Genomic DNA, 54,904 nt, shown 5'->3' on the forward strand with positions numbered 1-54,904 from the left:
GGGGCGGGGCGGGCGCCGACGTGGCCCGTCGCGGACCGGCTGGGCACCGGAAGGAGCCGCACCCCGTCCCACGCCGCCCGCCGCCCCGGTCGATCTTGGAGAAACCGCGGAATCAATAGGGCATTCCGGGCCGCAATTCCGCGATTACTCCAAGATCGACGGGGAGGTGGGGGAGGTGCTGGTCGAGTGCCGGGACGTCACGCGGTACTTCGGCGGCGTGCGGGCGCTGGCCGGCGTGACGCTGGACATCGGTGCGGGTGAGCTGGTCGGGCTCGTCGGGCCGAACGGCTCCGGCAAGACGACGCTGGTCAACCTGCTCTCCGGAGCGTTGCGCCCGACGAGCGGGACCATCCGCGTGGCCGGACGCGACATCGGCGGACTGCCGCCCCACCGGATCGCGCACATCGGGGTCAGCCGGACGCACCAGATCCCGCGCCCGTTCGAGTCGATGACGCTGCGCGACAACGTGGCGATGGCGATCATGTTCGGCCGGTCGCCGCGACCGCTGGCCGCCGCCCGGCAGGAGGCGGAGCGGTGTCTTGACGTCGTCAGCCTGGGGCACCTCGCCGATGCGCGGCCCGCGCAGGTGAACCTGCACGAGCGGCAGCTGCTGGAGATGGCCCGGGCGATCGCGACCCGGCCGAAGGTGCTGCTGCTCGACGAGGCGCTCGCCGGGCTGAACCCGGCCGAGATCGATCAGGCGGTCGCCGTGGTGCGGCGCATCCACGCGTCTGGCATCACCATCGTCATCGTCGAGCATCTGCTGCGCGTGGTGAACCAACTGGCCACCCGCATGGTCGTGCTGAACCAGGGCGCCTGCCTGGCCGACGGCGACCCGCGGACGGTGATGAGCGACCCCGACGTCATCCGCGCCTACCTGGGGAGGCACGCCCATGCTTGAGATCCAGGGCTTGGATGCCTGGTACGGCCAGGCACAGGCGCTGTGGGGTGTCGACGTGTCGGTGGCCGACGGTGAGATCGTCAGCCTGGTCGGCCCCAACGGCGCGGGCAAGTCGACGCTGGTGCAGGCGATCGCCGGGCTGCACCGCTCCACGCGCGGCACGATCGCCGTCGAGGGCGTCGACGTCTCGCGCGTGCCGGCGCACCGGGTCGGCGACCACGGGGTGGCGCTGGTTCCAGAGGGACGCCGGGTGTTCGCCCGCATGTCGGTGCACGACAACCTGGTGCTGGGCGCGTACCGGCGGAGCGCGCGGGCACAGCTGACAGCCGGTCTGGAGCGCGTGCAGACCCTGTTCCCGCGGCTGGCCGAGCGGTCCACACAGCTGGCCGGGAGCCTCAGCGGCGGGGAGCAGCAGATGCTCGCGATCGGCCGTGCGCTGCTGGCCGGGCCGCGGCTGCTGCTCATGGACGAGCCGTCGCTCGGACTGGCGCCCGTGGTGGTCGACGAGGTGTTCGACGCCATCCGCGCGATCAATGCCGACGGGGTCAGCGTGCTCCTGGTGGAACAGGACGTCGAGCGGGCGCTGGAGGTGTCCAGGCGCGGCTACGTACTCGCCGAGGGCCGGATCGTCGCCACCGGCAGCGCCGCCGAGCTGACCGGCAGCGCACTCGTCCGGCGCAGCGTTCTCGGTCTGTGAGCCAGCTCGCTGCCGAATGTGGCGGGCGCCGGTAAGGTGCGACCGTGGGCAAGGTTCATGAATCGATCAGTGGCCGGCTGCGGGAGTTCATCGAGGCTCAGCACATGTTCTTCGTCGCCACGGCGCCGTCCGGCCCTGGTGGTCACGTCAACGTGTCGCCCAAGGGCATCGGCGGCTCGTTCGCCGTCCTCGACGAGCACACCGTCGCCTACCTCGACTACACCGCCAGCGGCGCGGAGACCATCGCCCACCTGCGCGAGAACGGCCGCATCACGGTCATGTTCTGCGCGTTCACCGGCCCGCCCAACGTGGTGAGGCTGCACGGCACCGGCCGCGTCGTCACGCTCTACGACGACGAGTTCGGCGGGCTGGTCGAGCTGTTCGCCGAGCACCGCGGCGCCCGCGCCGTCATCGTCGTCGCCGTCCACCGGGTGTCGGACTCATGCGGCTACGGCGTGCCGTTCATGGACTACGCCGGCGAGCGGGACCTGCTGCCCGCGCACATGGACCGCAAGGGCGCCGACGGCCGGGTCGAGTACCGCCGCCGGAAGAACCTCACCAGCCTCGACGGCCTGCCGGCCTTCGACTACGACCGGGCATGAGCATCGTGCGCGCTGATGTGCGGCCAGACTCCGGGCCTTTCGCCGTAGGTCACGACCCGGGCTGACGCCCCGTTGGCGGCCGGACGTCGCCGACGTGCACCTGGATGTGTCGCAGGTCGAGCGGCGTGTCGACATCGCCGATGATCGACCGTACGCAGTCGCGGGCGGCCCGCCGGACGGCGTCGGCGAGGGGCGCGATCCGTTCCGGGTAGGTCACGGCGACGGTGAGATGCAGGGCGACCAGCGTGTTGCCGTCGAGGTCGAGCCGGATGTGCGTCACCCGGATGCCGTCGACCCGGTCGATAGCCTCCTGCAGATAGGACGTCACGACCTGGTCGCTCACCCGGAAGTCGCCCTCTTCACCGCGGGCCCGCACCGGCCGGGCCCGGCGCGTGGCCGTGAGCACTGTAGCCAGGATGCGCTGGGCCGCCCTGGGCCACCCGTAGTCTGTGTAGGCCCGCAGTGCCGAGGCGGCCCGGTCGACCACCGCGGTGTCCGGTGGCGCCACGTCGCCGCGTCCCGGCGGCGCGCCGGCTCCGCGGCCACCGTCGGGGTCTGCACTCATCTCCATGGCTCCAGTCTCTCCGCCAGCTTGCGCCGGGCTCGGTGCAACAGCCCACGGACCACGTCGCGCGACGTGTGCATGATCGCGGCGATCTCCTCGTAAGCGAGCTCGTCGACCTCGCGCAGCAGCCAAGCGACCCGCTGTGCCTCGGGCAGCGTTGTCAGGGCGGCGTCGAGTGCGACCACGAGTTCGTTCTCGATGATGTCACGAGCCGGATCGCCGGTGGGACCGCCGAGACCTTCGGCGGCTGCTTCGCGGGGTTCGGGCCGGCGCTTGCGCCGCAGGTTGTGAGCCTTGTTCAGGGTGAGCCTGAACAACCAGGTACGCAGCGCCGCGTCGCCACGGAAGTCGGGTAGGTTCAGCCAGGCGGCCAGCAGCGCGTCCTGAACGGCTTCCTCGGCGTCGCCGTCGTCGAGCAGCACGCGGCGCGCGAAGCGGTACATGACCGGCCCATGCCGCCGGGCGATCGCTTCGAACGCCTGCCGGTCGCCCAGGCGGGCCCGGCGGACCAGCTCCGCATCGTCCGCGCTCGCCAGGGCCGGGTCCATGAGCCGATCGATCACGCAGGGTTTGTGACCGAATCCTCCCGATTCATGCGTGACATCCAGCCCGTCGGGCGTGTCCTACGTCTGTCGTCGCGCGGCGGGCGCGGACGGGGAACACGGGGAGATGACCATGACGGAGATGCCCACTCACGAGACGAAGCCGGGCGGCGGCACGACGGCCGGCGCCGCCCCGAGCGGCGGCGGAGCCCGGCTCGCGACGTCAGAGGAGGCCGGGCCGCTGGTGACCGAGCTGGGCCGGACGACGATCGCCGACGGCGTCGTTTCCAAGATCGCGGGGATCTCGGCGCGGGAGGTCGCGGGCGTCCATGACCTCGGCGGCGGCACGGCCAGGATGGTCGGCGCGATCCGCGAGCGGATCCCTGGCTCGCGCACCAACCTGCAGCAGGGCGTCTCGGTGGAGGTCGGCGAGCGGCAGGTGGCCATCGACATCGACGTCGTAGCGGACTACGGAGTCTCGATCGTGGACCTGTCCACCGGGATCAGGCGCAACGTCGTCGTTGCGGTCGAGCGCATGACCGGCTTGCAGGTGACAGAGATCAACCTCAGCGTCAACGACGTGTACGTCGAGGGCGAGGACGACGAGCAGCAGGCCGAGAGCCGGGTCGAATGAGCCAGCCCGAGATGGCCGATACCGTCGCCGCGGCGGTGCGCGACATCGACGGCGTCGCCGAACTCCATGGCGGACTGTTCGGCGAGGTGGGCACGTACCTGCCGGGCCGGCGGGTGCTGGGGGTGCGCCTGGACGTGGTCGGCAACGCGGAGATCCATGTCGTGCTGCGCTGGGGTTTCTCGATTCCGGCCACGGCCGACGCTGTCCGCCGGCGGGTCTGGGGCCTGGTGCCCGGCGTTGTGGACGTGGTGGTCGACGACGTGACGCAGCGCTGGGAGCCGTCCGGCGGGCGAAGGTCCGAGGAGGGTGTGACGTGAACGCGGTGACTGCCGGTCTGCTGGCTGGCCTCCTGTTGGGTGTGGCCGCGGCCGCTGGGGGCTTCTGGGGATTCGTCCTGGCGTTGCTGCTCGGGGCGCTCGGCGCGGCGATCGCCGGCCAGCTCTCCGGCGAGCTGGACGTCACGGCGATGATGCGCGGCCGGGACCGTGGTTGACATGGCCGCGGCCGCGCCGCCGGCTGAAAGCCGCGGCCGGCTCACCATCCACGAGAAAGTGGTGCAGCGCATCGCCGAACGGGCCGCGGCCGACGTGGCGGACCGGGAGCCGCCCGGGTCGATGTGGGACCGGCTCGGTGGTCGCCCGCTTCCACGCGCGACGGCTTCCGTCGTTGGTCGCCACGTGCGGGTCGGCGTGGCGGTCCGGGCACCGGTCGGGCACAGCATGCCAGAGCTGGCCGGCGCGGTTCGGGACGCCGTGACACGTCAGGTCGGGGATCTGACCGGCCTCAGCGTCGACCGGGTCGACGTCCGGGTGGATGAGGTGGCGCCGTTTCGCCCGCCCCCTGGCGCGGAACCGTTGCCGGCGGCGACCCGGCCGGCCGCGCCCGGCGTGGCCCGGAAGGCCGGGCTCGTGGTCGCGCTGCTGTTCCTCGCGCTGGGGATCGCGGCGATCTACGACGCACTGGTCGAGCTCGACGTGATCGGCGGCCGACGGCTGCTCGTGCCGCTGCTGGAATGGCTGGACGGCCTTCGCCCGCGGGCCTGGATGACGCCGGTCGGCGCCGCGGTCGCGCTGGCCGGCCTGATGCTGGCGCTTTCGGCCCTGTGGCGACGCCCGCGGCGATCACTGGTGGTCAACGCCGCTACCGGGGTGTTCGCGACCCGGGGCGCGGTCGAGGAGCTGGGTGTAGACAGCGCCACCAGCCACGGTGGCGTCGTCGACGCCGCGGCGAGAGCGCGCCCGGGAAAGGTGGCGGTACGCGTCACCACCGACGGCGAGGCGGGAACCGTCGACGAGGTGCGGGCAACCGTCACCGGGCGGCTGGCCCGGCTGGCGGGCCCGCCGAAGATCCGCGTCGGCGCCCGACGACGGCCGGTGCCACGATGAGGCGAGGAGCGGCGGCCACTGAGCGGCTCGTCGTGTTGCTGGTGGGCCTGGTCCTGCTGGCGCTCGGAGCCGCCGCCGTCGCCTGGGAGCGCGGATGGATCCCGGACGCCGTCGACCGCGTCGACGCCACGGCATTGCTGGATCGCACCGGCGAGTCGTGGTGGCCATGGGTGGAGGGCCTGGTCGGGCTGCTGCTCGTGCTGGTCGCGGTGGCGTGGCTGCTGGCGCACACCCGACGGTCGGTGATGACCCGGTTGCCGCTGTCCGGCTCCGGCCGGACGGGGAAGCTCGACGTCGACTCCGGCGCGCTGGTGTCGGCGGCGTCGGGAGTTCTGGACAACGCGCCCGGGGTGAGGGCGCGCGGCGGTCGCGTCCTGCGCGAACCGCGGGAGCTCGTGGTCGAGCTGCGTGCCGCGATCGATCCCGGAGCCGACCTCGACGAAACCGCCGAGGCGGCGGAGCGAGCCTCGGCCGCTCTCAGGAGCTGTCTGGGGTCTCAGTCCGGGGCCCGGTGCCGGGTGATCCTGGTCCGGAGCCGGCCCTGGGCGAAGCGCACGAGGGTACGGTGACCGGCGGCACGTGCCCACCTGCGCGGCGGGCGACGTCCACCGCTCGGGATGCGGACGGGTGTACCGGATGATGAGACAACCGGGCATCTGCCTTGACGAGCGCCGGTCGCCTGAGGGATGTTGCATTCGTGCGTTTCGGCATTCTCGTACTTCATTAGCGCGTTAGGCGACCCCGCCGACGCGCTACCCCTCGTGAGCCCGCCAGGGCCGAGGGGTTTTTTGTTGCACGGGACAGCTCGAAACGGACGAAAGCACCAGATGTGCCCACCAAAGGGCACACGAGGCAGAGAGGGCCGGCCATGCCGCAGGGAGAGTCCACCAGGGACGACGGGACGACGATGTCGGGCGCCGCGAGCCTGATTCGCTCGCTCGAGGCGGTCGGCGTCGACACCGTATTCGGGATTCCCGGCGGCGCGATCCTCCCCGCCTATGACCCGATGTTCGACTCGCAGCAGATCCGGCACATCCTGGTCCGGCACGAGCAGGGCGCGGGGCACGCGGCCGAGGGATACGCCCTGGCCACCGGCAAGGTCGGCGTCTGCATGGCGACATCCGGTCCGGGTGCCACCAACCTGGTGACGCCGATCGCCGACGCGCACATGGACTCCGTTCCCATGGTCGCGGTCACCGGCCAGGTCGCCAGCGGCGCGATCGGTACGGACGCGTTCCAAGAAGCCGACATCCGCGGCATCACGATGCCGATCACCAAGCACAACTTCCTGGTCACCGACCCGGCGGAGATCCCGCGCACCATCGCGGAGGCGTTCCACATCGCTGCCACCGGCCGGCCCGGCCCGGTGCTCGTCGACGTCGCCAAGGACACCATGCAGGCGACGACGACGTTCCGGTGGCCGGTCGAGCTGGACCTGCCGGGCTACCGCCCGGTGACCCGCCCGCACGCCAAGCAGGTGCGTGAGGCCGCCCGGCTGATGGCGTCGGCCAAGCGCCCGGTGCTCTACGTCGGCGGCGGCGTGCTGCGGGCACGAGCCTGGGACGAGCTGCGCCGCCTGGCCGAGCTCGGTGGGTTCCCGGTGGTCACGACGCTGACGGCGCGCGGCGCGTTCCCCGACAGCCACCGCCAGCATCTGGGGATGCCGGGCATGCACGGCAGCGTCGCCGCGGTGACGGCGCTGCAGAAGGCCGACCTCATCGTCGCGCTGGGCGCCCGGTTCGACGACCGGGTCACCGGCAAGCTGTCGTCGTTCGCGCCCGGCGCCACCGTCGTCCACGCCGACATCGACCCGGCCGAGATCAGCAAGAACCGGACCGCCGACGTCCCGATCGTGGGCGACTGCAAGGAGGTCCTCGGCGACCTCGTCCCCGCCGTCGAGGCCGAGTTCGCCGCCGGCACCCGTGCCGACCTCACCGGCTGGTGGCGCCAGCTCGACCAATGGCGCGAGAACTTCCCGCTCGGGTACACGCCGAGCGAGGGCGGCGAGCTGGCGCCGCAGTACGTCATTGAAAGACTCGGGCGGCTGGTCGGATCAGACGCCGTCTACGTCGCCGGCGTCGGCCAGCACCAGATGTGGGCGTCGCAGTTCATCTCCTACGAGCGGCCCGGCACCTGGCTCAACTCCGGCGGCCTCGGGACCATGGGCTTCGCGGTTCCGGCCGCGATGGGCGCCAAGGCCGGCCGGCCCGACACCACCGTCTGGGCCATCGACGGCGACGGCTGCTTCCAGATGACCAACCAGGAGCTGGCCACCTGCGCCATCGAGGGCATCCCGATCAAGGTGGCGGTCATCAACAACGAGAGCCTCGGCATGGTCCGGCAGTGGCAGACGCTGTTCTACGAGGGCCGATACTCCAACACCGACCTCGACAGCCGCCGCATCCCCGACTTCGCCAAGCTCTCCGAGGCGTACGGCTGCGTCGGGCTGCGCTGCGACACCGCCGAGGACGTCGACCGCACCATCGAGAAGGCGATGGCCGTCGACGACCGACCGGTCGTGGTCGACTTCGGCGTCCATCGCGACGCCATGGTGTGGCCGATGGTCGCGGCGGGCACCAGCAACGACGAAATCCAGATCGCACGCGGGATGGCTCCCGAGTGGGACCGTTCGGACGATTGAGGAGCTACAGAGCGATGAGCAAGCACACGCTGTCGGTGCTGGTGGAGAACAAGCCCGGTGTCCTCGCCCGGATCGCCGCGCTGTTCTCGCGGCGCGGATTCAACATCGACTCCCTGGCGGTCGGGCCCACCGAGCATCCTGCGGTCTCGCGCATGACGGTGGTCGTGCACGTCGAGGACCAGCCGCTGGAGCAGGTCACCAAGCAGCTCAACAAGCTGGTCAACGTGTTGAAGATCGTGGAGCTCGACTCGAGCCAGTCGGTCCAGCGCGAGCTCCTGCTGCTCAAGGTCCGCACCGACAACGAGACCCGCCCGCACGTGCTCCAGACCGTCGAGCTGTTCCGCGCGAAGGTGGTCGACGTCGCGGCGGACGCGGTGACCATCGAGGCGACCGGATCGTCGGACAAGCTGGACGCCCTGCTCAAGGTGCTGGAACCGTACGGTATCCGCGAGCTGGTGCAGTCCGGCGTGGTGGCGGTGGGACGCGGACCGCGTTCCATCACCGACCGCGCCCTCCGGCCCGTCGACCGCGTCGCCTGACCCTGAAGTCCAGTTCGCCAGCAATCGACAAGGAGAAGCCCTCGTGGCAGAGATGTACTACGACGACGACGCCGACCTCTCGGTGATCCAGGGGCGCGTCGTCGCCGTCATCGGCTATGGAAGCCAGGGCCACGCCCATGCGCTGAGCCTGCGCGACTCCGGCGTGGACGTCCGCGTGGGCCTGAAGGAGGGCTCCACGAGCCGCGCCAAGGCCGAGGCCGAAGGCCTGCGAGTGGTGACGCCGGCCGAGGCGGCCGCCGAGGCCGATCTCGTCATGATCCTGGCGCCGGACCACGTCCAGCGGCACATCTACGCCAATGACGTCGAGCCGAACCTGCAGGAGGGCGACGCGCTCTTCTTCGGTCACGGCTTCAACATCCGCTTCGGCTACATCAAGCCGCCGGCCAATGTCGACGTCGCCATGGTGGCGCCGAAGGGCCCGGGGCACCTGGTGCGTCGCGAGTTCGCCGACGGCCGGGGCGTGCCGGTGCTGGTCGCGGTCGAGCAGGACGCCAGCGGGTCGGCCTGGGCGCTCGCCCTGTCCTACGCCAAGGGCATCGGCGGGCTGCGTGCCGGCGGCATCAAGACCACGTTCGCCGAGGAGACCGAGACCGACCTGTTCGGTGAGCAGACGGTGCTCTGCGGCGGCGTGTCGCGGCTGGTCCAGAGCGGCTTCGAGGTCATGACCGAGGCCGGCTACCAGCCCGAGGTCGCCTACTTCGAGGTGCTGCACGAGCTCAAGCTGATCGTCGACCTCATGTACGAGGGCGGCATCGCCAAGCAGCGCTGGAGCGTGTCTGACACCGCCGAGTACGGCGACTACACAACCGGTCCGAAGGTCATCGACGCCTCGGTGAAGCAGCGGATGCGCGAGGCGCTGACCGCGATCCAGGACGGTTCGTGGGCGGCCGGCTTCATCGCCGACCAGGACGCCGGCGCGCCGGAGTTCAAGCGGCTGCGCGCCGAGGGTGAGGCGCACCCGATCGAGGCGACCGGCCGCGAGCTGCGCCAGCTCATGAGCTGGGTGAAGTCCGGCGAGGACGACTACACCGAGGGCACGGCCGCGCGCTGACCACGCGTTGGTCATCAACGGATGGCGACATCACCAGGACTTCTGGTGCTCTACCAGGGATGTAAGCGTGGTGACGCACCAGGAGTCCTCGTGATGTGCCGGATCGTTGATGCTGAGACCGCGACTGGTTCGCCCGCTCACCCGGGCGGCTCGGCACGTTCAGCGCCGTCGGCGGAGTCGCCATGATCGGCCTGGGCGGCCGGCTGGCGGTCACCGGCCGCCACGACTGACTGTCGGTGCCCGCGGGTACGGTCGGAAGCATGCTGGTCCGATCGCCCGCGCCGGCGCTCGCGCAGTTCGTCGATCATCTGTGGTACGTCGACGAGCCACTGCCGCCTGGGCGTGACCGGGCGCTGCCCACCGGCGCCGCGCAGATCGTCGTCAACCTCGCCGACGACCACCTGCACTGGTATGACGGTGCCCGGCTCGACGACGAGCACGCAACGGCCGGTGCTGGCCTGTGCGCTGCGCTGGACCGGCCGATCGGGGTCGACACGGTCGACCAGGCCGCCACCGCCGGCGTGGTCTTCCGACCCGGCGGCGTGGCCGCGTTCGTCGACCCGCCGGTGCACGTCCTCACCGACCCGGTGACCGGGCTGGACGACCTGTGGGGCGTCGACGGCGCCTGTGTGCGCGAGCGGGTCCTGACGGCCGCTCCGGCACCGGCGGCTCGGCTGGCCGTCCTCGAGCGCGTCCTGCTGGACCGGCTGGCTCGTGCCGGCCGCTTCGCACCGGACCCGGGGCTCGGGTTCGCCGTCGGCGCCCTGGCTCGCGGCGCCGCCGTGGGCTCCGTCGTCGACCGGGTGGGCCTGTCCACGTCGACCTTCCAGCGCCGCTTCCGTGGCGCCGTCGGGCTGTCGCCGAAGCGGTTCGCCCGAGTGCGGCGGCTGCAGCGGGTGCTTTCCGAGCGCGGGGCGGACCCCGTCGACGTCGACTGGGCGCTGGTCGCCGCCACGCACGGCTACGCCGACCAGGCCCACCTCATCCACGAGTTCCGCGCGCTCACCGGGGTGACTCCCGGCAGGTACCGGCCACGCTCGGCCGACGCCCTCAACCACGTTCCGCTGACCGATTTCTCCAATCACCGGCGTGCCGATCGCGCCACGATGGTGGCATGAACGAAACGACCGTGACCCCGAAGCTCGTCGTCGACGGCGCCGACCGGGCCATCGACTTCTACCGCCGTGCGCTCGGAGCCGAGCTGCTGGTGCGGCATCCCGGGCCGGGCGGCAGGGTCGTCTACGCGGAGTTCCGCGTCGGCGGCAGCACGCTGTCGATCAAGGACGCCGACGAGCACGACCCAGCCGCGCCCGCCCTCTTCACGCTCGACGTGGCCGACGCGCACGCCGCCGGCGCCGCGCTGGAGGAGGCCGGCGCCACCGTCGTCTTCCCGATCGACGACCAGCCGTACGGCCTGCGCCAGGGTCGGCTGGCCGACCCGTTCGGCATCCAGTGGATCGTCTCCCAGACGACGGAGGACCTCAGCCCCGAGGAGGTGCGGCGCCGGTTGGAGGCGGGCGCGGGCTGAGCGCCGTCAGCCGCCCTTGGTGTAGGCCGCCCGCCAGCGGTTCTCGCGTCGGTCCAGCGAGAACGTCACCCGGTCGCCGAGCGCGACGAACTCCGTCGTCGTGGCGGTCGCGTCGTGGTGGCGCTGGTCGTAGGCGGACCGGACGTAGCTCGGGTACTCGGCCGGGATGCGGCGGTCGAAGTCGGGCAGCTTCTCGATCAGCTCGGCCCAGATGTCCGGGCCCGTATAGGCGTTGAGCAGGCCGAGGATCTCGTCGGCCCGCTCGCGCGCGACCAGCTCCTCGATCACCGGGAACAGCTGCTCGGTGAGCCGGGCCGCCTGCTCGCGGTCGGTCAGCGCCTGGCCGCCCGCGGCGGGGCGCCAGCTGTCCAGCCGCTGTGAGCTGTAGAGATGCTCGCCCTCGACGACGCCGTCACGGGCCCGTCGGACCACCAGCACACCGGACCCGGCGTAGACCAAATCGGCGTTCGGGTACCCCTCACGCAACTGCCGCACCAGCCCTTCGGTCACGACAGGAACGTCCATGGTGCGAATCCTAGTCGGATCCGGCGCCGGCCGTCCGCGCGGTCCGGACCGTCCCGAACACGTCCTCGACCAGCTCGGCCAGCAGGTCGACCCCCTCCGTCGACAAGATCGACTCGAGGTGGAACTGGACCGAGGCGAACGCGTCGCCGCGCAGCGCGTGCACCTCCCCGGTGACGGGGTCCGCAGCGATCTCCAGGCCGGCTGGGACGGCGAGGGGAACCGTCGCCGCGAAGGTGTTGTAGAAGCCGACGCTGGTCGCCCGGCCGAACAGGTCCACGGTGCGCTGGGTGCCCTGGTACGGCTGCGGCAGCGGACCCACCGGGAGCCCCAGCACGTCGGCGAGCACCTGGTGGCTCAGGCACACCGCGAGCAGCGGGCGCCGGGTGGCCAACCGGGCGGTGACCAGGCCGCGCAGATGCGCCATCCGCGGGTCGCCGGCGTCGCGCGGGTCACCGGGTCCGGGACCGGACACCAGCAGGTCGTAGCCGTCCTCGTACCGTGCGACGGAGCCGTCGACGGCCGGGTCGTCCCAGCGGCGGACCTCCGCCGTCATGCCCAGCCGGCGCAGCAGGTGAGCGAGCATCGCCGTCCACCGGTCCTCGGCGTCGACGATGAGCGCGGTCCGCCCGGCCAGCGCGGGCCGCTCGTCCGGGCCCTGCGGCCGCAGCCAGAACGGCGCCAGGGTGCGGTTGCGTGCGGTGAGCGCAGCGGCGACGCCGGGGTGTGCGGCAAGGTCGTTCGCGGCGTCGGCGGGCGCCTGCCGCGACGGGCCGAGGCCGAGCGCGGCCAGCACGCCGGCGGCCTTCGCGTGGGTCTCGGCCACCTCGTGCCGGGCGACTGAGTGCCGCACCAGCGTGGCGCCGACGGGCACCCGCACGGTGCCGTCGGGGTCGAGGTGGGCCGTGCGGATCAGGATCGGCGCGTCCAGCGTGCGGCGGCCGTCGTCGTCGCGGCCGATCAGCGCCGCCACCCCCGCGTAGTAGCCGCGACCGGACGGCTCGTAACGGGTGATGACCCGGGCGGCGTTCTCCAGCGGCGACCCGGTGACGGTGGGCGCGAACATCGTCTCGCGCAGCACGTCCCGCACGTCCATCCGGGTGGTGCCCTCCAGCAGGTACTCGGTGTGCACGACGTGCCGGAGCCGCTTGAGGTACGGCCCGAGCACCCGGCCGCCGTCCTCGCAGACGTGCGCCATCAGCTTGAGCTCCTCGTCCACGACCATGAACAGTTCCTCGGTCTCCTTCGGGTCGGCGAGGAAGCGCAGCAGCCCGTCGGCGGTCACGCCGTCGGCGGGCGCCCGGTAGGTGCCGCTGATGGGGTTCATGACGGCGGTGCCGCCGGCCACGCTGACGTGCCGCTCCGGGCTGGCACCGACCATCGTGACGTCGCCGGCGTGCACGGCGAACGTCCAGTACGCGCCCAGCTCGCCGGTGAGCAGCCGCCGGAACAGCCGCAGTGCCGCGTGCGGAACCGACCCGTGCAGGCGGGTCACGTAGTCGCGGCGGATGACGAAGTTGGCGCCCTCCCCGCGGCCGATCTCGTCGCGGATGACCCGGCCGACGATGTCCGCGTAGGTGTCGTCGTCCACGTCGAACCCGCCGGGCTCGACGTCGACACCGTCGGCGGGAATCGCGGCGAGGACCTCGTCGACGCCGAGCACGACGCGCTCGCTGACCACGAGGCAGCGCAGCGGCGCACCGTCGTCGTGGTGGTCGAAGCCACGCTCGGCGACCTGGCGGTACGGGACCAGGGCGAGCACCCGCGGCCCGGCCGGTCCGCCGTCGTCGTCATCGTCGGGAAGCGGGATGTCGGCGAGCCGCTCGACGTCGACGACCTCGCCGAGCAGCACCTCGACGCCGGGCCCGTCGGCCCTGGCGATCACGGCGAACGGCGGGGGAGCGGGATCGCGGAGCAGGGAGTGGATCATGGTGGTCCTTCCGGTCGAGCCCCGACCGGAGAACGGGCCGCACACGACGACGACCGCCTCGGACGAGGCGGTCGCTGTGCGTGGATGAGTACGCGAAGGGTGGGTGCGCCGCCTAGGAGGCGCGCCACCAGCTGCCGAGCACAGTCGCGTACATGGCGCTGACGCTAACCGACGTCGCGGCCGCGCACAAGCGCTTCTCAGCCGGGACTCATGCCGTCCGCCGGGACCCCGGCCGCGGCCGACGACGGCTGCGCGGGTGGTGGCGGCGGTGGCGGGGTGAGCTCCGGCGGATCGGCGGATGCGGGCACCTGCGCCGCGGCCGGCGGCTCGGGCCGGGCGGCGTCCGGTGGGCGCGCCGCGTCCGTCGTCGGGGCCCGCTCGCCGAGTTCGCCGGTCGAGCGCTCCAGGAAGCGGAGGAGCTCGACCGGGAAGGGCAGCACGACGGTGGAGTTCTTCTCCGCCGCCACCTCGACGATGGTCTGCAGCAGCCGCAGCTGCAGTGCCGCCGGTGTCTGCGCCATCGTGGCCGCCGCGCTGGACAGCTTCTGCGACGCCTGCAGCTCACCGTCGGCCGTGATGACCCGGGAGCGGCGCTCCCGTTCGGCCTCGGCCTGCCGCGACATCGACCGCTTCATCGACTCCGGCAGCGCGACGTCCTTGATCTCGACTCGGTCGATCTCGACGCCCCAGCCCACGGCCGGGCTGTCGATCATCAGCGCGAGGCCCTGGTTGAGCGCCTCGCGGTTGGACAGCAGGTCGTCCAGCTCGCTCTTCCCGATGATGGAGCGCAGCGACGTCTGTGCCACCTGCGACACCGCGAACTCGTAGTCCTGTACCTCGACGGTGGCGTCGATCGGGTTGTGAACCCGGAAGTACACGACCGCATCGACCCGGACGGTGACGTTGTCCCGCGTGATGCCGTCCTGCGCGGGGACCGGCATCGTGATGATCTGGACGTTGACCTTGCGCATCTGGTCGACGAACGGGGCGATCCAGGTGAACCCCGGCTCACGGGGCGGGCCGTGCACCCGTCCCAGCCGGAACACCACTCCGCGCTCGAACTGCCGGACGACGCGAGCACTCGCGCCGAACCCGACGAGCCCGGCGATGGCGAGGATGACGAGTACCGCGATGAGTGCACCCATGCTGACCACCTCCGTCAGCCGTTCCCCTTCGAGAGTACGCCCGTCTCGTCCATACCCCCATGATCATCAACGGTTGGCGACGTCATGACGTCGCCAACCGTTGATGATCATGGGATATCCACTTGTGAGTGAGGACTCACTCATTTACGCTTCCGTCTCGTGGCCACGCAGACCCGACGGACCAGGGCGGCTCCGATGTCGCCCGACCAGCGGCGCGAGGCGATCGTCGCCGCCACCGTGCCGCTGGTGCGTCAGCACGGATTCGACATCACGACCCGGCAGATCGCCGAGGCGGCCGGCATCGCCGAAGGCACCATCTTCCGCGTCTTCGAGGACAAGGACTCGCTGCTGCGCCAGGCGGTCGAGGCGGCGGTGCACCCCGGCGACACCGAGCGCCGGCTGTCCGCCGTCGGCACCGACCTGCCACTCGACCAGCGGCTCCTGGTAGTCGCCGAGATCCTGCACGAGCGGCTGACCAGCGTCTTCCAGCTCATGGCGGCCATCGGGTTCAACCGGCCGCCGGGTGACGACGGCCGTGACGACCCGCCCCGCCACGCCGGGATGATGGCCGTCATCGAACGGCTGGTGGAGCCCGATCGCGACCGGCTGCGCCTGCCGCCGGCGGAGGTGGCCAGACGGCTGCGCATCCTGTGCTTCGCCGGCTTTCACCCTCTGATCAACGATCACCACCCCCTCACCCCGGCAGAGGTCGTCGACCTGCTGCTGCACGGGGTCTGGGCCGGATCCGACTCACCGGAGCTCTGACATGCTCATCCGCCTGCTGCGGACGTACCTGCAGCCGTACCGGCGGTGGCTCGCCGCCGTCGTCGCGCTGCAGTTCGTCGGCACCCTGGCCTCGCTGTACCTGCCCAGCCTCAACGCCGACATCATCGACAAAGGCATCGCCCGCGGCGACACCGACTACATCATGTCCACCGGCAGGTGGATGCTGGCCGCCACGATCGTGCAGATCTCGTGCACCGTCGGTGCCGTCTACTTCGGTGCCCGCACGGCCATGGCGTTCGGCCGGGACGTTCGGGCCGCGCTGTTCCACCGGGTCGGGGAGTTCTCCGCCCGCGAGGTGGGCCGGTTCGGCGCGCCGTCGCTGATCACGCGCAACACCAACGACGTCCAGCAGGTCCAGATGCTGGTCCTGATGTCGTGCACGCTGCTGGTGACGGCGCCGATCACGGCCACCGGTGGCGTGATCATGGCGCTGCGCGAGAACGTCGGGCTGTCGTGGCTGCTGCTGGTCTGCGTGCCGGCACTGGTGACTGGCATCGCGCTGGTGGTGCGTCGCATGGTGCCCGGCTTCCGGCTGATGCAGGAGCGCATCGACGTCGTCAACCGGGTGCTGCGCGAGCAGATCACCGGCATCCGGGTGGTCCGCGCGTTCGTGCGCGAGCGCTACGAGCAGGCGCGGTTCGCCGTGGCCAACACCGCGCTCACCGAGACCGCGCTGCACGTCGGCCGGCTGATGGCGCTGATGTTCCCGTACGTCATGCTCGTGCTCAACGTGTCCAGCGTGGCCGTGCTGTGGTTCGGCGCGCAGCGCATCGACGCCGGTCAGATGGAGATCGGCTCCATGACGGCGTTCCTGACCTACCTCATCCAGATCCTGATGTCGGTCATGATGGCTACGTTCATGCTGGTCCTAGTGCCGCGTGCGTCCGTGTGCGCGGAGCGCATCGGAGAGGTGCTCGACACCGAGTCCTCCGTCGTCCCGCCGGCCGAGCCGGTGACCGACCTGCCGGAGCGGCTCTCGCTGGAGCTGCGCGACGCCAGCTTCTCCTACCCCGGCGCGGAGGTCCCGGTGCTGCGCCAGGTGGGCTTCACCGTCGAGCCCGGCACCACGACCGCCGTCGTCGGCAGCACCGGCTCGGGAAAGTCCACGCTGGTCAACCTCGTGCCTCGGCTCATCGACGTGACGGCGGGACGGGTGCTGCTCGGCGGCGTCGACGTGCGCGACCTCGACCCTGACGTGCTGCGCGCCCACATCGGGCTGGTGCCGCAGAAGGCGTACCTGTTCTCCGGCACCGTCGCCAGCAACCTGCGTTACGGCAAGCCCGACGCCACCGACGACGAGCTGTGGCAGGCACTGGAGATCGCGCAGGCCGCGGACTTCGTCCAGGAGATGCCGGAGGGCCTGGACGCACCGATCGCACAGGGCGGAACCAACGTCTCCGGTGGGCAGCGGCAACGGCTGGCCATCGCCCGGGCACTGGTCCGCCGCCCGAGCATCTACCTGTTCGACGACTCGTTCTCCGCGCTCGACCTGGCAACCGACGCCCGGTTGAGAGCGGCGCTGCGACCAGGCACGAGAAACGCCGCGGTGGTCATCGTCGCCCAGCGGGTGTCCACCATCGTCGACGCCGACCAGATCGTGGTGCTCGACGACGGCGCCGTCGTCGGGCTCGGCCGGCACGACGAGCTGCTGGCCGCCTGCCCGACGTACGCCGAGATCGTCGAGTCCCAGCTGACCGCGGAGGAGGCCGCATGAGCGCGTCGAGGGCCACCGCGCCGGCGCCGGCCCGTCCGGTGGTGGGCGGCCGCGGACCAGGCGGCGGGCCGTTCGGCGGGATGGCCGGGCCGCCGCAGAAACCGATGGACTTCGGCCCGTCGGCCAAGCGGCTCATCGGCCGGCTGCGGCCCGAGCGCGCCGGGGTCGTGCTGGTGATCGCGCTGGCAGTGGTCAGCGTCGCGCTCAACGCGATCGGGCCGCGCATCCTGGGCCACGGCACCGACCTGGTCTTCGCCGGCGTCGTCGGCCGGCAGCTGCCCGAGGGCGCCTCGAAGGAGCAGGCGGTCGAGCAGCTGCGCGCCGATGGGCAGGACACGTTCGCCGACATGGTCTCCGCCATGGACGTGACGCCCGGGCAGGGCATCGACTTCGTCGACCTGCGGTGGGTGCTGCTCGGGGTGCTGGCGCTGTACGTCGGGGCGTCGATGTTCATGTGGATCCAGGCGTACCTGCTGAACACCATCGTCCAGCGGACCGTGTTCCGGCTGCGGGCCGAGGTGGAGGAGAAGATCCACCGGCTGCCGCTGCGCTACTTCGACACGAACTCCCGTGGCGACGTCCTGAGCCGCGTCACCAACGACATCGACAACGTCTCGCAGAGCCTGCAGCAGACCATGAGCCAGCTGCTCACGTCGCTGCTCACGGTACTCGGTGTGCTGGCGATGATGATCTGGATCTCGCCGCTGCTGGCGCTGATCGCGCTGGTCACCGTCCCGCTGTCGATGGTGGTGACGGCAGTCATCGCCAAGCGGTCGCAGAAGCTTTTCGTCGCGCAGTGGGCGCACACCGGTGCGCTGAACGGGCAGATCGAGGAGGCATACACCGGGCACACGCTGGTGCGCGTGTTCGGACGGCAGCGCGAGGTGGAGGAGGCGTTCGGCGGGAAGAACGAGGAGCTGTACAAGGCCAGCTTCGGCGCCCAGTTCGTCTCCGGGATCATCATGCCGGCGATGTTCTTCCTCGGGAACCTCAACTACGTCGCCATCGCCGTGGTCGGCGGGCTGCGGGTGGCGTCGGGCTCGATGAGCCTCGGCGAGGTGCAGGCGTTCGTGCAGTACACCCGGCAGTTCACCCAGCCGCTGACGCAGCTGGCGTCGATGGCCAACCTCCTGCAGTCCGGTGTCGCCTCGGCCGAGCGGGTGTTCCAGCTGCTCGACGAGCCCGAGCAGGTGCCCGAGGCGTCGACGCCGCCGGCGCTCGGGCCGCAGCCGCGCGGCCGGGTGGCCTTCGAGCACGTCTCGTTCAGCTACGACCAGGACTTGCCGCTCATCGAAGACCTGTCGCTGGTGGCCGAGCCGGGCCGCACCGTGGCGATCGTCGGCCCCACCGGCGCCGGCAAGACCACGCTGGTGAACCTCATCATGCGGTTCTACGAGCTCGACGCCGGCCGCATCACCATCGACGGCGTCGACATCGCCGATTTGCGCCGCGACGACCTGCGCTCCAGCATCGGCATGGTGCTGCAGGACACCTGGCTGTTCGGCGGCACGATCCGGGACAACATCGCCTACGGCGACCCAGGAGCTAGCGAGGAGCGCATCCGCGCCGCCGCCGAGGCCACCTACGTCGACCGGTTCGTGCACTCGCTGCCCGACGGCTATGACACCGTGATCGACGAGGAGGGCGACAACATCAGCGCCGGTGAGAAGCAGCTGCTCACCATCGCCCGGGCGTTCCTCGCCGACCCGTCCATTCTCATCCTCGACGAGGCGACGTCGTCGGTCGACACCCGGACGGAGGTACTGGTGCAGCAGGCGATGGCGGCCCTGCGCAGCGACCGCACCAGCTTCGTCATCGCCCACCGGCTCTCCACCATCCGCGACGCCGACCTCATCCTGGTGATGCAGAACGGCGCCATCGTCGAGCAGGGCTCGCACGTCGAGCTCCTGGAGCGCCGCGGCGCCTACTTCGAGCTGTACAACAGCCAATTCGCGCTGCCCGCCGTGGACTCCGAATGATCACGTTCAGCACGAGATCTCGTGTCACACCATGCTCGCGATCATGGTGAGGCTCGGGTGATCCTGCTGAACGTGATCATGTCGAGGTGGAAAGAGGGCGGCTGTCCGGGTGGGGGCCGGGTCAGCGGTTCGGGGAACCCTCCGGGGTGAGGACCGCGGCGACATCGTCGGCGAACTCGTAGCCCTCCGCGACGACGAGGCCGTGGTCCAGCAGCGCCCGGGCGCAGCCGGCCCAGTCGCCGCCGCCGTCGCCATTCATCGAAGCCCAGGACAGCGTCCCGGCGACGGTGTCACCGTAGCCGTGGCGGGCGGTCACGCTGGCTCCGCGCGAGAGCAGGAACCGCGTCAGCTCGGCGTCGCCGCGGAACACCGCGTGGTTGAGCGCGGAGGCGTCCCAGTCGCCGCCGCGTGTGTCGATCGGCCAGCCCGCGTCGACCATGAGCCGGACCGCCTCGCCGGCGCCCGCGCCGCCGGCCGCGGCCAGGTCGGGCAGCAGCCGCAGCTGGCTGGCCGAGAGAGCGCCGACGACGTGCGGGTGGCCGGCGAGCAGGCGGCCGACGGCCTCGGCATCGCCACTCGCGCACGCCGCGACCAGCATCTCGGGAATGTCGACCGCCTCGACGGCCCCGGCCGCGTGCAGCAGCTCCGCGACCTCCGCCAGCCCGAACCGCAGCGCCAGCCGGTAGGCGCCGACGCCGTCCGGTGTCACGGCGTGCGGGTCGGCGCCGGCGTCGAGGAGCATCCGGACGTGCGTGGCCGAGCGGCGGCGCCGGATCGCCAACAGCAGCGGCGAGCCCCAGGTGGGCGACGGTTCGTTCGGGTCCGCGCCGGCGTCGAGCAGCAGCCGCAGCGTGCCGACGTCGTCGAAGTCGAAGACCCGGTACATCGCGTTCGTGCCGGTGATCCTGGCGCCGGCGTCGAGCAGCAGGCGGGTGCAGGCCGAATCGTCGAGGGAGTGGTAGAGCGACTCGTCGTCGTCGGGGTCGGCGCCGCCGTCGAGCAGCGTCCGGGTCAGCTCGACGTCGTGGTTCAGGCCGGCCGCGCCGTACAGCGCCGACAGCCGGTGCCCGTCGGCCGTCTCGAACGACTGGTCCGGGTCGGCGCCGTGCTCCAGCAGCAGGCGGGCGCACGCCCGGATGCCGTCGGCCCGCTCTGGGAGCCGGACCAGCGACGAGTGCGTGACGGCGACCAGCGGCGGCAGGCCGAACTGGCCGCCGGGACGGTGGACCCAGCCGGGGTCCGAGGCGAGCGCCGCACGCACCGTTCCCACGTCGCCCACCGCGCAGGCGAGGGACGGATCAGCGCCGACCGCGGCGGCCAGGTCCGGCCGCTCGGCCAGCCAGCGCGCGGCGGCCGCGGGGCGCGCGACATGGGTGCCGCCGGCGGTGCCGCCCGCGTAGACCAGCCGCAGCCAGGAACGGACGACGGCGTCCGGCTCGGCGCCGGCGGTCGACAGCGACTCGACGTGGGCGCGCAGCCGGGCCCACGACGCGAACCCGTGCTCGCGGGCCACGCAGGACTGGGCGTCGCGTAGCCGCAGCCCGAGGCGGGACAGGGCGGTGTCGTCGAGGCCGGCTGCGGCCGGCAGGCCCGCCCGCAGCCGCTCCATCGCGTCGTGATCGCCGGCCCGGTAGGCACGCAGCAGCCGCTTGGCCTGCTTCTTCAGGTGGTCGAGGTGAGGGCGTTCTGGCAGCTCGGACATCGAGACCTCCGTGCGTGAGACGCCGACGGTCCGCAGGATCGGCCGCACAAAGGCTCGAACGGTGGCCTGAGGTCACGAAGTGGGTTGAACCCTGCCCGCGGACCCGGGCGCGGCTCCGGCCGCGCCCCGCGAGCCTAGCGCATCCGGCCCGACGACGACCTTCACCGGCCGGTTCGTGGGTGTTCATCCGAGCTGTGCCGTCCGCTCTCCTGTGACCCATAGGGTGACCGGACCTGACCGCCGGCGAAAGGGCTCCCACATGTCCACGACACCGAGCAGGCCGATCGACCGCCGGCGGTTCCTCACCCTGGCCGGTGCCGGAGTGGCTGGCGGACTGGCGACGACGACGGGGTTCGGCGCCGCGGCCGGTGCGGCGGGAGCACCAGCGACGGAAACGGGGACGGAGACCCCGACGGTGACCGCGACGACGCTCAAGCTGGCCGTGCTCACCGACACCCACGCCAGCCCGGAGGAGCCGGCCCGGCTGCAGCTCCTGCCGCGGGTGTTCGCCTCGATCGCGGCCGCCGGGCCCGACGTCGTCGTCAACTGCGGCGACATCACCGAATACGGCGGCGCGCCGGAGTTCGACGCCTACCTGTCGACCATCCCGGACGCGCTGTGGTCGCGGATGCGCCACGTCCCTGGCAACCACGAGATGCGGTGGGACGTCAACGCCGGTCAGCTGTACCGCGACACGTTCGGGCCGGCACCGTACGCCGTCGACGTCGGCGGGGTGCGGATCCTCGGGCTGGACCCGACCCAGCTGCTCCAGGAGCCCGGTCACTTCGGGCCGGACCGGCTGGCCTGGCTGGCCGGCGAGATCGACCAGGACGCGCCGGTGCTGCTGTTCCAGCACTTCCCGTACGGCGCGGACCACTACTACGTCAACGACCAGGACGCGTTCTTCGAGACGGTCGCCGGGTCACCGGTGCGCGGGGTCTTCGCCGGCCACATCCACAGCGAGGGTGTCCACCGCTTCAACGGGTTCACCCAGGTCACCGGTGCGGCGACCCGCAACGCGGCCGTCTACCAGTGGGTGGAGAGGCACGAGGACGCGGGCCACCCGGTGCTGCTGGTGTGGTCGGTGACGGTGGCCGTCGACGGCGTGGAGACGCGGCGCGAGTTGACCACCGTCCCGCTCTCCGGCGACGGCGAGGGCCGGCTGCTGCGGCCGGGCAAGATCGTGATCGACCTCGGCTCTGGTGGCGGCCTCGACGTGCGGGTCGAGGTGCCGCGCGACGGCGGCCCGGCCGCGGTCCGCGCCCAGGTGTACCCGCAGCACGTGTTCGGCGGGCGCAACGCCGGCGCCTGGATCGATTTGGCCCGCCCGGGACGGGGCCGCTGGTGGTCGGGGTCCGTCGACGGCGCGGCGCTGCCGCCCGGCCGGCACCGGCTGCAGGTGCGGGTGGTCGGCGGCGACGGCGCGACACACGAGTCGACGGCGGCGTTCGAGCTGCCCGCGGTCGCGGACACGCCGGGCCGGCGCTGGTCGCGCTCGCTGGCCGGCAGCGTGCAGGGTGCGCTCGCGGTGACCGGCGGGCTGGTCGTGGCCGGCTCCACCGGTGGCGAGGTGGCGGTGGTCGACCCGCGGCGCGACGGCCGGGACCACTGGCGGCGCTCGCTCGGCCCGGTGCACCGCGCGGCGGGCGTGGCGGCGGACGCCGTCGTCGTACCGTCCGCCGATCACCACGTCCACTCGCTGGCCGCGGAATCCGGCGCCGACCGCTGGATCGTCGATGCCGGTGCGCCGGTGCTGTGCACGCCGCTGGTGACGGCCATCGGCGGCACCGAGGCGGTGGTCTTCTCCGCCGGGACGACGCTGCACGCCGTGGCCGCCGCGGACGGCGCACCACTGTGGACCGCCGACCTCGGCGGCTTCTTCGCCGGCCGGGCCGCCTGCGACGGCGAGCGGGTCTACGCCGGCAGCGGCGATGGCAACGGCTACGCGTTCGACGCCGCGACCGGGGAGCGCCTGTGGTCGTTCCAGACGAACACCCGGCCCACCACGTACGGCCGGCTCATCTACGGCGCCTGGGACGACACCGTCGAGCTGCTGCCCGGCGGCCTGGTGCTGTTCGCGACGGTGTCCATGACGTTCGCCGTCGACGCCGTCACCGGTGCGGTGCGCTGGCAGCTGGCCGGCGGTTGCATGTACCCGCCGTCCGGGTTGACCCCGCACGGGCTGCTGCTGGTCGACGAGTGGGGCCGGTTCCAGTTGGTCGACCCGGCCACCGGGACGCGGCGCTGGTTCACCGAGCTGGGTGCGCGGACCCTCAACGCCGGGCCTGTGTTCGACGGCGACACCGCCTGGGTGGTCGCCACGACCGGCCTGCTCGCCGGCGTCGACGTCCCGACCGGCGCGGTCGCGCACCGGCTCCAGGTCGGTCCGGCCAACACCTTCAGCACGCCGGTCGTCGTCGACGGTGTCCTCGTCGTCGGCGACCAGGACGGCGGGCTGCACGGCATCGACCTGCCCAGCTAGCCGGCGGCTGCCTCGGCGAGCTGGGGGACGAATCGGCCGGCCGCCACGGCCGGGATGCCTGCGAACGCCGGGTTCGAGGCGAACGCGTCGGCGGCCCGGTCGTCGAACCAGGCCACGAAGACGTCGGACGCCACGTCGGCGCTGCCGCTGTAGTACACGGAGTCACCGGTAGCGTGCTCGTCGAGGTACGCCTCGGGTCAGGCGGTGCCGGTGAGGCGGCAGGCGGCCGCCCAGCGGTCCGGGTCGGTCGAGCGCCGTGCCGGGCTTACCAGTCGAGCGCAGTCGTCGATGGTCAGCTCGAGCAGTTCGTGCAGCCGGCGGTCGGGGTCGGGGACGCAGGCGTTCGCGATGCCCTCGACCGCGCACCGTACGGCGGTCGGCGCCGCGTACCGGCGGAACCCCTTGAGTGTGGTCTGCTCGCCCTCGGCGAACTCGCGCGCCCAGGCGGCGGCCACCGGCACGTGCTCCAGCGCCACGCGGCTGCCCTCGGTGAGGGCGCCGGCCGGTCGGTCGTCGAGCCCGTCGAGGATGCGCTCGGCGGACAGCAGCGCGACCGCGAGAACCCGCTGGCGCTCGGCCGACGCCACGGGCAGGGCCGTCGCGGCGACCCGCAGCGCGATGGCGACGTCCATGCGCGCGTCGTTCGCGTCGACGCCGATGACCCGCGGCACCAGCGGTGCCAGCTGGGGCCGATAGTCGTCGGAGACGGCGTCGTTGACCAGACGGGCCACCGCGGCGAGCAGCGGGTGCGTACACGACGGGTGGTCGCTCCAGCGCTCACCGGCCAGGTACGACGCGAACTCCATGAAGCAGGCGCCCTTGCGCGCGTTGCGGTGTTTCCCCTTGGAGAGCACCGGCAGCAGTCCCGGTGCGTCGGTGTGGAAGCCGGACATGGATGCACCCCGGAAGTGGTTCGGCGAGTGGTGTGCTCACCAGTCTGCTCCCATACGTGCCCGGAATCCACTGGTTTCATGCGCCTTCGTCGGGCCTGGCGTGGACGCCGCCGTCGCTCAGAAGCCACGCACCTTGGTCACGCGGACCCGCATGCCCACGGAGTACCGCTCGCCGAACGCCTCGAGACTGCCGGAGACCCGCTCCATGTCGTCGCGGTACTTGTCCAGGTACTCCGGCTGGTCCTGGGGCAGCGGGCCGTCGTCGAAGATCTCGGCGCGGCCGGTCAGCACGACGACGTCGCCGCCGCGGTCGTTGGCGTTGAGGTGCAGCGCCACCCGCGGCCGGTCGCGCAGCCAGGCCAGCCGGTCGGACTGGTTGTCGTTGTAGATGACGATGTCGTCGCCGACCCGGACGAACCAGACCGGGTTGGGCTGCGGGGTGCCGCTGGGCGCCGCCGTGATCAGCCAGATCACCCGTTCGTCGCGCAGCCGGTCGTGCACGCGCCGGCCGTACGGCGTCGAGACATCGGGAAACACGTCTGTGGTCATGGCCACCACCCTAGATGGGCGGACAATGACCCCATGACCTCGGAGTTCGATGCGGTCCTGGTGGGCCAGGAGGACGGCCCCGGCTGCGGTTTCCAGCTGCCGTTCGACCCCAAGGAGACGTTCGGGAAGGCCCGGGCGCCGGTGCTGGTCAGCGTCGACGGCCGGCCGCCGTTCCGCACGACGGTGGCCGTCTACGGCGGTGCCGGCTGGGTGGGGTTGCGCAAGGCCCGGCGCGCCGAGCTGGGTGTCGAGGCCGGCGACACCGTGCACGTGCGCATCGAGCCCGACGACGCGCCGCGCGTGGTGCGGGTGCCGGCCGAGCTGGCCGCGGCGCTCGGCGAGTCTCCCGTTGCCGCGCGGGCGTTCGAGGCGCTGTCCTACACGCACCGCAAGGAGTACGCCGAGTGGGTTGCCGAGGCCAGGCGCCAGCAGACCCGGGACTCCCGGGCCGCGACGACGGTGCGGAAGTTGCTGTCCGGCGGCGCAGCGTCAACGTGAGTTGACAAGCGCGTGCGTGTCACCTTAAGTTGACAGCATGACCGGATCGGACGCACGAGAAGCCCTGGACGCCGCGACGGCCGCCGTCGACGGCGACCCCAGGGTGGGCTTGCGGGCGGTGGCGGCCCTGCGCCGCCTGGTTGACCGGCTGGAGGCGCTCCAGGTCAGCAGCGCCCGCTCCCAGGGCTGGTCCTGGGAAGAGATCGGGGCCGCCCTCGGCGTCAGCCGGCAGGCCGTGCACAAGAAGTACGCGAGGAGGTAGCTCGATGTTCGAGCGATTCACCACGGAGGCCCGCGACACCGTCGTCCAGGCGCAGCGAGAGGCACGCGAGCTGCGGCACCGGTGGATCGGCACCGAGCACCTCCTGCTCGCGCTGCTGCGCCGACCCGACGCGCCGGGCGTGGCCACACTGACCCGGCTCGGGGTGACGGCGTCTGCCGCCCGCTCCGCGGTGACCGCCGTCGTCGCCGGCGACGACGGCGGCCCGCTCGGCGAGGACGACACCGAGGCGCTGCGCTCGCTCGGTATCGACCTCGACGAGGTGCGGCGCCGGGCCGAGGCCGCGTTCGGCGAAGGCGCGTTGGACACACCGCTCGACGTGGACCGCGGCCGGCGGTTCGGGCTGTTCCGGCGTCGGCTGTCGTCGTCGGACCGCGGGCCCGGGCACCTGCCGTTCGTGCCGCGGGCGAAGAAGGCCTTGGAGCTGTCGCTGCGCGAGGCGTTGGCGCTGAAGGACAAGCACATCGGCACCGAGCACCTGGTGCTGGGGCTCCTGCGCGGCGACGACCAACTCATGCGCGGCGTGCTCGAGCGGCTGGGGGTCGAGCCCGGCGCCGTCCGGTCCGAGGTCGTGGCCGACCTGCGGCGGGCCGCCTAGCGCTCGCCGTCGGCGTCGGGGTCGAGCGGTTCGAGCCGGAAGACCGGGTGCCGGTCGGCCTCCGCGGCGAAGCGCTCCGGCGGATCGGCGGGCTTGGCGTCGAAGTACGGCCTGGTCACCGGCTCGAGGCGGGCGTAGTCCTTGAGAACCGGGCCGCTCTGCTCCGCGTCGCACTCCACGGCGGCGTAGGCGTCGCTGTGCCGCCCCCGCGTCAGAGTCACTTGGCCGGCCGCGCGCACGTTGCGCACCCAGTCGACGACGCCGTACGGCGCCACCAGCCAGCGCCGCTCCCCGGAGCGCATGACCCGGACCGGCGTCGTGCGCGGCCGGCCCGTCCGCCGCCCCGCCACGGTCAGCAGCGAGTACGCCGACGGGGCGACCCCGGCCCGCAGCGCCACCGAGATGGCCGCGTTGCCCGCCTTCCGCAGCGCCGTCGTGCGGTACGTCTTCGCCATAGCCCTTCACCCTAGAGGCCCCCTCTCGCCGGCCTCCTCCCGCCGGCCTCCTCCCGTTGATCATGGAGTGGATCAGGTCCCGCGCGGGGCGGCTCGGAAGCTGACCCACTCCATGATCAACGGGTGTTCGGGGGAGTCGCGGCGGACAATAGGGCTGTGGCGAGGCTATGGGTGACGGCGGTCGCGGCGCTGCTGGCCGCGGCCGGATGCTCCGCGGAGGAGCCCGTGGCGGACCGGTCGCCGCCGGCGAGCAGCGCGCCGGCGCCGTCGTCGACCGCTCCGTCGACCACTCAACCGGCCGCGCCGACCCCGACGCCGTCCCCGACCCCCCCACCGCCGCATCCGGTGTCGCTGCCGGCGCTCATGCAGCAGGACTACGACGGCGGCGACCTGCGGGTGGGGGAGGTGCTGGAGACCGCCGACGCCTACACGCGCCACGCGGTCACATACCGCGGCGGCGGGCTGACCATCTCCGGCATCCTCAACCTGCCGGCGGGCGACGGGCCGTTCCCCGTGTTGATCCTGGCGCACGGGTACATCGACCCCGAGGTGTACACGACCGGGCGCGGCCTGCGGCGCGAGCAGGACTATCTGGCCCGGCAAGGTTACGCGGTGCTGCACACCGACTACCGCAACCATGCCGGTTCCGACGACGACCCGACCAACGAGGTGCGGCTGCGGCTGGGCTACACCGAGGACGTCGTCAACGCGGTGCTCGCGGTCAGGAGCGCGGGCCTGCCGTACCTCGACGGTGAGCGGGTCGGGCTGCTCGGGCGGTCCATGGGCGGCGGCGTCGCGCTGAACACGCTGGTCGTGCGGCCAGGGCTGGTCGACGCCGCGGTCATCTACGCGTCCGTCAGCTCCAACACGGTGCAGAACTTCGACCGCTGGACCCGGGGCCAGCCCGGCGCGGAGGAGCTGACCGCCGAGATCGTCGAGGCGTACGGCGCGCCGGAGACCAACGCGGCGTTCTGGCGCGGCGTCTCACCGGTCACCTACGTCGACCGGGTCACCGAGCCGGTCCTCATCCACCACGGCACCGCCGACGTCACCTGCCCGATCCAGTGGGCCTACGACACCGACGCCGCGCTGCGTGCCGCCGGCAAGGACGTGACGCTGCAGGTCTACGACGGCGAGCCGCACGCGTTCGAGGCGCGGTGGCAGGCCTCGATCGAGCTCACGACGGCCTTCTTCGACCAGCACCTCGCGCCGACATCCCCGTGATCGTCATGGGGACAGCCAGCGGTGCAGCACCCCGGCCAGCGCCACCGGGGCGTCGAGGTGGACCAGGTGTCCGGCGTCCTCGATGAGCTCCAGCCGCGCACCGGGGATCGTCGCCGCCAGCCGGTGCGCCCGGTCGACGGGGATCCAGGCGTCCTCAATGCCCCAGACGACCAGGACCGGCAGGTCCAGCGTCGGATACAACGGCTCGACGGCGTCGGTGTGCGCCTGGTCGGCCTGGGCGATCTGACGGTAGAACGCGGCCTGCCCGACGGGGTCCAGCCACGGCCCGGCCAGCATCTCCGTCGCGTCGTCGCCCAGCCGGCGGTGCGCGGCCCCGGAGATGTACGCGCGCAGCAGCCCGTCGTGCATGGGCGGTGGCACTGCCGCGAAGACCTCCGCGTGGTCGCGGACCAGCCGGTAGAAGTCCGACCCCCATGGCGCCAGCGCCACCACGTTGACCAGCGCCAGCGACGCGTACGACGCACTGTGCAACAGGTGCGCGCGCAGGGCGACGGCGCCGCCGATGTCGTGCGCGACGACATGCGGCGCCGGCCTGTCGCCGTCACCCCCGGCGAGGCCCCAGTGCGCCAGCAGGTCCGCGAGCAGCTCGCCCTGTGCCGCCAGGGACACGTCGTGATCGGCGTCCTTCGAGGAGCGACCATAGCCGGGCATGTCCCACAGGTGGACGGTGTGGCGCGCGCTCAGCGCGTCGGCGAAGGGCGCCCACAGCGCCGACGACCACGGTGTGCCGTGGCAGAAAACCACCGGCGGACCGCTGCCGCGGCGGGCGAGCCGCACCCGCCGGCCGCGCCAGGTGTACTCCTCGTCCAGTTCCATCCGGGGCAGTCTAGGATCGGAGTCGTACCGATCGGCCGGGGTGCCCGCGAGGGCTGAGATCACACCCGCCGAACCTGATCCGGGTCATGCCGGCGCAGGGAGCCCGACGGTGCCGGCGGCCGCCGCCGGTCTCGGTGCTCCCTCCCCGGCGGGAGGAGCTGACGGCGACATATGGCTACACCGACGGTCATCACGGTGGCGGGGTCCGACCCGTCCGGAGGCGCCGGCATCCAGGCCGACCTCAAGACGTTCTCCGCCCTCGGCGCCTACGGCGGAGCCGTCCTCACGGCGCTGACCGCGCAGAACACGCACGGGGTCACCGGGGTGCTCCCGGTCCCCGGCGGGTTCGTCGCGGACCAGTTGACCGCGCTGCTCGACGACCTCGACGTCCGCGCGATCAAGACCGGCATGCTCGGCGGCCCGGACGTCGTCGAGGCCGTGGCGGACGCCGTCGTCCGCTACGCCGTGCCCAACGTCGTCGTCGACCCGGTCATGGTGGCGACCTCGGGGGACCGGCTGGTCGACGACGCCACCGTCGAGGCGATCCGCGACCGGCTGCTGCCGCTGGCCACCGTCGTCACGCCCAACCTGCCCGAGGCCGCGACGCTGCTCGGCCGGCCGTCGGTCACCGCGGCCGAGGCGGCCGACGCCGCGGCCGAGCTGCACGCGAAGGGGCCGGCCACCGTCGTCAAGGGCGGGCACGGCGACGAGCCCGACGCCGTCGACGTCCTGGTCGACGACGACGGCACGCTCGAGCTGCGTGTCCCGCGGGTCAGGACGGCGAACACGCACGGCACCGGCTGCACGTTCTCGTCGGCGATCGCGGTCGGCCTCGCGCACGGCCGGACGCTGCGCGAGTCCGTCAGCGACGCGAAGGCCTACCTCACAGCGGCCCTGCGGGCCGCCGACCAGCTGCGGGTCGGTGGCGGGCACGGACCGGTGCACCACTTCCACGCCTGGTGGGCCCCGGCGACGACGGAGGTGGACGCGTGAGCTTCTCCGCCGACGCCTGGAGCGCCGCTCGCCCCTGGTACGACGCGATCCGGCGGCACCCGTTTCTCACCGGCCTCGCCGACGGGAGCCTGGACCGCGCGGTCTTCCTGCGCTACATCGTCGACGACGCGCACTACCTGTCCCGGTTCGCCAGGGCGCTGGCGACGACGGCGGCGCGCTGGCCCGAGCCCGTCCAGGCCGCCAGGCTGGCCCGGTTCGCCGCCGGCGCCGTCGACGCGGAGCGGCTGCTGCACGCGGCGCTGCTCGCCGACGAGGGCATGGACATCGACGCGGTCGACGCCGAACCGACGCCGACCTGCCTGGCCTACGTCAACACCCTGCAGTCCGACGCCGCGCAGGCCCCTGCCGGGGTGGCGCTGGCCGGGCTGCTGCCGTGCTTCCGCGTCTACACCGAGGTGGGCCGCGAGCTGGTCACCGTCCTCGACGGCGCCGACGGCGACCAGCACCCGTACGCGGCCTGGTTGCGCACCTACGGCGACCCGGTGTTCGCCGAGGACACCCGCACCGCCGAGAGCTTCGTCGACGACCAGGCGGAGCGGCACCCGGGCACGGTCGAGGCGATGCACGCGGCCTACGCCCAAGCGACCCGGTTCGAGTGGATGTTCTGGGACGCGGCATGGCGTGGCGAAACCTGGCCGAAACCTTGACGGCGGCGCGAACCAGAACAGACCACCATATAGAGCGTCGGGTGCGTTTCAGGTTTACGTGGCGTTACACTCGGTCGCAGCCCGGGCCCAGTGTCGCGCTCGTCACACTAGCCAGCCCGACACCCGGAGGATGAATCCCACCGTGACCAAGCCCGTCGTACTCATCGCCGAACAGCTCTCGCCAGCCACCGTCGACGCCCTCGGCCCGGACTTCGAGATCCGGCACGTCGACGGCGCCGACCGCGAGGCGCTGCTGCCGGCCATCGCCGACGTCGACGCGATCCTCGTCCGCAGCGCAACGAAGGTCGACGCCGAGGCCGTCGCCGCGGCCACGAAGCTCAAGGTCATCGCCCGGGCGGGCGTGGGCCTGGACAACGTCGACGTCAAGGCCGCTACCCAGGCCGGTGTCATGGTGGTCAACGCCCCGACGTCCAACATCGTCAGCGCCGCCGAGCTCGCGATCGGCCTGCTGCTGGCCACCGCCCGCAACATCGCGCCGGCCAACGGCGCGCTCAAGGGCGGGGAGTGGAAGCGCAGCAAGTACTCCGGGGTCGAGCTGTACGAGAAGACGGTGGGCATCGTCGGCCTGGGCCGCATCGGCGTCCTCGTCGCGCAGCGACTGTCGTCGTTCGGCATGAACGTCATCGCCTACGACCCCTTCGTGCCGGCCGCCCGCGCCGCCCAGATGGGCGTGCGCAGTGTGTCCCTTGACGAACTGCTCGCCGAGAGCGACTTCATCACCGTCCACCTGCCGAAGACGCCCGAGACCGTCGGCCTCATCGGCGAGCAGGCACTGCGCAAGGTCAAGCCGACCGTGCGCGTCATCAACGCCGCGCGCGGCGGCATCGTCGACGAGCACGCGCTGGCCCTCGCCCTCAAGGAGGGCCGCGTCGCCGGAGCCGGCATCGACGTGTTCGCCTCCGAGCCCACCACCGAGTCGCCGCTGTTCGACTTCGAGTCCGTCGTCGTCACGCCACACCTCGGCGCGTCCACCGACGAGGCCCAGGAGAAGGCCGGGGTGTCGGTGGCGCGTTCGGTCCGGCTGGCGCTGGCCGGTGAGCTGGTGCCCGACGCCGTCAACGTCAAGGGCGGCGCCATCGCCGAGGACGTCCGGCCCGGCATCCCGCTGGCGGAGAAGCTCGGCCGCATCTTCACCGCGCTGGCCGGCGGCGTCGCCACCCAGCTCGACGTCGAGGTCCGCGGTGAGATCACCACCAACGACGTCAAGATCCTCGAGCTGGCCGCGCTCAAGGGTGTCTTCGCCGACGTCGTCGAGGACCCGGTCTCCTACGTCAACGCCCCGCTCATCGCCGCCGACCGCGGGGTCGAGGTCCGCCTCGTCACCGACGAGGAGTCCGACGACTACCGCAACCTCGTCACCCTGCGCGGGGTGCTCGCCGACGGCCGCGCGGTCTCGGTCTCGGGCACCCTGTCCGGTCCCAAGCACGTCGAGAAGATCGTCGAGGTGCTCGGCTACGACATCGAGGCCATCCCGGCCGAGCACATGGCGTTCCTGCGCTACACCGACCGGCCGGGCGTGGTCGGCACGGTGGGACGGGTCCTCGGCGAGGCCGACGTCAACATCGCCGGCATGCAGGTCAGCCGGCACAGCAAGGGCGGACCCGCCCTGGTCGCCATGACCGTCGACCAGGCGATCCCCAGCCAGGTCCTCGACGACATCGTCTCCGCCATCGGCGCCGAGTGGGGCCGCAGCGTCGACCTCGACGACTGACCGCGCCTCGGTCGTGGTGTCCCCTGACCGGCCATCACGAGGACTTCACGTGCATCACCAGGCCTACAAGCATGGTGCGACACGAGATCTCGTGCTGAACGTGATCATTTCGAGGGCGCGTCTCGAAGGGCGAGACAAGGAGTCAGTTCGCGAGACGGTGCTGACGTCGCGGGCGTAACGTGGCACGCATCATGCAGTGGGCGGTACGCATTCTCGGTTGCCGCGACGGGGTCCGATAACGGCCGGCGCCTCGTCGCGGAGGTTTCGCGTACCCCGCTGGCCGCCCCGTTTCTCGTGCGGAGCACATGATCATGACTGACGAAAAGCAGGACCAGGACGAACAGGCCCAGAACGCGATCCAGGAAGCCATCGACCGTCGCGACAACGGCGGCGCAGCAGGTCGCTGACCACCGATGATGGCACCTATGTCCAGATTGCGGGACGCAGGTGCCATCATGTGGACAACCGCCGTACGGTAATGGCCCATGTCGCGCAGTCTCAACTTGGCAGTGATCCCCGGTGACGGTATCGGCGACGAGGTCGTCACCGAAGGGCTGAAGGTGCTCGACGCCGTGCTCGCGGGCGCCGACGTCAAGGTCGGCACCACCACCTACGATCTCGGTGCTCGTCGCTGGCACGCCACCGGCGAGACGCTGCCGGACACCGTCCTCGACGAGCTGCGGGGGCACGACGCCATCCTGCTCGGCGCGGTCGGCGACCCGGGCGTGCCCAGCGGCGTCCTGGAGCGCGGGCTCCTGCTCAAGCTCCGGTTCGAGCTCGACCACTACGTCAACCTGCGGCCGTCGCGGCTGTTCCCGGGTGTCGAGACCCCGCTGGCGAACCCCGGAACCATCGACTTCGTCGTCGTCCGCGAGGGCACCGAGGGTCCGTACGTCGGCAACGGCGGCGCGCTGCGGGTCGGCACCGCGCAGGAGATCGCCAACGAGGTGAGCGTCAACACCGCGTTCGGCGTCGAGCGGGTGGTCCGCGACGCGTTCGCCCGAGCCCAGGCCCGCCCCCGCAAGAAGCTGACCTACGTGCACAAGCACAACGTCCTGGTGCACGCGGGCCACCTGTGGCGCCGCACCGTCGAGCGCGTGGGCACGGAGTACCCCGACGTCGCGGTCGACTATCTGCACGTCGACGCGGCCACCATCTTCTTCGTCACCGGCCCGTCGCGGTTCGACGTCATCGTCACCGACAACCTGTTCGGCGACATCCTCACCGACCTCGCCGCGGCCATCACCGGCGGCATCGGCCTGGCCGCCAGCGGCAACGTCAACCCCGACCGCACCGCGCCGTCCATGTTCGAGCCGGTGCACGGCTCGGCGCCCGACATCGCCGGGCAGGGGATCGCCGACCCGACCGCCACGGTTCTCTCGGTCGCGATGCTCCTCGAGCACCTGGGGCTCACGGTCGAGGCGAGCCGCGTCGTCGACGCCGTCTCCGCAGACCTCGCCGAGCGAGGGCCGGCCAAGCGTCGCACGGCCGACATCGGCGACGCACTCGCCGCCCGGGTCGCGGGCGCCTGACCAACCGTCGAGCTGGATCCTGGCAGCGGCTGACCGTGCGGCCACCCTGGGTTGCTGCGCCGATGAACCTTGCGTGAACCCTGCTCCGAACAGGCATTTTGCTGTCGATCTTCACCTTGCGGCCTGTCACCGTGGAAGTCGTGACCGAGTCGCGGTACGGAGCGGAACCACGATTGCTGGCCATCGCCCACCGGGGTGGGGCAGGGCTGGCACCCGAGAACACCCTGGCGGCCTTCGAGCGCTCCTACGCGCTGGGGCTGAGGTACCTGGAGACCGACGTCCGCGTCACCGCCGACGGCGTCTGCCTCGCCTTCCACGACGCCCGGCTGGACCGCGTCACCGGCGGACGGGGTCCGGTGCGGCGCCGCACGTGGGCGGACGTGCGGGAACTGACGGTGCTGGGCACGCAGCCGGTCGCGCGTCTGGACGAGGTGCTGACAACGTTCCCGGACGCCCGGTTCGTCATCGACGTCAAGGACGAGGCCGCGCTCGCGCCGCTGGCGCGGGTGCTGCGCCGGACGCGCGCGGTGGACCGGGTCTGCCTGGCCGGTGCGTGGGACGGCTGGCTGGCGGCGCTGCGCACCGAGCTCGGGCCCGGTCTGGCCTGCGCGCTGGGCTGGCGGTCGTTGGTGTCGTGGCTGGCCTGCTCGCACGGACGGGTCGCGGCTCCGCGCCGGGTGGCCAACGGCGGCTTCGTGCACGTTCCGTTGCGCTGGGGTAGGCTTCCCGTATTCATCGACCGTCTGGTCGGAGGCGCCCATGACCTGGGGCTGCGCCTCATCGTATGGACGGTCGACGACCCAGCTTCGATGCACCGGCTGATCAGTGCGGGCGTCGACGGGATCATCACCGATCGGCCGGACGTGCTGCGGGAGGTGATGATCGCCGAGGGTCGTTGGCCACGCACCGTTTACGCGGACAGCGACGATCGGTAGCGTTGGTTGGACGTCCAAGTAGTTTCGCGAAGGGAAGCACCCGCCATGACAGCGACCGCACCGGCCCTGGAGTTCTCGACGACGCTCACGTCGAACCCGGTACCGGTCGAGCGCCGGTCGCAGGTCCTGGCCAACCCGGGGTTCGGCACCAACTTCACCGACCACATGGTCACCGCCACCTGGACCCCGGACGGTTGGCACGACGCGGAACTGCGCCCGTACGCGCCGCTGGCCCTCGACCCGGCCACCGCGGTGCTCCACTACGCGCAGGCCATCTTCGAGGGCCTCAAGGCCTACCGCCGCGACGACGGCTCGATCTGGGTGTTCCGGCCCCGGGCCAACGGCGAGCGGATGCTGCGCAGCGCCGCCCGGATGGCGCTGCCCGAGCTGCCGGTGGAGTCGTTCGTCGAGGCCATCGAGCTGCTGGTGCGCGCGGACGCCGACTGGGTCCCGTCCGGCGGCGAGACCAGCCTCTACCTGCGGCCGTTCATGTTCGCCTCCGAGGTGTTCCTCGGCGTGCGACCTGCCAAGCAGGTCACGTTCTGCGTCATCGCCTCACCGGCCGGCGCCTACTTCGCCTCGGGGGTCCAGCCGGTCGACATCTGGCTGTCGTCGGATTACACCCGGGCCGCTCCCGGCGGCACCGGCGCGGTCAAGTGCGCCGGCAACTACGCCGCCAGCCTCGTCGCCCAGCAGGAGGCCATCGAGCACGGCTGCGACCAGGTGTGCTTCCTCGACGCGGTCGAGCGGAAGTGGGTCGAGGAGCTCGGCGGCATGAACCTGTACTTCGTGCACGCCAACGGCTCGATCGTGACGCCGGAGCTCACCGGGAGCATCCTGGAGGGCATCACCCGCGACTCGATCATCACGCTGGCCGCCGACCGCGGCTACAAGGTCGACGAACGGCGCATCTCGATCGACGAGTGGCGCGACGGCGTTGCGTCCGGCGACATCACTGAGGTGTTCGCCTGCGGGACCGCCGCCGTCGTCACCCCCATCGGCCGGTTGGCCTGGGAGGGCGGCGAGGTGTCCATGGGCGCCGAGCCCGGCCCCGTCACGCAGGAGATCCGCGCCGCGCTGCTCGACGTCCAGTACGGCCGCGCCGACGACGCCCACGGCTGGATGCACCGCATCGCCTGACGCTCACCGCAACGGCAGCTCGAGCTCCAGCTCGTGCCGGATCGGGATGCCGTCGGCCTCCAGCGGTATGGACGGCTTCAGCGTCTGCCGCGACCTCGTGACGGCGTCGTGGTGCAGAGCGACGAGGTCGAAGCCGCGCCGCTGGTAGAAACGCAGCGCATGGACGTTGTCGTTGGTGGTGATCAGCCAGAGGCGGCGCGCGCCGGCCGCCGTCGCCGCCTCGCCGACGGCGTCGAGGAGGGCCGTCGCCGCGCCGAGCCCGGGGCGGACGGAGTTCAGGGTCGTGATCTCCCAGGCGCCGTCGCCGGCCCGGTAGGTCAGCACGCCGGCGGGCTCGCCGTCGGCGATGGCGAGGAAACCGGGCAGCTCGGCGGCGTCGAAGAGGACACCGTGCGCCGCCATCCGGGTCGTGCCCCAGGCGCTTCCCAGGAGGCGAACGACGAGGTCACGGTCACCCCAGGTGATCGGCCGCACCACCATGTTCACCGATGCCGCCTCCACGACTGGGGGAACCTGTGCCATACTGCTGTGCGATGTCCTTCTGTCTGATTATTACGTAGGCGCGCCGGCACCCAGCTCCAATGCCAGGCGCGCAGACCTCTCGCATCCGCGAGGGGTCTTTTGTTTTGTCAGCCAGCATCGTGTTTCCCCCGACCCGTGAGGACCGAGCAGTGACCGACCTCGAAAGCTTCCACGTCTACGACACGTCCCTGCGCGACGGCGCCCAGCAGGAGGGCCTGTCGCTGTCGGTGCACGACAAGTTGGCCATCGCCGGCCATCTGGACGAGCTCGGGGTCGGGTTCGTCGAGGGCGGCTGGCCGGGGGCCGTACCCAAGGACACCGAGTTCTTCCGCCGTGCCCGCACGGAGCTGAACCTGAAGACGGCCACGCTGGCCGCGTTCGGCGCCACCCGCAAGGCCGGCGCTCGCGCCGCCGACGACCCCCAGGTCCGGGCGCTGCTCGACGCCGAGACGCCGGTGGTCACGCTGGTGGCCAAGAGCCACGTGGGCCACGTCGAGCGGGCGTTGCGCACCACCCTGGACGAGAACCTGGCGATGATCGCCGACACCGTGGCGTACCTGACCGAGCACGGCCGGCGGGTCTTCGTCGACTGCGAGCACTTCTTCGACGGCTACCGCACCGACCCCGCGTACGCGCTGCGGGTGGTCCGGGCGGCGACGGAGGCCGGCGCCGACGTGGCCGTGCTGTGCGACACCAACGGTGGCATGCTGCCCGACGACGTCCGCGCCGTCGTCGCCGCGGTGGCCGCCGAGACCGGCGCCCGCCTGGGCATGCATGCCCACAACGACACCGGCTGCGCCGTCGCGAACACCGTCGCCGCGGTGGACGCCGGAGCCACCCACGTCCAGGGCACCGTCAACGGCACCGGCGAGCGCACCGGCAACGCCGACATCGTCACCATCGTGGCCAACCTCGAGCTCAAGCGGGCGCTGCGGGTGCTGCCCGACGGCGCCCTGCAGGAGGCCACCCGCATCGCGCACGCCGTCTCCGAGCTGACCAACATCGTGCCGTACTCGCGCCAGCCGTACGTCGGGGCCAGCGCGTTCGCGCACAAGGCCGGGCTGCACGCCAGCGCCATCAAGGTCGACCCCGACCTCTACCAGCACACCGACCCCGAGCTCGTCGGCAACGACATGCGGCTGCTGGTGTCGGACATGGCCGGCCGCGCCAGCATCGAGCTGAAGAGTCGCGAGCTGGGCTACGACGTCTCCGGCGACCGCGAGCTGGTCACCCGCGTCACCCAGCGGGTGAAGGACCTGGAGGCCGCCGGCTACACCTTCGAGGCGGCCGACGCGTCGTTCGAGCTCCTGCTGCGCACGGAGGCCGAAGGGCAGCGGCTGAGCTACTTCGACGTGGAGTCGTGGCGGGTCATCACCGAGTCGCGGCCCGGCGGCGACGCCCTCAGCGAGGCGACGGTGAAGCTGCGGGCCGGTGGCGAGCGCGTCGTCGTGACCGGTGAGGGGAACGGCCCGGTCAACGCTCTCGACCACGCACTGCGCACCGCGATCGGCGCGCTGTACCCGGAGATCGACAAGCTGGAGCTCATCGACTTCCGGGTGCGGATCCTCGACGCGGCACACGGCACCGACGCGGTCACGCGGGTGCTCGTGGAGATGACGGACGGGAAGACGTCCTGGGAGACCGTCGGTGTCGGCGCCAACATCATCGAGGCGTCGTGGGAGGCGCTCGTGGACGCCGTCACCTACGGACTGCTGCGTCAGGGGGCCGCTGCGATCAGCTGAGCCGCCCGTACTGACCTGAGGCACGAGATATGTCATCATTAGATGACAGAATTCATGCCACTCGGGAGGGTCAGGTGCGTACCACGCTCGCGATCGACGACGAACTGCTCGCCGAAGCCGCGCGTTTGACCGGCAAGACGGAGAAGACGGCGCTCGTCCGGGAAGGGCTGACGGCTCTGATCGAGCGCGAGAGCGCTCGGCGACTCGCGCGGCTCGGCTCCACCGAGCCCGATCTCGAAGACATTCCCCGGCGGCGTGGGTCCGCGCCGTGATCCTGGTCGACACGTCGATCTGGATCGATCATCTTCGCGATCGCGACGACGCCCTCGTCGAGCTACTCGTGTCGGGCCGGGTCTTGTGCCACCCGTGCGTCATCGGCGAGCTCGCCCTGGGCAACCTCAGGCATCGCGACGAGGTCTTGCGGTTGCTTCACGGATTGCCCAGGGCGACGGTTGCCACTGATGGTGAGGTCTTGACGCTGGTCGGCCGGGAGTCGCTCCATGGGCGGGGCATCGGCTACGTCGATGCCCACGTGGTGGCGTCGGCGAGGCTGACCGCACACGCAACCCTCTGGACCCGTGACAAGTGCCTGTCTGGTGTGGCGTCGCAGCTCGGTGTCGGCGCCGGGCCCGACCTCAGCTGACGAGACGGAACGCACTGGTCATGACGGCGGAAGCGTCGGCCCACGAGGGGAGTGCGTCGATCTCGATGATGGTGCGGCGGAGAGGTTCGGTGTCGTACAGTTCGACCCGCCAGCCGTTGCTGCCGTGGTCGAGGATCCCCCGGATCACGCTCGGTCCCTTCTTGTGACTTGGGTCGTTGGGGTGTTGCCACCGTGAATTCTGTCACTTTCAGACCGGCATGTCGCATCGAAATCGGCCGTGTCGAGCAAGATCAGCCGTTCGGCTCATGCCGGATCGTCCGGATCATCCCGCCGGGGCGGTGCGCCCGTCCCGGCGGGATGACCGGGTCCGCGAGCCTCATCCGGCCAGTGGGCTGCCGGTCTCCAGCAAGCTCTTGAGGTCGCTGAGCGTCCACGCGTGCCCGCCGCCGGCGCCCTCGGCCTCCAGGTCGCCGCGGGTCATCGCGGCCAGCTTCGGCGCGCCGGCGAGCTCGTGCGTCACCGTCAGCGAGCAGGACCCGCCGTCCGGTGCCCGCCTGATCTCGTGCGTGATGCGGGTGAATCCCTCATCGGCCATCTCCGGGTCCATGAGCATCCGGAACGTGGTGACCAGCTTGTGCGGTGGGTCGGCCTCGATGACCTCGCCGTCGATGATGACGTCGGGGCACGGATAGCCCTGCGCCTCGGCCTCGGCCTTGAACTGCGGCGTCGGGCGGACCTGATAGGCGCCGCCCGGGCGCAGGTCGTAGTCGGCGAGGCCGGTGTAGCCGTAGCGCTTGGTCCACTCCGGCTTGGTGATCGCGTCCCAGATCGCCTCCGGGGTGGCCTTGATGTAGATGCGGTAGACCTGCGTGGTGGTCTCGGTGAGAGTGGTCATGATCCGTTCTCCAGTTCGTCCTTGAGGTCGATCAGTGCTGACGTGTGGTGCTCGGTGTACTTGTCGATCCACCGGTCGTGGATCTGTTGGATCGGCACCGGGTTCAGGAAGTGGAATTTCTCCCGGCCCGACCGGCGGGTGACGACGAGGTTCGCGTCCTCCAACACCCGGAGGTGCTTCATCACCCCGTAGCGGGTCATCTCCAGCTCGGACTCCAGCTCGGTGAGCGTGCGGCCGTCACGCGCGAACAGCAGATCGAGCAGGAACCGGCGAGTCGGGTCGGCCAGTGCCTTGAACACCCTGTCGTCGGTCATGGCTGAAACAATAGGTGACCAAATGGTCACATGTCAACGCCTGACTGCCCTGGACCTTGTCGGGCGGCACTGGGTGGGGCGGGAGGTGGTTTGATGTATGCTGTGCTGTATGTCGGCCACCAGGACCCAGATCTACCTCACAGCGGAGCAGCGCACGCGCATCGACGAGGTGGTCCGTGCCGAGGGCGTGACTCTCGCCGAGGTGGTTCGCCGTGCGCTCGACGCGTACCTCGATCGGGAGCTGGTGGTGTCGGAGGCCGTCCTGGCGTCCACGTTCGGAGCTGATCCGGATGCCACGTATCCCGATCGTGACGAGTGGGACCGTGGCTGACGTCCTAGTCGACACCGACATCTTCATCGATCACCTGCGCGGCGCGGCGGCGCTGGCGCCGGGCAAGCACCGTCTGCACTACTCCGTGGTGACTCGCGCGGAGCTGTTCGCCGGCTCCTCGGCCACAGACGCCGTCTCCCGGTTGCTCTCGCCGTTCCGCGAGGTGCTCGTCACTCGAGACGTCGCGGAGCGAGCCGGACGGATTCGGCGGGAGTGCGGTGTCCGCCTACCGGATGCGCTGATCGCGGCGACGGCGTTGGAGCACGGGCTTACCGTCGCAACCCGAAATCGCGGCGATTTCGAGAAGGTCAGAGGCGTGCGGATCCGGGCCCTTCGCTGATCGCCCGGGCGCGGCTCAGAGCGCGCCGACGTCGGTGATGGTGACGACCGGGTGGCCGGCGGCGTTGGACTCGGCGAGGTCGACGGCGGCGGTGAAGCCCCAGTCGTGGTCGCCGGCGGGGTCGTCGAGGATCTGCCGGACCGCCCAGCGGTCCGGATGCTCGGTGACGATGAGCAGTGCGCCGCTGCGGGCGTCGGGGCCGATGCCGATGTCGGCGTGCTCGTCGAAGTAGGGCTCGAGTGCGTCGGCCCAGGCGTTGGCGTCCCAGCCGCTGTCGGAGTCGAGCGAACCAAGCGCCGGCCAGTCTCGCCGGGCGGCCAGCTCCACCCGGCGGAACAGCGTGTTGCGGATGCCCACCAGGAAGGCCCGGCGGTTCTCGGTGATCGGTCGCGGCGTGTTCTCCACGGGAGCGGCGCCCGCACCCACGCCGTCGACGGCGACCGGGTTGCGCAGCGCCTCCCACTCGTCGAGCAGGCTGGAGTCGACCTGCCGGACCAGCTCGCCGAGCCACTCGATGAGGTCGGCGACGTCGTCGGTGCGGGTCTCCTCGGGAACGGTCTGGCGCAGTGCGCGGTAGGCGTCGGCCAGGTAGCGGAGCACCAGGCCCTCGGAGCGCGCCAGGCTGTAGAACGCGACGTACTCGCCGAAGGACATGGCGCGTTCGTACAGGTCACGGGCGACGGACTTGGGCGACAGCTCGTGGTCGGCGACCCACGGGTGGCTCTGGCGGTAGATCTCGTACGCCGCGGCCAGCAACTCCTCCAGCGGCTTGGGGTGGGTGACGTCCTCGAGCAGCTCCATGCGCTCGTCGTACTCGATGCCGTCGGCCTTCATCGCGGCGATGGCCTCGCCGCGGGCCTTGTGCTGCTGCGCGGACAGCACCTGCCGCGGGTCGTCGAGCGTGGCCTCGACGACGGAGAGGACGTCCGGCGCGTGCGTCGGCGACTCGGGGTCGAGCAGGTCGAACGCCGCCAGCGCGAACGGTGACAGCGGTTGGTTGAGCGCGAAGTCCGGCTGCAGGTCGACGGTGAGACGCACCGTCCGCCCGGTCTCGTCGGGCGGGTCGAGCCGTTCGACGACGTCGGCGGCGAGCAGAGCCCGGTAGATGGCGATGGCGCCGCTCACGTGCGCGCGAATGCGCGACGACGGCTCGTGGCTGTCGGTGAGCAGCTTGCGCATGGCGGCGAACGCGTCGCCGGGGCGGCTGATGACGCCGAGCACCATCGCGTGGCTGACCTCGAAGCTGGAGCTCAGCGGCTCGGGATCGGCCGCGATGAGCCGCTGCATGGTGGACTCGCCCCAAGAGACGAAGCCCTCCGGCGGCTTTTTGCGCACGACCCGCCGCCGCTTCTTCGGGTCGTCGCCGGCCTTGGCCAGCGCCCGCTCGTTCTCGATCTCGTGCTCCGGCGCCTGGACGATGACCTCGCCGAGCGTGTCGTACCCGGCCCGGCCGGCGCGTCCGGCGATCTGGTGGAATTCCCGTGCCGACAGCTGTCGCATGCGGACGCCGTCGTACTTGGTCAGGCCGGAGAAGACGACGGTGCGGATGGGGACGTTGATGCCGACGCCCAGGGTGTCGGTGCCGCACACCACCTTGAGCAGCCCGGCCTGGGTGAGCCGCTCCACCAGCCGGCGGTACTTCGGCAGCATGCCGGCGTGGTGGACGCCGATGCCGTGGCGCACCAGCCGCGACAGCACCTTGCCGAACCCGGAGCTGAACCGGAAGCCGCCGATCTCGTCGGCGATCCGATCACGCTGGGCCCGGCTGGCGACGTTGACGCTGACCAGCGCCTGGGCCCGCTCGATCGCCGCGGCCTGGGTGAAGTGGACCACGTAGACCGGCGCGCGGTGCGTCGACAGCAGCTCGGCCAGCAGCTCGTGCGTCGGCTCGCGCGAGTACGAGTAGGTCAGCGGTACGGGGCGCTGGCTGGACATGACGACGGCGACCTCGCGCCCCGTCCGCCGCATCAGGTCCTTCTCGAAGAAGGCGACGTCGCCGAGGGTGGCCGACATGAGCAGGAACTGGGCGTTCGTCAGCTCCAGCAGCGGAACCTGCCAGGCCCAGCCGCGCTGCGGGTCGGCATAGAAGTGGAACTCGTCCATGACCACCTGGCCGACGTCGGCAGCGGCGCCGTCGCGCAGGGCGATGTTGGCCAGGATCTCCGCGGTGCAGCAGATGATCGGCGCACTCGGGTTGACGCTGGAGTCGCCGGTCATCATGCCGACGTTCTCGGGCCCGAAGATGTCGATGAGTGCGAAGAACTTCTCCGACACCAGCGCCTTGAGAGGCGCGGTGTAGAACGTGCGCCGTCCGTCGGCCAGCGCGGCGAAGTGGGCGGCGACGGCGACCATGCTCTTGCCGGAGCCGGTGGGGGTGCTGAGGATGACGTGCGAGCCGGAGACCAGCTCGATCAGCGCCTCCTGCTGGGCGGGGTAGAGGTCGAAGCCCCGCTCGCCCGCCCAGGTGGTGAATGTGTCGTAGAGGGCGTCCGGATCGGGGTCAGCGGCGTTCAGGTAGCTCGTCAACTGGCTGGGTTCCGGCACGGTCACCGAGCCTACGGTCGCCGGTCAGGAACAGCCAGCCGACGCCGAGCAGCAGGACGGTGATGCCGGCGGCGTTGAGGAACGTCCGGCCGTAGCCGAGCTCGCCGACGTCGATGAACGGGTACGGATACCAGTCGACGACCTCGCCCCGGACCAGCGTGTACACCAGCCACACCACCGGCAAGGTCAGGCTGAGCAGCAGGACGCGCCGGTCGAAGCGCGGCCACGGCCCGAACAGCGCCCAGCCGATGACCGCCAGCAGCGGCGACAGATAGTGGAAGCCGATGTTGGTGAGCATCGCGATGCCCTCCAGGTCGACGATCGGCCGCAGCAGCGTCACGTAGACGACGCCGGTGACGCCGATCGCGATCAGGCCGGTGATGCGCAGCACCCGGAAGAACGCGCCGTCGTGCCGCGGATCCAGGGCGAGCACGGCGGCTCCGGCGATGACCAGCAGGTTGCTCTGCACCGTGAAGTAGCTGAAGAAGTTCGCCACCCGCAGCGACGTCGACGGCGGCTCGTCGCCGTCGTGCACGAGGACGTTGGTGCCGTCGATGACCAGGACAAGTTGCACGACGACGGCGGCCAGCGGGATCAGCGCCGTCACGACGTGCCACCAACGGGCCGCCGCCGGGTCCGACCGCCACGCTCGCATGCCCGGAGCGTAGCGGGGAACAGGGCGGCCCGGCCGGAGGTTGGACCGATCATGCATGGTGAGTACAAGGTGCCTGGCGGGAAGCTCGTGGTCGTCGACGTCGAGGTTGTCGACGGAGTGCTGCGCGACGTCCGGGTCAGCGGCGACTTCTTCCTCGAGCCCGACGACGCGTTGGAGCGGATCGACGCCGCGCTCACCGGCGCATCCGCGGAGGCCACCGCGGCGCAGCTGAGCGCCCGGGTCGAGTCGGTGCTCGGCGACGGCGTCGTCATGCTCGGCTTCTCCGCCGACGCGGTCGCGGTCGCCGTCCGGCGGGCGCTGGCCGGGGCCACGTCGTGGACCGATCACGAGTGGCACCTCCTGCACGAGGGCCCGCAGGCACCGGTGCTGCAGATGGCACTGGACGAGGTGCTGGCCGAGCAGGTCGGCGCGGGGGAGCGGCCGCCCACGCTGCGGGTGTGGGAGTGGGCGTCGAACTCGGTCATCATCGGCAGCTTCCAGTCGCTGCGCAACGAGGTCGACCTCGAGGGCGCGGCGAAGCACGACGTCACGGTCGTGCGGCGCATCTCCGGCGGCGGCGCCATGTTCGTCGAGCCCGGCAACACCATCACCTACTCGCTGTACGTTCCGGAGTCGCTGGTGAGCGGGCTGTCGTTCGTCGACTCGTACGCGTTCCTCGACGAGTGGGTGGTCGCGGCGCTGCGCGAGCTGGGCATCGGAGCCACGTACCAGCCGATCAACGACATCACCTCGCCGGCGGGCAAGATCGCCGGCGCGGCGCAGAAGCGGCTGGCCGGCGGCGTCGTGCTGCACCACGTGACCATGGCCTACGACATCGACGCGTCGAAGATGCTCGAGGTGCTGCGCATCGGCCGCGAGAAGCTCTCGGACAAGGGCACGAAGAGCGCCAACAAGCGTGTCGACCCGCTGCGGTCGCAGACCGGCCTGCCCCGCGCCGACGTCATCGACCGCATGGTGGCGACGTTCCGGTCCCGGTACGGCCTGGTCGACGACACCCTGGACGACAAGACGTTGCGGCTGGCCGAGGACCTGGTGGCGTCGAAGTTCGGTACCCATGAGTGGCTCGCCCGCGTCCCGTGATCATCACCGGGTCGGGTCCCCTACGGGTGTAGCAGCTCTCCGTCGATCACCGTGAGGAGGCGGTCGCGCAGCCGCGCGGCCTCTGCGGCGAAGGCGCGCTGGCGCTCGACGTACTGGCGCTTGCCCTCGGTGGTCTCGATGCGCACCGGCTCGTAGCCCAGGCCGGACAGGTCGTACGGCGAGGCGCGCATGTCGAGCTCGCGGATGCGCGCGGCCAGCTCGAACGCGTCGGCCACCAGCTCGCTCGGCACCAGTGGCGTCAGCTTGTACGCGTGCCTGTACAGATCCATGTTGGCGTGCAGGCAGCCTGGCTGCTCCAGCGCCGGTTGCAGCTCGCGGGTCGGCGTCAGAGCGTTGCGCGGGCGGGCATCGGCGGTGAAGAAGCGAAACGCGTCGAAGTGCGAGCAGCGGAGCTGGTGCGCCTCGACGACGGCGTCCGTGCCGGCGTGGCCCAGGCGCAGCTGATAGGCCTCGTGCCGGACGTCGCCGGGGCGGGTCCGGTAGACCATCGCCCACTCATGCAGCCCGAAGCAGCCCGTGTGCGCCGGCCGGGCCGCCGTCGCCGCGAGCAGCTCGCGGACCCACTCGACGGTGCCGCGGCGGCGCCGCACCAACCGCGGCCCGACGCGGACCCCGTCGGGACCCTCGACGTAGCCGGACCAGTCCTTGTGCGGAGCCGCACCCTGGAGGGTCACGCCGACGCCCGGGTGCCAACGACGCAGGTGCGACGGCTTGTGGCTGTAATAGGTGAAGAGGAAGTCGTGGACGGGGTGCCCTCGACCGGCGCGGCGCCGCTCCAGGTGCGCGCCGACCAGAGCGTCCACGCGGGCCTGGTGCGCCGCAGCCCGCGCTTTCCACTCCTCCTCGGCCAGGATCACACCTCCCAGCGTAGAAGGAGCGTCCCCATGATCATCAACCGCCGGCGACGTCATAGAGTCGCCAACCGTTGATGATCATGGGGACGGCTGGCAGGCGGTCAGGTACGCAGGGCGGCGACGACGTCGATCTCGACCAGGATGCCGAGCAGCTGCGACCCGACGGTGGTGCGAACCGGGTACGGCTCGTCGAAGAACTCCAGGTACGCGGCGTTGTAGGCGGCGAAGTCGCGCTCGATGTGCTGCAGGTGCGCCGTGGTCTTGACGACATCGGAGAAGTCGAGGTCGTGCGCGGCCAGGATGGTGCCGAGGTTGCGCAGCACCTGCCGGGTCTGCTCGCCCACGTCGTCGGCGACGAGGCCCGTCTCAGGGTCCTGCGGGCCGAACCCGGCGGTGTACAGGAAGCCGTTCGCCACGGCCGCGTGGCTGTAGGCGCCGCCCGGCGCGGGCGCGCCGGGGACGGTGGAGAATTCTGGCATCGTCACCTCAGTTCGTCGATGGCCTGCTGGGCGCCGGGGTGCAGCGGGATCGGGTCGGTCTGGTCGGCCAGCTCCAGGTCGATGTCGGCCGCCGCGGCGTGCACGTCGGTCAGCCGGTCCACATTCTCGTAGACCAGTGTGGTCAGCGCGCACGCGGTGCCGTCGTCGAGATCGTCGCGGACCAGCAGCACGTTGGGGACGACAACGGTCGGCACGGCCGCGTCCGTCCCGTACGTCTCGGCCGGGATCTCGCCCTCGGCGTAGACCGGGTTGATCTCCTGCAGCTGCGGCAGCAGCGGCGTGATGTCGATGAACTGGATCTCGTCGCCCATGGACGTGAACAGGTCGGTCATCGCCGCGGTGGGTAGGCCGCCGGACCACACCAGCCCGTCGATCGAGCCGTCCTTCATGCCATCCACGGTCTTGGTGAGGTCCAGCCGCTGCGCCTGCACGTCGCTGGCCGGGTCCAGGCCGGCCGCCTCCAGCAGCCGGTTGGCGATCACCTCGGTGCCGGAGTTCGGCGACCCGGTCGAGATGGTCATGCCGGCCATGTCCTCAACGGAGCTGATGCCGGAGTCGGTGCGCACCACGACCTGCGTGTAGTTCGGGTAGATCCGGCCCAGCGCGCTCACCGGCTGCGGCTCCTCGAACGCCGCGTTGCCTTCGATGGCGTCGGCGGCTGTGTCGGCCAGCGAGAACGCGATGTCGTAGTCGCCGGCGACCAGCTGCTGGATGTTCTGAACCGACGCGCCGGTCTCAGCCGCGGTCGCGGAGATGTCGGTCTCGTCGCCGATCAGCTGCGCCAGGCCGCCGCCGAGCACGTAGTAGACGCCGGTCGAGTTGCCGGTGGCGATGGTCATGCGCCCCGAACCGGCCTCGCACGAGCCGGCGTTGCCGCCGTCGCCGTCGTCGGCGGGTTCGGTCGTCTGCCGCCCACCGCAGGCGGACACGGCCAAGCCGGTCGCGAGGAGGGCCACCGCCAGGCGGGTGAATGCTGCTGTTCTCATGTCGGCGTTTCCTCTCGGGTGCGGGGCGGTACGGCCTGGCTCCGGGCGAGGGCCAGGTGGACGACGACGGCGAGGGCGAGCACGCCGGCGCCCAGCGTGATCGACACCGGGTTCAGGTAGAGCAGGAGGGCGGCGGCGACGGCGCACAGCGCGCGCTCCGGTGGGCCGGCCCGGCGGACCAGCCAGCCGCCGGCCGTCGCGGCCAGCGCCGCGACTGCGACCGCCGACACCGCGACCGTCCACACGACGTCGCCGGCCGGGCGTTCCAGCAACAGCGCCGAGCCCTCGTCGGTCAGCACGAACGCCATGGGCACCAGGAACGCGGGCAGCGCGTACTTGCACGCCTGCCACATGGTCGCGATGACCCGGCCACCGGTGATGGCCGACGACGCGACCGCCGCCAGCGCCGTCGGCGGCGACACCTCCGACAGCACCGAGTAGTAGAAGATGAACATCGCGACGGCTGGCGCGGCCACGCCGAGGTCCAGCAGCGCCGGCCCGATGATCACCCAGCTGATGATGAACGACGCGGTGACCGGGACCGCCAGGCCCAGGATGAGGATCGCGATCGCGGCGAAGACGGCGCTGAGGATCAGCACGGCCGAAGCGTTGTCGGTCAGCGCGGACGCCGCGTCGACCAGCATGTCCGACAGCACCTGGCCGAGCCCGGTCTTGGTGATGGTCGAGACGATGATGCCGGCGGCCGCGCACACCGCGGCCACCGGGAGCACCGAGCGGACCCCGCCGGACAACGAGTCGTAGACGACGCGGGCGGTGTGCACGGCGACGCCGGCGACATCGCGCCCGCGGCTGCTGATCACCGCGTCGAGCACGCCGAACCCGAGCGCGACGACGGTGGCGTAGACGACGGCGCGGAACGGCGTCATCCCGACGGCCAGGAACACCACGATGATGCCCAGCGACAGGAAGTGGTACCCGGACCGGGCCAGCAGCCGCCACGGGTCCTTGCGCTCGAGGTCGACGGCGCGCACCCCGGACTTGCGGGCGTCGATCTCGATGGCCAGGAAGATCCCGAGGTAGTAGAGCAACGTCGGCACCAGCGCCCAGACCAGCACGTTCAGGTACGACGTGCCCAGGTACTCGGCGATGATGAAGGCGGCCGCGCCGAGCGTCGGCGGGGACAGGATGGCGCCGATGCCCGACGCGGCCAGCATGCCGCCGGCGTTCTCGCGGGGATACCCGGCCCGCTTCAACACCGGCCACGTCACCGCGCCGAGGCCCACCGCCGTCGCCGTCCCCGACCCCGACACCGTGCCGAGCAGGAAGCCGGACAGCGCCACCGTCCGCCCCGGCGCGGTGCGCGAGCGGCGGAAAAGCGAGAAGCTGAGGTCGATGAAGAACTGCCCGGCACCGGTGCGGTCCAGCACCGCGCCGTAGATCGTGAACAAGACGATGTACGTGGCACACACGTCCAGCGGCACGCCGTAGAAGCCGGTGGGGTCGTTGTAGAGCGCGTTGATGATCTGGTCGAAGTCGATGCCCGCATGGCTGCCCGGCAGGTCGGTCGGCAAGAACCCGCCGTAGTAGGCGTAGAGGACGAACGCGACGCAGACACCGGGCAGGATCCAGCCGGTGGTCCGCCGGGTCGCCTCGATGACCAGGACCAGCACGATCGAGCCCATGACCACGTCCACCCCGGTCAGCGACCCCTGCCGGTCGAGGAACGCGTCGAAGCCGCCCCCGGACTCGCCGAGGGCCACGGGGAGGAGCGGGTAGAGGCAGGCGACCAGGGCCAGGACCGCCAGCGCCCAGTCCAACGGGCCGGGGTTGTCAGCGCGACGGATGTCGCCCTCGGCGTTAAGACGGGGGTCGACGGCGGCGGGCCGCGCACCGTCGTCGTCGGGCCGCACAAGCCGGGTGACCGGCCGATAGCAGAGGAACACCAGCGGCAGCACGAACGCGAGGAAGAGCATCAGGTAGTACTGGTTGCCCTCGCTGAGCGGCGAGAACACCTGACGCAGCACGAACAGCGCGACGCCGAAGCACAGGATGCCGACCGTGAGCGCGACCCGGCCCGACAGCCGTCGGGCGGGCAGCTCCTCGTCGTACCGCGCCATCAGCTCGCTGACGTCGGCGACCGGATCGGCGACCGGTCGCGCGGCGGGCTCACCGGCCGTGTGCCGCGGCGTCGAGGCGTCGGTCATGGCCTATGACCCTAGGTGTGCGCGGCACTCATGGCTAGTGGCTCCGGAGGGCCGGCCGCGGTCGGGATACGCTCACGGTCGTGCGTATCGCGAGGTTCACCACGGGGGACGATCCCCGCTTCGGCGCCGTCGGGCAGGACGAGAGTGGCGAGACCGTCCTCGCCGTCCTGGAGGGCGACCCGCTCTATCGTTCGATCCAGCTCACCGGCGAGCGGTTGTCGCTGCCCGACGTGCGCCTGCTCGCGCCCGTCATCCCGCGCAGCAAGATCATCGGGGTGGGGCGCAACTACGCCGATCACGCCGCCGAGCTCGGCAACGAGCCGCCGCCGGAGCCGCTGCTGTTCCTGAAGCCCAACACGTCCGTCATCGGGCCGGACGAGCCGATCGTGCTGCCCGAGCAGTCCAGCGACGTGCACCACGAGGCCGAGCTCGCCGTCGTCATCGGCCGCATCGCGAAGACCGTGCCGCGCGACCGGGTCAGCGACGTGATCTTCGGCTACACCTGTGCCAACGACGTCACCGCGCGCGACCTGCAGAAGCGCGACAACCAGTGGGCTCGGGCCAAGGGCTTCGACACGTTCTGCCCGCTGGGTCCGTGGATCGAGACCGACCTCGACCCCGCTGACCTGGCGGTGCGCTGCCGGGTCAACGGCGACGAGCGTCAGGCCGGACGCACGTCACAGCTGATCTTCGACGTCGCGACCCTTGTCGAGTACATCAGCGCGGCGTTCACGTTGCTCCCGGGCGACGTCATCCTCACCGGGACCCCGGCCGGCGTGGGCCCGATCGCGGCCGGCGACCACGTCGCCGTCACCGTAGAGGGCATCGGTGCGCTGACCAACCCGGTGGTCGCGGCGGAGTGATCACGACCAGGACCGGGTACCCTGCGGCATGCGCGCGTTGCGGCGCGTTGCCGATGAACGACTCATGAGGTTCAAGGTGATCTGTTGTGACTGACGGCTCCGGCTCGTCGGACGCTTTCGTGCTCGGTGACGTCGCGCCTGGCGACGTCCGGGTGCGCTACTCCCCGTCGCCGACGGGCAACCCGCACGTGGGCGTCATCCGCACCGCCCTCTACAACTCCGCGTTCGCACGCCACTTCGGCGGCACGTTCGTGTTCCGCATCGAGGACACCGACGCCGCCCGCGACAGCGAGGAGTCCTACGAGGCGATGCTCGAGGCGATGCGCTGGCTCGGCCTCAGCTGGGACGAGGGTCCTGACGTGGGCGGGCCGTACGAGCCGTACCGGCAGTCGCTGCGGCACGAGATCTACACCGATGTCGCCGGCACGCTGCTCGAGACGGGCCAGGCATACCACTGCTACTGCACGCCGGAGGAGCTCGACGAGCGCCGCGAAGCCGCCCGCGCCGCCGGCAAGCCCAGCGGCTACGACGGACGCTGCCGCACGCTGACGCAGTCGCAGATCGAGGCCTACCGGGACGAGGGCCGGCAGCCGGTGCTGCGCCTGCGAATGCCCGACGAGGCGGTCACGTTCGTCGACCTCATCCGCGGTGAGATCACCGTCGACCAGTTCAACCTCTTCGACTACGTGCTCGTCCGCGCCAACGGCCAGCCGCTGTACCCGCTGGTCAACCCGGTGGACGACGCCCTCATGGGCATCACCCACGTGCTGCGCGGTGAGGACCTGCTCTCGTCGACGCCGCGCCAGCTGGTGCTGCACCGGGCGCTGCGCGAGATCGGTGTCGCGTCCGGCCCGCTGCCGCGGTTCGCGCATCTGCCGCTGGTCACCGGCGAGGGCAACCGCAAGCTGTCCAAGCGCGACCCGGAGTCGTCGCTGGCGCTGTACCGCGAGCGCGGGTTCCTGCCCGAAGGACTGCTGAACTACCTGGCGCTGCTCGGCTGGTCCATCGGCGAGGACCGCGAGGTGTTCTCCCTGGAGGAGATGGCCGAAGCGTTCGACGTCACCCGGGTCAACTCCAACGCCGCACGGTTCGACCTGAGGAAGGCCGAGGCCATCAACGGCGCCTGGTTGCGGCGGTTGTCGCCGGACGACCTGGCCGCCCGGATGGTCCCGTACCTGCAGGCCGCCGGCGTGTTGCCCGCTTCGGTGCCCGACGAGGCGATGGAGCTGCTGCGGGCCGCGACGCCGCTGGTCCAGGAGCGGATGACGGCCCTCGACGAAGCCGTCGGCATGCTTGGTTTCCTGTTCGCACGCGGCGTCGTGCCGTTCGACGAGGACGCGGTCGTCAAGGTCCTGACGGCTGGTGCCCGCCCAGCGCTCGCGGCCGCCCGCGACGGACTCGCTGCGCTGGAGAAGTGGAACACCGAGGCCATCGAGTCGACCCTACGCTCGGCCCTGGTCGACGGTCTGGGCCTGAAGCCGAAGCACGCCTTCGGCCCGGTCCGGGTGGCCGTGACCGGCCGCCGGGTCTCGCCGCCGCTGTTCGAGTCCCTGGAGCTCCTCGGCCGCGAGCGCACCCTGGCGCGCCTGGACGCCGCCCTCGGCCGCACCTCCGCCTGACCCCCGCCGGATTCCCCCTCGCCGCCCTCTCCGGGGGCTCCCGAATGATCACGTTCAGCACGAGATCCCGTGTCGCACCATGCTTGCAGTCCTCGTGATGCGCGAGAACACCTCGTGATGTGACCGAGGTGGCGTGATGGAGTTGGCGGAGCGGCTGCGCTGACCGTGCCTCTACCGCGTGGTGCTCCCGCGGTGAGGGCTGCGTCGCTGCGGCTATGCGCGGGATGACTCCGGCCGGTCGCCGGGATCGGTCGCTGGCCATCACCAGGGGATCTCGCGCGTCACCATGCTTGTGAGCCTGGTGTGACACGAGATCTCGTGCTGAACGTGATCATTCGGAGTCACGGTGGGGAAACGGGCCATTGACAGGTTCGTCACATTGCCCCTAGTCTCAGCAATCGATTTCTCAGCCGTCCGAACACCCCGCGGAGGACGCGATGGGCATCGACCTGACCACCACCCCCGATTCCGCCGCGGAGTGTTGCGGCGGCGCGGCCTGTGATCCCGGCGAGATGAGCCGGCGCTCGTTCATCGCGCTCTCGGCGGTGGGCGCGGCCAGCACCGGCGCCGCCCTGGGACTCTGGCCGAACAGCGCCAACGCCACGATGAACACCCGCGCCGTCCCGGCCACCACCGCGCTCGACCGGCGCTGGCTGGACAGCATCGCCGCCCGCGGCACGGCGACGGAGTACACCGGTCAGGCACTGAGTCGCATCGGGATGCCGGTGGGCGGTGCGTGCACGGGCCAGGTCTACCTCGCAGGTGACGGCCGGACGTGGTTGTGGGACGTCTTCAACGCCGACAGTTTCCGGTACGGCGGCGACGACTGGCAGGGCCTGCACTACGCGGACCCGATCGAGCTCGACCCGTTCATCACCACCGGCTTCGCGCTGCGCTGGACCGCCGACGACGGCACCACGCGGACCCGGAGCATCGACAGCGACGGCTTCGGCGACGTGCGGTTCCGTGGGCGTTACCCGATCGGCCACGTGGAGCTGCGCGACGACGACTGCCCGCTGGAGGTGGACCTCGACGCGTTCTCGCCGTTCGTGCCGACGAATGTCGCCGACTCCTCGCTGCCGGCCACGGTCTTCGAATACACGCTGCGCAACCGGTCGGACCGGACGGTGAGCGCGCAGCTCCTCGGCGTCGCGGAGAACCCGGTCTGTATCGACAGCCGGCGCACCCAGCCCATCCTGCTCGAGACCGGTCCGCTCACCTCCCATGCCGACGCCGCCGGCCTGCTCCACAGCGCCGCCACCTACGACGGCCCGCAGCCCGAGCGCCCGGACATCGTCTTCGAGGACTGGGAGCGCGACACCTACGCGCCGTGGACGGCCACCGGCACCGCGTTCGGCGCCGGGCCGGTCACCGTCGACGAGCTGCCCGGTTACATGCTGAACGGCGGGTCCCTCGGCGTCAGCGGGGACCGCTTCGTCACGTCGCACCACTTCCGCGACGGCGAGGACGTCTTCGAGGCCGACACCCACCAGGGCCGGCTGACCAGCGCGGAGTTCACCATCGAGCGGTCCAGCATCCTGGTACGCGTGGGCGGGGGCAACCACGCCGGCGCCACCTGCCTGAACGTCGTCGTCGACGGCGCCGTGGTCGCCTCCGCGACCGGTGCGAACGAGGAGCGGCTGCGCACGTACTGGCTGGACCTCTCCGGGCATCAGGGCAGCACCGCCACGATCGAGATCGTCGACACCGTCACCGGCGGGTGGGGCCACGTCAACGTCGATCGCATCGTGTTCAGCGACCGGCCGGCGCCGCGCCCGGACGTCGTCATCGAGGACTGGGAGCGCACCACCTACGCGCCGTGGACGGCCACCGGCACCGCGTTCGGCTCCGGCCCGGTCACCGAAGCAGAGGCGCCGGCGTACTTCCGCCGCGAGGGCCCGCTGAACGTCAACGGCCAACGCTTCGTCACCTCGCACAACTGGCGCGACGGCGGTCCGCCCGCCGACGACCACGAGGGCACGCTGACCAGCGCGCCGTTCACCATCGAGCGCCGCTACCTGGCGGCGAACATCGCCGGCGGCAATCGGGTGGACGCGGGCCTGAAGGTCGTCGTCGACGGCGAGGTGGTCGCCCGGCTGACCGGCCACAACTCCGAGGTGATGCGGGCGAAGGCCATCGACGTCAGCGCCTACCAGGGCCGCACCGCCGTCATCGAGCTGCACGACGAGGGCATCGGCGGCTGGGCGCACGTCAACTGCGACCGCATCTGGCTGTCCGACGTCCCGATCAACGAGCGGCCGCTGGAGGAGCTGCCCGACGGCGGCACGTTCGGCCTGGCGGTGTTCGGCCGCCCGGACGCGACGGTGCGGCCGTCGATCGCCGACTGGTCCGGTCCCGAGGCGTGGTTCGACTCCGCCGACGGACCGCTGGAGGTCGATGGCGGCAGCGGCACGCTCGCCGGCACGGTCACCGTCCCGCTGGAGCTCGCGCCGGGGGCGAAACAGACCGTCAGGTATGCCCTGGCCTGGCACTTCACGAAGGTCGGTACGCGCTTCGGCTACATCGCCGGTGCCGCGGCGCTGCGCCGGCACTACGGCGAGGTCTACGCCGACGCGGGCGCCGTCGTCGCCGATCTGGCCGAGCGCGGCGACGAGCTGGCCGCGGCCACACACACGTTCGCGAGGACCTGGTACGACGACGCCACGCTGCCGGTGTGGTTCCTCGAGCGCACGCTGATCCCGGCGTCCACCGTCGCCACCGGCACCTGCCTGCGCTTCCACGACGGGCGGTTCTACGCGTGGGAGGGCATCTACTGCTGCGACGGCACCTGCACACACGTGTGGAACTACGCCCAGTCGATCGGCCGGCTCTTCCCCGAGCTGGAACGCGACGCGCGCGAGCGGGTCGACTACGGCATCGCCTTCCACGAGGACACCGGCGCCATCGACTACCGCGGCGAGGCGCACCGCCGGGTCGCGCACGACGGCCAGTGCGGCAACATCCTGCGCACCTACCGCGAACACCAGATGTCCGCCGACGGCGCCTTCCTCGGCCGCATCTGGCCGCGAGTGAAGGCGGCCACCGAGCACCTGATCAGGCACGACGGCGCGGGCGACGGCGGCAGCCCGGACGGCGTGATCGAGGACGAGCAGTACAACACGCTGGACGCCTCGTGGTACGGCGAGAT

57 protein-coding genes and 1 riboswitch (1 of these 58 cut by a window edge) are annotated in these 54,904 nt (G+C 71.5%); of the genes, 36 read left to right on the forward strand and 21 right to left on the reverse strand.

Annotation, left to right across the window (positions count from 1 at the left end; all coding sequences use genetic code 11):
• The 3 genes from E1269_RS13355 to E1269_RS13365 all read left to right on the forward strand — a co-directional run.
• Positions 1-901: ABC transporter ATP-binding protein (locus E1269_RS13355; protein WP_131895240.1), on the forward strand; the 901-nt coding region annotated here is incomplete at its 5' end.
• A complete protein-coding gene (locus E1269_RS13360) occupies positions 894-1,598 on the forward strand; it encodes an ABC transporter ATP-binding protein (protein WP_131895242.1) in 705 nt (234 codons plus the stop codon). The genes E1269_RS13355 and E1269_RS13360, both read left to right, overlap by 8 nt.
• A gap of 44 nt (positions 1,599-1,642) precedes the next feature.
• The gene (locus E1269_RS13365; protein WP_131895244.1) at positions 1,643-2,200 is read left to right on the forward strand and encodes a pyridoxamine 5'-phosphate oxidase family protein; all 558 of its coding nucleotides are present in this window, start codon (positions 1,643-1,645) and stop codon (positions 2,198-2,200) included.
• A 49-nt stretch (positions 2,201-2,249) separates the two neighbouring features.
• Here the strand turns inward: E1269_RS13365 and E1269_RS13370 are convergent, their stop codons facing one another.
• Positions 2,250-2,771: a hypothetical protein gene (locus E1269_RS13370; RefSeq protein ID WP_131895246.1), complete on the reverse strand. Its 522-nt coding sequence runs from the start codon at positions 2,769-2,771 to the stop codon at positions 2,250-2,252.
• Positions 2,762-3,328 carry an RNA polymerase sigma factor gene (locus tag E1269_RS13375; protein ID WP_131895248.1) on the reverse strand — a complete coding sequence of 189 codons (567 nt, stop codon included), beginning with the start codon at positions 3,326-3,328 and terminating at the stop codon, positions 2,762-2,764. The genes E1269_RS13370 and E1269_RS13375 overlap by 10 nt, the downstream gene beginning before the upstream one ends.
• A gap of 112 nt (positions 3,329-3,440) precedes the next feature.
• Here E1269_RS13375 and E1269_RS13380 point away from each other — a divergent pair, with 112 nt between their 5' ends.
• From E1269_RS13380 to E1269_RS13425, 10 genes are all read left to right on the forward strand, one after another.
• A complete protein-coding gene (locus tag E1269_RS13380; protein ID WP_203433491.1) occupies positions 3,441-3,941 on the forward strand; it encodes an Asp23/Gls24 family envelope stress response protein in 501 nt (166 codons plus the stop codon).
• An 11-nt stretch (positions 3,942-3,952) separates the two neighbouring features.
• Entirely contained in the window at positions 3,953-4,258 is a 306-nt protein-coding gene (locus E1269_RS13385) for an Asp23/Gls24 family envelope stress response protein (protein ID WP_203433494.1), read from the forward strand.
• Positions 4,255-4,434: a hypothetical protein gene (locus E1269_RS13390; RefSeq protein WP_131895253.1), complete on the forward strand. Its 180-nt coding sequence runs from the start codon at positions 4,255-4,257 to the stop codon at positions 4,432-4,434. The genes E1269_RS13385 and E1269_RS13390 overlap by 4 nt, the downstream gene beginning before the upstream one ends.
• A 1-nt stretch (position 4,435) precedes the next feature.
• On the forward strand, positions 4,436-5,326 hold the full coding sequence (locus tag E1269_RS13395) for an Asp23/Gls24 family envelope stress response protein (RefSeq protein ID WP_131895255.1): 891 nt from the start codon (positions 4,436-4,438) through the stop codon (positions 5,324-5,326).
• A complete protein-coding gene (locus tag E1269_RS13400; protein ID WP_131895257.1) occupies positions 5,323-5,895 on the forward strand; it encodes a hypothetical protein in 573 nt (190 codons plus the stop codon). Before E1269_RS13395 ends, E1269_RS13400 begins: the two co-directional genes overlap by 4 nt.
• A gap of 299 nt (positions 5,896-6,194) precedes the next feature.
• The gene (locus E1269_RS13405; protein WP_203433496.1) at positions 6,195-7,967 is read left to right on the forward strand and encodes an acetolactate synthase large subunit; all 1,773 of its coding nucleotides are present in this window, start codon (positions 6,195-6,197) and stop codon (positions 7,965-7,967) included.
• A gap of 14 nt (positions 7,968-7,981) precedes the next feature.
• Positions 7,982-8,506, forward strand: coding sequence for an acetolactate synthase small subunit (ilvN, locus tag E1269_RS13410; protein ID WP_131895261.1), 525 nt, complete (start codon positions 7,982-7,984; stop codon positions 8,504-8,506).
• A 52-nt stretch (positions 8,507-8,558) separates the two neighbouring features.
• Complete coding sequence (ilvC, locus tag E1269_RS13415) at positions 8,559-9,578, forward strand: ketol-acid reductoisomerase (RefSeq protein ID WP_131895442.1); 1,020 nt, start codon at positions 8,559-8,561, stop codon at positions 9,576-9,578.
• 260 nt (positions 9,579-9,838) lie between these two features.
• Positions 9,839-10,696, forward strand: a complete 858-nt coding sequence (locus E1269_RS13420) for a helix-turn-helix transcriptional regulator (protein ID WP_131895263.1) — start codon at positions 9,839-9,841, stop codon at positions 10,694-10,696.
• Entirely contained in the window at positions 10,693-11,106 is a 414-nt protein-coding gene (locus E1269_RS13425) for a VOC family protein (RefSeq protein WP_131895265.1), read from the forward strand. Before E1269_RS13420 ends, E1269_RS13425 begins: the two co-directional genes overlap by 4 nt.
• Before the next feature lie 6 nt (positions 11,107-11,112).
• Here E1269_RS13425 and E1269_RS13430 read toward each other — a convergent pair whose 3' ends face one another.
• The 3 genes from E1269_RS13430 to E1269_RS13440 form a co-directional block, all read right to left on the reverse strand.
• Positions 11,113-11,631 (reverse strand): hypothetical protein, encoded by a 519-nt coding sequence (locus E1269_RS13430; protein WP_131895267.1) that lies wholly within the window; start codon positions 11,629-11,631, stop codon positions 11,113-11,115.
• A gap of 10 nt (positions 11,632-11,641) precedes the next feature.
• Positions 11,642-13,558 (reverse strand): anthranilate synthase family protein, encoded by a 1,917-nt coding sequence (locus tag E1269_RS13435; RefSeq protein ID WP_131895269.1) that lies wholly within the window; start codon positions 13,556-13,558, stop codon positions 11,642-11,644.
• A 197-nt stretch (positions 13,559-13,755) separates the two neighbouring features.
• Positions 13,756-14,703 carry a slipin family protein gene (locus E1269_RS13440; protein ID WP_131895271.1) on the reverse strand — a complete coding sequence of 316 codons (948 nt, stop codon included), beginning with the start codon at positions 14,701-14,703 and terminating at the stop codon, positions 13,756-13,758.
• Between the two features lie 159 nt (positions 14,704-14,862).
• Here E1269_RS13440 and E1269_RS13445 point away from each other — a divergent pair, with 159 nt between their 5' ends.
• From E1269_RS13445 to E1269_RS13455, 3 genes are read left to right on the forward strand one after another with little or no spacing between them, the layout of a single operon-like run.
• Positions 14,863-15,468, forward strand: coding sequence for a TetR/AcrR family transcriptional regulator (locus E1269_RS13445; RefSeq protein WP_131895273.1), 606 nt, complete (start codon positions 14,863-14,865; stop codon positions 15,466-15,468).
• Position 15,469: 1 nt separating this feature from the next.
• Positions 15,470-17,203, forward strand: coding sequence for an ABC transporter ATP-binding protein (locus E1269_RS13450; protein ID WP_131895275.1), 1,734 nt, complete (start codon positions 15,470-15,472; stop codon positions 17,201-17,203).
• On the forward strand, positions 17,200-19,182 hold the full coding sequence (locus E1269_RS13455) for an ABC transporter ATP-binding protein (protein WP_131895277.1): 1,983 nt from the start codon (positions 17,200-17,202) through the stop codon (positions 19,180-19,182). Before E1269_RS13450 ends, E1269_RS13455 begins: the two co-directional genes overlap by 4 nt.
• Positions 19,183-19,303: 121 nt before the next feature.
• Here E1269_RS13455 and E1269_RS13460 read toward each other — a convergent pair whose 3' ends face one another.
• Entirely contained in the window at positions 19,304-20,884 is a 1,581-nt protein-coding gene (locus E1269_RS13460) for an ankyrin repeat domain-containing protein (protein ID WP_131895279.1), read from the reverse strand.
• A 259-nt stretch (positions 20,885-21,143) separates the two neighbouring features.
• Between E1269_RS13460 and E1269_RS13465 the strand changes: the two genes are divergently transcribed.
• Positions 21,144-23,366 (forward strand): outer membrane protein assembly factor BamB family protein, encoded by a 2,223-nt coding sequence (locus tag E1269_RS13465; RefSeq protein ID WP_131895281.1) that lies wholly within the window; start codon positions 21,144-21,146, stop codon positions 23,364-23,366.
• On the opposite strand, the gene E1269_RS32230 is transcribed toward E1269_RS13465, so the two are convergent.
• The 3 genes from E1269_RS32230 to E1269_RS13475 all read right to left on the reverse strand — a co-directional run bounded on the left by E1269_RS32230 (position 23,363) and on the right by E1269_RS13475 (position 24,808).
• Positions 23,363-23,524 (reverse strand): hypothetical protein, encoded by a 162-nt coding sequence (locus E1269_RS32230; protein ID WP_162606398.1) that lies wholly within the window; start codon positions 23,522-23,524, stop codon positions 23,363-23,365. The genes E1269_RS13465 and E1269_RS32230 overlap by 4 nt on opposite strands.
• A gap of 39 nt (positions 23,525-23,563) precedes the next feature.
• A complete protein-coding gene (locus E1269_RS13470; RefSeq protein ID WP_131895283.1) occupies positions 23,564-24,259 on the reverse strand; it encodes a hypothetical protein in 696 nt (231 codons plus the stop codon).
• 117 nt (positions 24,260-24,376) lie between these two features.
• Positions 24,377-24,808, reverse strand: coding sequence for a TIGR03667 family PPOX class F420-dependent oxidoreductase (locus E1269_RS13475; protein WP_131895285.1), 432 nt, complete (start codon positions 24,806-24,808; stop codon positions 24,377-24,379).
• A gap of 33 nt (positions 24,809-24,841) precedes the next feature.
• Here E1269_RS13475 and E1269_RS13480 point away from each other — a divergent pair, with 33 nt between their 5' ends.
• From E1269_RS13480 to E1269_RS33805, 3 genes are read left to right on the forward strand one after another with little or no spacing between them, the layout of a single operon-like run.
• Complete coding sequence (locus tag E1269_RS13480; protein ID WP_131895287.1) at positions 24,842-25,306, forward strand: YdeI/OmpD-associated family protein; 465 nt, start codon at positions 24,842-24,844, stop codon at positions 25,304-25,306.
• A 37-nt stretch (positions 25,307-25,343) separates the two neighbouring features.
• Positions 25,344-25,568 carry a helix-turn-helix domain-containing protein gene (locus tag E1269_RS13485; protein WP_131895289.1) on the forward strand — a complete coding sequence of 75 codons (225 nt, stop codon included), beginning with the start codon at positions 25,344-25,346 and terminating at the stop codon, positions 25,566-25,568.
• Positions 25,569-25,572: 4 nt separating this feature from the next.
• Entirely contained in the window at positions 25,573-26,184 is a 612-nt protein-coding gene (locus tag E1269_RS33805; RefSeq protein WP_131895291.1) for a Clp protease N-terminal domain-containing protein, read from the forward strand.
• Here the strand turns inward: E1269_RS33805 and E1269_RS13495 are convergent.
• Complete coding sequence (locus tag E1269_RS13495; protein ID WP_131895293.1) at positions 26,181-26,639, reverse strand: nitroreductase family deazaflavin-dependent oxidoreductase; 459 nt, start codon at positions 26,637-26,639, stop codon at positions 26,181-26,183. The genes E1269_RS33805 and E1269_RS13495 overlap by 4 nt on opposite strands.
• A gap of 156 nt (positions 26,640-26,795) precedes the next feature.
• Here E1269_RS13495 and E1269_RS13500 point away from each other — a divergent pair, with 156 nt between their 5' ends.
• Positions 26,796-27,863, forward strand: a complete 1,068-nt coding sequence (locus tag E1269_RS13500; protein WP_203433498.1) for an alpha/beta hydrolase family protein — start codon at positions 26,796-26,798, stop codon at positions 27,861-27,863.
• Between the two features lie 3 nt (positions 27,864-27,866).
• Here the strand turns inward: E1269_RS13500 and E1269_RS13505 are convergent, their stop codons facing one another.
• Positions 27,867-28,700 (reverse strand): alpha/beta fold hydrolase, encoded by an 834-nt coding sequence (locus tag E1269_RS13505; protein WP_131895295.1) that lies wholly within the window; start codon positions 28,698-28,700, stop codon positions 27,867-27,869.
• A 26-nt stretch (positions 28,701-28,726) separates the two neighbouring features.
• A riboswitch (TPP riboswitch) is annotated at positions 28,727-28,819 on the forward strand.
• Positions 28,820-28,871: 52 nt separating this feature from the next.
• Here E1269_RS13505 and thiD point away from each other — a divergent pair.
• The 6 genes from thiD (at position 28,872) to E1269_RS13535 (ending at position 35,700) form a co-directional block, all read left to right on the forward strand.
• Positions 28,872-29,693, forward strand: a complete 822-nt coding sequence (gene thiD, locus E1269_RS13510; protein ID WP_131895297.1) for a bifunctional hydroxymethylpyrimidine kinase/phosphomethylpyrimidine kinase — start codon at positions 28,872-28,874, stop codon at positions 29,691-29,693.
• Positions 29,690-30,361, forward strand: a complete 672-nt coding sequence (locus tag E1269_RS13515) for a TenA family protein (protein ID WP_162606399.1) — start codon at positions 29,690-29,692, stop codon at positions 30,359-30,361. The genes thiD and E1269_RS13515 overlap by 4 nt, the downstream gene beginning before the upstream one ends.
• Positions 30,362-30,491: 130 nt before the next feature.
• A complete protein-coding gene (gene serA, locus E1269_RS13520; RefSeq protein WP_131895299.1) occupies positions 30,492-32,093 on the forward strand; it encodes a phosphoglycerate dehydrogenase in 1,602 nt (533 codons plus the stop codon).
• Positions 32,094-32,578: 485 nt separating this feature from the next.
• Complete coding sequence (locus tag E1269_RS13525; RefSeq protein ID WP_131895301.1) at positions 32,579-33,625, forward strand: 3-isopropylmalate dehydrogenase; 1,047 nt, start codon at positions 32,579-32,581, stop codon at positions 33,623-33,625.
• 140 nt (positions 33,626-33,765) lie between these two features.
• A complete protein-coding gene (locus E1269_RS13530; RefSeq protein ID WP_203433500.1) occupies positions 33,766-34,560 on the forward strand; it encodes a glycerophosphodiester phosphodiesterase family protein in 795 nt (264 codons plus the stop codon).
• 45 nt (positions 34,561-34,605) lie between these two features.
• A complete protein-coding gene (locus tag E1269_RS13535; RefSeq protein WP_131895303.1) occupies positions 34,606-35,700 on the forward strand; it encodes a branched-chain amino acid aminotransferase in 1,095 nt (364 codons plus the stop codon).
• A gap of 3 nt (positions 35,701-35,703) precedes the next feature.
• Here E1269_RS13535 and E1269_RS13540 read toward each other — a convergent pair whose 3' ends face one another.
• The gene (locus tag E1269_RS13540) at positions 35,704-36,222 is read right to left on the reverse strand and encodes a GNAT family N-acetyltransferase (protein WP_203433502.1); all 519 of its coding nucleotides are present in this window, start codon (positions 36,220-36,222) and stop codon (positions 35,704-35,706) included.
• 59 nt (positions 36,223-36,281) lie between these two features.
• On the opposite strand from E1269_RS13540, the gene cimA reads away from it, so the two are divergent.
• The 3 genes from cimA to E1269_RS13555 all read left to right on the forward strand — a co-directional run bounded on the left by cimA (position 36,282) and on the right by E1269_RS13555 (position 38,607).
• A complete protein-coding gene (gene cimA / locus E1269_RS13545) occupies positions 36,282-37,964 on the forward strand; it encodes a citramalate synthase (RefSeq protein ID WP_131895305.1) in 1,683 nt (560 codons plus the stop codon).
• Positions 37,965-38,038: 74 nt separating this feature from the next.
• Positions 38,039-38,236: a type II toxin-antitoxin system VapB family antitoxin gene (locus E1269_RS13550; protein ID WP_131895307.1), complete on the forward strand. Its 198-nt coding sequence runs from the start codon at positions 38,039-38,041 to the stop codon at positions 38,234-38,236.
• Positions 38,233-38,607 carry a type II toxin-antitoxin system VapC family toxin gene (locus E1269_RS13555; RefSeq protein ID WP_131895309.1) on the forward strand — a complete coding sequence of 125 codons (375 nt, stop codon included), beginning with the start codon at positions 38,233-38,235 and terminating at the stop codon, positions 38,605-38,607. The genes E1269_RS13550 and E1269_RS13555 overlap by 4 nt, the downstream gene beginning before the upstream one ends.
• Here E1269_RS13555 and E1269_RS32235 read toward each other — a convergent pair.
• From E1269_RS32235 to E1269_RS13565, 3 genes are all read right to left on the reverse strand, one after another.
• Positions 38,600-38,755, reverse strand: a complete 156-nt coding sequence (locus E1269_RS32235; RefSeq protein WP_162606400.1) for a hypothetical protein — start codon at positions 38,753-38,755, stop codon at positions 38,600-38,602. The genes E1269_RS13555 and E1269_RS32235 overlap by 8 nt on opposite strands.
• Before the next feature lie 189 nt (positions 38,756-38,944).
• Complete coding sequence (locus tag E1269_RS13560; protein ID WP_131895311.1) at positions 38,945-39,463, reverse strand: SRPBCC domain-containing protein; 519 nt, start codon at positions 39,461-39,463, stop codon at positions 38,945-38,947.
• Positions 39,460-39,777, reverse strand: a complete 318-nt coding sequence (locus tag E1269_RS13565; protein ID WP_131895313.1) for an ArsR/SmtB family transcription factor — start codon at positions 39,775-39,777, stop codon at positions 39,460-39,462. Before E1269_RS13565 ends, E1269_RS13560 begins: the two co-directional genes overlap by 4 nt.
• A gap of 109 nt (positions 39,778-39,886) precedes the next feature.
• Between E1269_RS13565 and E1269_RS13570 the strand changes: the two genes are divergently transcribed.
• Both E1269_RS13570 and E1269_RS13575 read left to right on the forward strand, forming a co-directional pair.
• Positions 39,887-40,108 carry a ribbon-helix-helix domain-containing protein gene (locus tag E1269_RS13570; RefSeq protein ID WP_162606401.1) on the forward strand — a complete coding sequence of 74 codons (222 nt, stop codon included), beginning with the start codon at positions 39,887-39,889 and terminating at the stop codon, positions 40,106-40,108.
• Positions 40,101-40,448: a type II toxin-antitoxin system VapC family toxin gene (locus tag E1269_RS13575; protein ID WP_162606402.1), complete on the forward strand. Its 348-nt coding sequence runs from the start codon at positions 40,101-40,103 to the stop codon at positions 40,446-40,448. Before E1269_RS13570 ends, E1269_RS13575 begins: the two co-directional genes overlap by 8 nt.
• 15 nt (positions 40,449-40,463) lie before the next feature.
• On the opposite strand, the gene E1269_RS13580 is transcribed toward E1269_RS13575, so the two are convergent.
• On the reverse strand, positions 40,464-42,998 hold the full coding sequence (locus E1269_RS13580; protein WP_203433504.1) for a DEAD/DEAH box helicase: 2,535 nt from the start codon (positions 42,996-42,998) through the stop codon (positions 40,464-40,466).
• Entirely contained in the window at positions 42,949-43,647 is a 699-nt protein-coding gene (locus E1269_RS13585) for a Pr6Pr family membrane protein (RefSeq protein ID WP_131895319.1), read from the reverse strand. Before E1269_RS13585 ends, E1269_RS13580 begins: the two co-directional genes overlap by 50 nt.
• Positions 43,648-43,698: 51 nt before the next feature.
• Between E1269_RS13585 and E1269_RS13590 the strand changes: the two genes are divergently transcribed.
• A complete protein-coding gene (locus E1269_RS13590) occupies positions 43,699-44,748 on the forward strand; it encodes a lipoate-protein ligase LplAB (RefSeq protein WP_131895321.1) in 1,050 nt (349 codons plus the stop codon).
• Between the two features lie 20 nt (positions 44,749-44,768).
• Here E1269_RS13590 and E1269_RS13595 read toward each other — a convergent pair whose 3' ends face one another.
• Genes E1269_RS13595 through E1269_RS13610 form a run of 4 tightly spaced genes read right to left on the reverse strand, consistent with a single transcriptional unit; the run spans position 44,769 to position 49,274 of the window.
• Positions 44,769-45,680, reverse strand: coding sequence for a 3-methyladenine DNA glycosylase (locus tag E1269_RS13595; protein ID WP_420810634.1), 912 nt, complete (start codon positions 45,678-45,680; stop codon positions 44,769-44,771).
• Positions 45,681-45,724: 44 nt separating this feature from the next.
• The gene (locus E1269_RS13600; RefSeq protein ID WP_131895456.1) at positions 45,725-46,102 is read right to left on the reverse strand and encodes a RidA family protein; all 378 of its coding nucleotides are present in this window, start codon (positions 46,100-46,102) and stop codon (positions 45,725-45,727) included.
• A gap of 2 nt (positions 46,103-46,104) precedes the next feature.
• The gene (locus E1269_RS13605) at positions 46,105-47,109 is read right to left on the reverse strand and encodes a TAXI family TRAP transporter solute-binding subunit (RefSeq protein WP_131895323.1); all 1,005 of its coding nucleotides are present in this window, start codon (positions 47,107-47,109) and stop codon (positions 46,105-46,107) included.
• Entirely contained in the window at positions 47,106-49,274 is a 2,169-nt protein-coding gene (locus E1269_RS13610; protein ID WP_131895325.1) for a TRAP transporter permease, read from the reverse strand. The genes E1269_RS13605 and E1269_RS13610 overlap by 4 nt, the downstream gene beginning before the upstream one ends.
• Before the next feature lie 80 nt (positions 49,275-49,354).
• Between E1269_RS13610 and E1269_RS13615 the strand changes: the two genes are divergently transcribed.
• From E1269_RS13615 to E1269_RS13625, 3 genes are all read left to right on the forward strand, one after another.
• A complete protein-coding gene (locus E1269_RS13615) occupies positions 49,355-50,137 on the forward strand; it encodes a fumarylacetoacetate hydrolase family protein (protein WP_131895327.1) in 783 nt (260 codons plus the stop codon).
• Between the two features lie 86 nt (positions 50,138-50,223).
• Positions 50,224-51,756 (forward strand): glutamate--tRNA ligase, encoded by a 1,533-nt coding sequence (gltX, locus tag E1269_RS13620; protein ID WP_131895329.1) that lies wholly within the window; start codon positions 50,224-50,226, stop codon positions 51,754-51,756.
• A gap of 437 nt (positions 51,757-52,193) precedes the next feature.
• Positions 52,194-54,904, forward strand: the 5' portion of a protein-coding gene (locus tag E1269_RS13625) for a GH116 family glycosyl hydrolase (RefSeq protein WP_131895331.1). It continues 1,042 nt past the right edge of the window; 2,711 of the gene's 3,753 nt are visible here — the first part of the coding sequence; the start codon lies at positions 52,194-52,196; its stop codon lies beyond the right edge, outside the window.

The sequence above is a fragment of the Jiangella asiatica genome (assembly GCF_004349065.1).
Classification (GTDB): domain Bacteria; phylum Actinomycetota; class Actinomycetes; order Jiangellales; family Jiangellaceae; genus Jiangella; species Jiangella asiatica.

What these genes read in the sequence shown, in the direction of transcription:
- E1269_RS13360 (WP_131895242.1), top strand. Translation starts at nt 894, where the DNA reads ATGCTTGAGATCCAGGGCTTGGATGCCTGGTACGGCCAGGCACAGGCG.
- E1269_RS13370 (WP_131895246.1), bottom strand. Translation starts at nt 2,771, where the DNA reads ATGGAGATGAGTGCAGACCCCGACGGTGGCCGCGGAGCCGGCGCGCCG.
- E1269_RS13380 (WP_203433491.1), top strand. Translation starts at nt 3,441, where the DNA reads ATGACGGAGATGCCCACTCACGAGACGAAGCCGGGCGGCGGCACGACG.
- E1269_RS13385 (WP_203433494.1), top strand. Translation starts at nt 3,953, where the DNA reads ATGGCCGATACCGTCGCCGCGGCGGTGCGCGACATCGACGGCGTCGCC.
- E1269_RS13395 (WP_131895255.1), top strand. Translation starts at nt 4,436, where the DNA reads ATGGCCGCGGCCGCGCCGCCGGCTGAAAGCCGCGGCCGGCTCACCATC.
- E1269_RS13400 (WP_131895257.1), top strand. Translation starts at nt 5,323, where the DNA reads ATGAGGCGAGGAGCGGCGGCCACTGAGCGGCTCGTCGTGTTGCTGGTG.
- E1269_RS13405 (WP_203433496.1), top strand. Translation starts at nt 6,195, where the DNA reads ATGCCGCAGGGAGAGTCCACCAGGGACGACGGGACGACGATGTCGGGC.
- ilvN (WP_131895261.1), top strand. Translation starts at nt 7,982, where the DNA reads ATGAGCAAGCACACGCTGTCGGTGCTGGTGGAGAACAAGCCCGGTGTC.
- ilvC (WP_131895442.1), top strand. Translation starts at nt 8,559, where the DNA reads ATGTACTACGACGACGACGCCGACCTCTCGGTGATCCAGGGGCGCGTC.
- E1269_RS13420 (WP_131895263.1), top strand. Translation starts at nt 9,839, where the DNA reads ATGCTGGTCCGATCGCCCGCGCCGGCGCTCGCGCAGTTCGTCGATCAT.
- E1269_RS13425 (WP_131895265.1), top strand. Translation starts at nt 10,693, where the DNA reads ATGAACGAAACGACCGTGACCCCGAAGCTCGTCGTCGACGGCGCCGAC.
- E1269_RS13430 (WP_131895267.1), bottom strand. Translation starts at nt 11,631, where the DNA reads ATGGACGTTCCTGTCGTGACCGAAGGGCTGGTGCGGCAGTTGCGTGAG.
- E1269_RS13435 (WP_131895269.1), bottom strand. Translation starts at nt 13,558, where the DNA reads ATGATCCACTCCCTGCTCCGCGATCCCGCTCCCCCGCCGTTCGCCGTG.
- E1269_RS13440 (WP_131895271.1), bottom strand. Translation starts at nt 14,703, where the DNA reads ATGGGTGCACTCATCGCGGTACTCGTCATCCTCGCCATCGCCGGGCTC.
- E1269_RS13450 (WP_131895275.1), top strand. Translation starts at nt 15,470, where the DNA reads ATGCTCATCCGCCTGCTGCGGACGTACCTGCAGCCGTACCGGCGGTGG.
- E1269_RS13455 (WP_131895277.1), top strand. Translation starts at nt 17,200, where the DNA reads ATGAGCGCGTCGAGGGCCACCGCGCCGGCGCCGGCCCGTCCGGTGGTG.
- E1269_RS13460 (WP_131895279.1), bottom strand. Translation starts at nt 20,884, where the DNA reads ATGTCCGAGCTGCCAGAACGCCCTCACCTCGACCACCTGAAGAAGCAG.
- E1269_RS13465 (WP_131895281.1), top strand. Translation starts at nt 21,144, where the DNA reads ATGTCCACGACACCGAGCAGGCCGATCGACCGCCGGCGGTTCCTCACC.
- E1269_RS13470 (WP_131895283.1), bottom strand. Translation starts at nt 24,259, where the DNA reads ATGTCCGGCTTCCACACCGACGCACCGGGACTGCTGCCGGTGCTCTCC.
- E1269_RS13475 (WP_131895285.1), bottom strand. Translation starts at nt 24,808, where the DNA reads ATGACCACAGACGTGTTTCCCGATGTCTCGACGCCGTACGGCCGGCGC.
- E1269_RS13480 (WP_131895287.1), top strand. Translation starts at nt 24,842, where the DNA reads ATGACCTCGGAGTTCGATGCGGTCCTGGTGGGCCAGGAGGACGGCCCC.
- E1269_RS13485 (WP_131895289.1), top strand. Translation starts at nt 25,344, where the DNA reads ATGACCGGATCGGACGCACGAGAAGCCCTGGACGCCGCGACGGCCGCC.
- E1269_RS33805 (WP_131895291.1), top strand. Translation starts at nt 25,573, where the DNA reads ATGTTCGAGCGATTCACCACGGAGGCCCGCGACACCGTCGTCCAGGCG.
- E1269_RS13495 (WP_131895293.1), bottom strand. Translation starts at nt 26,639, where the DNA reads ATGGCGAAGACGTACCGCACGACGGCGCTGCGGAAGGCGGGCAACGCG.
- E1269_RS13505 (WP_131895295.1), bottom strand. Translation starts at nt 28,700, where the DNA reads ATGGAACTGGACGAGGAGTACACCTGGCGCGGCCGGCGGGTGCGGCTC.
- thiD (WP_131895297.1), top strand. Translation starts at nt 28,872, where the DNA reads ATGGCTACACCGACGGTCATCACGGTGGCGGGGTCCGACCCGTCCGGA.
- serA (WP_131895299.1), top strand. Translation starts at nt 30,492, where the DNA reads ATGAATCCCACCGTGACCAAGCCCGTCGTACTCATCGCCGAACAGCTC.
- E1269_RS13525 (WP_131895301.1), top strand. Translation starts at nt 32,579, where the DNA reads ATGTCGCGCAGTCTCAACTTGGCAGTGATCCCCGGTGACGGTATCGGC.
- E1269_RS13535 (WP_131895303.1), top strand. Translation starts at nt 34,606, where the DNA reads ATGACAGCGACCGCACCGGCCCTGGAGTTCTCGACGACGCTCACGTCG.
- E1269_RS13540 (WP_203433502.1), bottom strand. Translation starts at nt 36,222, where the DNA reads ATGGCACAGGTTCCCCCAGTCGTGGAGGCGGCATCGGTGAACATGGTG.
- cimA (WP_131895305.1), top strand. Translation starts at nt 36,282, where the DNA reads ATGCCAGGCGCGCAGACCTCTCGCATCCGCGAGGGGTCTTTTGTTTTG.
- E1269_RS13560 (WP_131895311.1), bottom strand. Translation starts at nt 39,463, where the DNA reads ATGACCACTCTCACCGAGACCACCACGCAGGTCTACCGCATCTACATC.
- E1269_RS13565 (WP_131895313.1), bottom strand. Translation starts at nt 39,777, where the DNA reads ATGACCGACGACAGGGTGTTCAAGGCACTGGCCGACCCGACTCGCCGG.
- E1269_RS13570 (WP_162606401.1), top strand. Translation starts at nt 39,887, where the DNA reads ATGTCGGCCACCAGGACCCAGATCTACCTCACAGCGGAGCAGCGCACG.
- E1269_RS13585 (WP_131895319.1), bottom strand. Translation starts at nt 43,647, where the DNA reads ATGCGAGCGTGGCGGTCGGACCCGGCGGCGGCCCGTTGGTGGCACGTC.
- E1269_RS13590 (WP_131895321.1), top strand. Translation starts at nt 43,699, where the DNA reads ATGCATGGTGAGTACAAGGTGCCTGGCGGGAAGCTCGTGGTCGTCGAC.
- E1269_RS13595 (WP_420810634.1), bottom strand. Translation starts at nt 45,680, where the DNA reads ATGACGTCGCCGGCGGTTGATGATCATGGGGACGCTCCTTCTACGCTG.
- E1269_RS13600 (WP_131895456.1), bottom strand. Translation starts at nt 46,102, where the DNA reads ATGCCAGAATTCTCCACCGTCCCCGGCGCGCCCGCGCCGGGCGGCGCC.
- E1269_RS13605 (WP_131895323.1), bottom strand. Translation starts at nt 47,109, where the DNA reads ATGAGAACAGCAGCATTCACCCGCCTGGCGGTGGCCCTCCTCGCGACC.
- E1269_RS13610 (WP_131895325.1), bottom strand. Translation starts at nt 49,274, where the DNA reads ATGACCGACGCCTCGACGCCGCGGCACACGGCCGGTGAGCCCGCCGCG.